Source organism: Streptomyces sp. VRA16 Mangrove soil, from assembly GCF_017377775.1.
Taxonomy (GTDB): domain Bacteria; phylum Actinomycetota; class Actinomycetes; order Streptomycetales; family Streptomycetaceae; genus Streptomyces.
This window is the reverse complement of the sequence record NZ_JAFVLN010000011.1, coordinates 55732-111432: the sequence shown is the minus strand read 5'-3', so window position 1 is coordinate 111432 and position 55701 is coordinate 55732. Positions and strand designations below refer to the sequence as shown.

At 72.3% G+C, this 55701-nt stretch carries 51 protein-coding genes and 3 tRNA genes (2 of these 54 cut by a window edge); 17 read left to right on the top strand and 37 right to left on the bottom strand.

Annotated features, from left to right (window positions below):
* Together J3486_RS27530 and J3486_RS27525 are read left to right on the top strand one after the other, a co-directional pair.
* Positions 1–717, top strand: the 3' portion of a protein-coding gene (locus J3486_RS27530; protein WP_207824922.1) for a pyridoxal phosphate-dependent aminotransferase. 522 nt of this gene lie to the left of the window's left edge; only the last 717 of its 1239 coding nucleotides appear in the window; the start codon falls outside the window, past its left edge; its stop codon occupies positions 715–717.
* Positions 718–862: 145 nt separating this feature from the next.
* Entirely contained in the window at positions 863–1888 is a 1026-nt protein-coding gene (locus tag J3486_RS27525; protein WP_207824920.1) for an adenosine deaminase, read from the top strand.
* A gap of 3 nt (positions 1889–1891) precedes the next feature.
* Here the strand turns inward: J3486_RS27525 and J3486_RS27520 are convergent, their stop codons facing one another.
* Complete coding sequence (locus tag J3486_RS27520; RefSeq protein ID WP_207824918.1) at positions 1892–2527, bottom strand: TetR/AcrR family transcriptional regulator; 636 nt, start codon at positions 2525–2527, stop codon at positions 1892–1894.
* A 122-nt stretch (positions 2528–2649) separates the two neighbouring features.
* Between J3486_RS27520 and J3486_RS27515 the strand changes: the two genes are divergently transcribed.
* Positions 2650–3282 (top strand): NAD(P)-dependent oxidoreductase, encoded by a 633-nt coding sequence (locus tag J3486_RS27515; protein WP_207824916.1) that lies wholly within the window; start codon positions 2650–2652, stop codon positions 3280–3282.
* 18 nt (positions 3283–3300) lie between these two features.
* Here the strand turns inward: J3486_RS27515 and J3486_RS27510 are convergent, their stop codons facing one another.
* From J3486_RS27510 to J3486_RS27470, 9 genes are all read right to left on the bottom strand, one after another.
* The gene (locus J3486_RS27510; protein ID WP_207824914.1) at positions 3301–4356 is read right to left on the bottom strand and encodes a UDP-N-acetylmuramate dehydrogenase; all 1056 of its coding nucleotides are present in this window, start codon (positions 4354–4356) and stop codon (positions 3301–3303) included.
* 54 nt (positions 4357–4410) lie between these two features.
* Positions 4411–4791, bottom strand: coding sequence for a DUF3291 domain-containing protein (locus tag J3486_RS27505; RefSeq protein ID WP_207824911.1), 381 nt, complete (start codon positions 4789–4791; stop codon positions 4411–4413).
* Between the two features lie 177 nt (positions 4792–4968).
* Positions 4969–6411 carry a DHA2 family efflux MFS transporter permease subunit gene (locus tag J3486_RS27500; protein WP_207824910.1) on the bottom strand — a complete coding sequence of 481 codons (1443 nt, stop codon included), beginning with the start codon at positions 6409–6411 and terminating at the stop codon, positions 4969–4971.
* 96 nt (positions 6412–6507) lie between these two features.
* Positions 6508–7053 (bottom strand): TetR/AcrR family transcriptional regulator, encoded by a 546-nt coding sequence (locus J3486_RS27495; protein ID WP_207824908.1) that lies wholly within the window; start codon positions 7051–7053, stop codon positions 6508–6510.
* 116 nt (positions 7054–7169) lie between these two features.
* A complete protein-coding gene (locus J3486_RS27490; protein WP_207824905.1) occupies positions 7170–7598 on the bottom strand; it encodes a MaoC family dehydratase in 429 nt (142 codons plus the stop codon).
* Between the two features lie 5 nt (positions 7599–7603).
* Entirely contained in the window at positions 7604–8065 is a 462-nt protein-coding gene (locus tag J3486_RS27485; RefSeq protein ID WP_207824901.1) for a MaoC family dehydratase N-terminal domain-containing protein, read from the bottom strand.
* A gap of 123 nt (positions 8066–8188) precedes the next feature.
* Entirely contained in the window at positions 8189–8353 is a 165-nt protein-coding gene (gene rpmG, locus J3486_RS27480) for a 50S ribosomal protein L33 (protein ID WP_003948671.1), read from the bottom strand.
* A 90-nt stretch (positions 8354–8443) separates the two neighbouring features.
* Positions 8444–8516: transfer RNA gene (locus tag J3486_RS27475), tRNA-Met, on the bottom strand.
* Between the two features lie 45 nt (positions 8517–8561).
* Positions 8562–8634, bottom strand: a tRNA-Thr gene (locus tag J3486_RS27470).
* Positions 8635–8858: 224 nt separating this feature from the next.
* Between J3486_RS27470 and J3486_RS27465 the strand changes: the two genes are divergently transcribed.
* Positions 8859–10139, top strand: a complete 1281-nt coding sequence (locus tag J3486_RS27465) for an amidohydrolase family protein (RefSeq protein ID WP_207824899.1) — start codon at positions 8859–8861, stop codon at positions 10137–10139.
* Positions 10140–10214: 75 nt separating this feature from the next.
* On the opposite strand, the gene J3486_RS27460 is transcribed toward J3486_RS27465, so the two are convergent.
* A complete protein-coding gene (locus J3486_RS27460) occupies positions 10215–11426 on the bottom strand; it encodes a hypothetical protein (RefSeq protein WP_229378685.1) in 1212 nt (403 codons plus the stop codon).
* On the opposite strand from J3486_RS27460, the gene J3486_RS27455 reads away from it, so the two are divergent.
* Positions 11425–12081: an SDR family oxidoreductase gene (locus J3486_RS27455; protein WP_207824898.1), complete on the top strand. Its 657-nt coding sequence runs from the start codon at positions 11425–11427 to the stop codon at positions 12079–12081. The two genes, J3486_RS27460 and J3486_RS27455, sit on opposite strands and share 2 nt — an antisense overlap.
* An 18-nt stretch (positions 12082–12099) precedes the next feature.
* Here J3486_RS27455 and J3486_RS27450 read toward each other — a convergent pair whose 3' ends face one another.
* A complete protein-coding gene (locus tag J3486_RS27450; RefSeq protein WP_207824896.1) occupies positions 12100–12318 on the bottom strand; it encodes a hypothetical protein in 219 nt (72 codons plus the stop codon).
* A 295-nt stretch (positions 12319–12613) separates the two neighbouring features.
* Between J3486_RS27450 and J3486_RS27445 the strand changes: the two genes are divergently transcribed.
* Positions 12614–13354, top strand: coding sequence for a nucleotidyltransferase domain-containing protein (locus J3486_RS27445; RefSeq protein WP_207824894.1), 741 nt, complete (start codon positions 12614–12616; stop codon positions 13352–13354).
* Positions 13355–13430: 76 nt separating this feature from the next.
* Here J3486_RS27445 and J3486_RS27440 read toward each other — a convergent pair.
* Positions 13431–13512: transfer RNA gene (locus J3486_RS27440), tRNA-Tyr, on the bottom strand.
* 224 nt (positions 13513–13736) lie between these two features.
* On the opposite strand from J3486_RS27440, the gene J3486_RS27435 reads away from it, so the two are divergent.
* The 3 genes from J3486_RS27435 (at position 13737) to J3486_RS27425 (ending at position 17269) form a co-directional block, all read left to right on the top strand.
* Complete coding sequence (locus J3486_RS27435; RefSeq protein WP_207824892.1) at positions 13737–14225, top strand: YajQ family cyclic di-GMP-binding protein; 489 nt, start codon at positions 13737–13739, stop codon at positions 14223–14225.
* 396 nt (positions 14226–14621) lie between these two features.
* Positions 14622–15071, top strand: a complete 450-nt coding sequence (locus J3486_RS27430) for a hypothetical protein (RefSeq protein WP_207824890.1) — start codon at positions 14622–14624, stop codon at positions 15069–15071.
* Positions 15071–17269, top strand: a complete 2199-nt coding sequence (locus J3486_RS27425) for a CHAT domain-containing protein (RefSeq protein WP_207824888.1) — start codon at positions 15071–15073, stop codon at positions 17267–17269. The genes J3486_RS27430 and J3486_RS27425 overlap by 1 nt, the downstream gene beginning before the upstream one ends.
* Here J3486_RS27425 and J3486_RS27420 read toward each other — a convergent pair.
* The 8 genes from J3486_RS27420 to J3486_RS27385 all read right to left on the bottom strand — a co-directional run bounded on the left by J3486_RS27420 (position 17232) and on the right by J3486_RS27385 (position 31573).
* Positions 17232–17804, bottom strand: coding sequence for a tetratricopeptide repeat protein (locus J3486_RS27420; protein ID WP_207824886.1), 573 nt, complete (start codon positions 17802–17804; stop codon positions 17232–17234). The two genes, J3486_RS27425 and J3486_RS27420, sit on opposite strands and share 38 nt — an antisense overlap.
* The gene (locus J3486_RS27415; RefSeq protein WP_207824884.1) at positions 17801–20437 is read right to left on the bottom strand and encodes an Hsp70 family protein; all 2637 of its coding nucleotides are present in this window, start codon (positions 20435–20437) and stop codon (positions 17801–17803) included. Before J3486_RS27415 ends, J3486_RS27420 begins: the two co-directional genes overlap by 4 nt.
* Complete coding sequence (locus J3486_RS27410; protein WP_207824883.1) at positions 20434–21108, bottom strand: hypothetical protein; 675 nt, start codon at positions 21106–21108, stop codon at positions 20434–20436. Before J3486_RS27410 ends, J3486_RS27415 begins: the two co-directional genes overlap by 4 nt.
* Positions 21092–21532: a hypothetical protein gene (locus J3486_RS27405; protein WP_207824881.1), complete on the bottom strand. Its 441-nt coding sequence runs from the start codon at positions 21530–21532 to the stop codon at positions 21092–21094. Before J3486_RS27405 ends, J3486_RS27410 begins: the two co-directional genes overlap by 17 nt.
* On the bottom strand, positions 21529–26610 hold the full coding sequence (locus tag J3486_RS27400; RefSeq protein ID WP_207824878.1) for a hypothetical protein: 5082 nt from the start codon (positions 26608–26610) through the stop codon (positions 21529–21531). The genes J3486_RS27405 and J3486_RS27400 overlap by 4 nt, the downstream gene beginning before the upstream one ends.
* 137 nt (positions 26611–26747) lie before the next feature.
* Complete coding sequence (locus J3486_RS27395; protein WP_207824877.1) at positions 26748–28049, bottom strand: serine/threonine-protein kinase; 1302 nt, start codon at positions 28047–28049, stop codon at positions 26748–26750.
* On the bottom strand, positions 28033–31056 hold the full coding sequence (locus J3486_RS27390; RefSeq protein WP_229378720.1) for an AAA family ATPase: 3024 nt from the start codon (positions 31054–31056) through the stop codon (positions 28033–28035). Before J3486_RS27390 ends, J3486_RS27395 begins: the two co-directional genes overlap by 17 nt.
* Before the next feature lie 244 nt (positions 31057–31300).
* A complete protein-coding gene (locus tag J3486_RS27385; RefSeq protein WP_207824873.1) occupies positions 31301–31573 on the bottom strand; it encodes a GlsB/YeaQ/YmgE family stress response membrane protein in 273 nt (90 codons plus the stop codon).
* 138 nt (positions 31574–31711) lie between these two features.
* Here J3486_RS27385 and J3486_RS27380 point away from each other — a divergent pair, with 138 nt between their 5' ends.
* The gene (locus J3486_RS27380; RefSeq protein ID WP_207824872.1) at positions 31712–32962 is read left to right on the top strand and encodes an APC family permease; all 1251 of its coding nucleotides are present in this window, start codon (positions 31712–31714) and stop codon (positions 32960–32962) included.
* Positions 32963–32971: 9 nt separating this feature from the next.
* Here J3486_RS27380 and J3486_RS27375 read toward each other — a convergent pair whose 3' ends face one another.
* The 13 genes from J3486_RS27375 to J3486_RS27315 form a co-directional block, all read right to left on the bottom strand.
* Positions 32972–33364 carry a YccF domain-containing protein gene (locus J3486_RS27375; protein ID WP_207824870.1) on the bottom strand — a complete coding sequence of 131 codons (393 nt, stop codon included), beginning with the start codon at positions 33362–33364 and terminating at the stop codon, positions 32972–32974.
* A complete protein-coding gene (gene htpX / locus J3486_RS27370) occupies positions 33361–34227 on the bottom strand; it encodes a zinc metalloprotease HtpX (protein WP_207824868.1) in 867 nt (288 codons plus the stop codon). Before htpX ends, J3486_RS27375 begins: the two co-directional genes overlap by 4 nt.
* 203 nt (positions 34228–34430) lie before the next feature.
* Positions 34431–34889, bottom strand: a complete 459-nt coding sequence (gene mscL / locus J3486_RS27365) for a large conductance mechanosensitive channel protein MscL (RefSeq protein WP_207824866.1) — start codon at positions 34887–34889, stop codon at positions 34431–34433.
* A gap of 92 nt (positions 34890–34981) precedes the next feature.
* Positions 34982–36520: an NADH-quinone oxidoreductase subunit N gene (locus tag J3486_RS27360; RefSeq protein WP_207824864.1), complete on the bottom strand. Its 1539-nt coding sequence runs from the start codon at positions 36518–36520 to the stop codon at positions 34982–34984.
* A complete protein-coding gene (locus J3486_RS27355; RefSeq protein WP_207824863.1) occupies positions 36517–38154 on the bottom strand; it encodes a NuoM family protein in 1638 nt (545 codons plus the stop codon). Before J3486_RS27355 ends, J3486_RS27360 begins: the two co-directional genes overlap by 4 nt.
* Positions 38155–38160: 6 nt before the next feature.
* Complete coding sequence (locus J3486_RS27350; RefSeq protein WP_207824861.1) at positions 38161–40191, bottom strand: NADH-quinone oxidoreductase subunit L; 2031 nt, start codon at positions 40189–40191, stop codon at positions 38161–38163.
* Positions 40188–40592: an NADH-quinone oxidoreductase subunit NuoK gene (gene nuoK, locus J3486_RS27345; protein ID WP_207824858.1), complete on the bottom strand. Its 405-nt coding sequence runs from the start codon at positions 40590–40592 to the stop codon at positions 40188–40190. The genes J3486_RS27350 and nuoK overlap by 4 nt, the downstream gene beginning before the upstream one ends.
* Complete coding sequence (locus tag J3486_RS27340; RefSeq protein WP_207824856.1) at positions 40592–41176, bottom strand: NADH-quinone oxidoreductase subunit J; 585 nt, start codon at positions 41174–41176, stop codon at positions 40592–40594. Before J3486_RS27340 ends, nuoK begins: the two co-directional genes overlap by 1 nt.
* Positions 41173–41814 (bottom strand): NADH-quinone oxidoreductase subunit I, encoded by a 642-nt coding sequence (locus J3486_RS27335; protein ID WP_229378684.1) that lies wholly within the window; start codon positions 41812–41814, stop codon positions 41173–41175. The genes J3486_RS27340 and J3486_RS27335 overlap by 4 nt, the downstream gene beginning before the upstream one ends.
* The gene (locus J3486_RS27330; RefSeq protein ID WP_207824854.1) at positions 41814–42782 is read right to left on the bottom strand and encodes a complex I subunit 1 family protein; all 969 of its coding nucleotides are present in this window, start codon (positions 42780–42782) and stop codon (positions 41814–41816) included. Before J3486_RS27330 ends, J3486_RS27335 begins: the two co-directional genes overlap by 1 nt.
* Entirely contained in the window at positions 42779–44356 is a 1578-nt protein-coding gene (locus J3486_RS27325) for an NADH-quinone oxidoreductase subunit C (RefSeq protein WP_207824852.1), read from the bottom strand. The genes J3486_RS27330 and J3486_RS27325 overlap by 4 nt, the downstream gene beginning before the upstream one ends.
* Positions 44353–44952 carry an NADH-quinone oxidoreductase subunit B family protein gene (locus tag J3486_RS27320; protein WP_207824850.1) on the bottom strand — a complete coding sequence of 200 codons (600 nt, stop codon included), beginning with the start codon at positions 44950–44952 and terminating at the stop codon, positions 44353–44355. Before J3486_RS27320 ends, J3486_RS27325 begins: the two co-directional genes overlap by 4 nt.
* On the bottom strand, positions 44943–45326 hold the full coding sequence (locus J3486_RS27315) for an NADH-quinone oxidoreductase subunit A (RefSeq protein WP_207824848.1): 384 nt from the start codon (positions 45324–45326) through the stop codon (positions 44943–44945). The genes J3486_RS27320 and J3486_RS27315 overlap by 10 nt, the downstream gene beginning before the upstream one ends.
* 187 nt (positions 45327–45513) lie before the next feature.
* Here J3486_RS27315 and J3486_RS27310 point away from each other — a divergent pair, with 187 nt between their 5' ends.
* The 5 genes from J3486_RS27310 (at position 45514) to J3486_RS27290 (ending at position 52429) form a co-directional block, all read left to right on the top strand.
* Complete coding sequence (locus J3486_RS27310; protein WP_207824846.1) at positions 45514–46728, top strand: sensor histidine kinase; 1215 nt, start codon at positions 45514–45516, stop codon at positions 46726–46728.
* Between the two features lie 127 nt (positions 46729–46855).
* Entirely contained in the window at positions 46856–48226 is a 1371-nt protein-coding gene (locus J3486_RS27305) for a sensor histidine kinase (RefSeq protein ID WP_207824843.1), read from the top strand.
* A gap of 185 nt (positions 48227–48411) precedes the next feature.
* Complete coding sequence (locus J3486_RS27300) at positions 48412–49083, top strand: response regulator transcription factor (RefSeq protein WP_207824842.1); 672 nt, start codon at positions 48412–48414, stop codon at positions 49081–49083.
* A 318-nt stretch (positions 49084–49401) separates the two neighbouring features.
* Complete coding sequence (locus J3486_RS27295) at positions 49402–51348, top strand: 2-oxoacid:acceptor oxidoreductase subunit alpha (protein WP_207824841.1); 1947 nt, start codon at positions 49402–49404, stop codon at positions 51346–51348.
* On the top strand, positions 51341–52429 hold the full coding sequence (locus J3486_RS27290; RefSeq protein WP_207824840.1) for a 2-oxoacid:ferredoxin oxidoreductase subunit beta: 1089 nt from the start codon (positions 51341–51343) through the stop codon (positions 52427–52429). The genes J3486_RS27295 and J3486_RS27290 overlap by 8 nt, the downstream gene beginning before the upstream one ends.
* 85 nt (positions 52430–52514) lie before the next feature.
* On the opposite strand, the gene J3486_RS27285 is transcribed toward J3486_RS27290, so the two are convergent.
* The 3 genes from J3486_RS27285 to J3486_RS27275 all read right to left on the bottom strand — a co-directional run bounded on the left by J3486_RS27285 (position 52515) and on the right by J3486_RS27275 (position 53955).
* Positions 52515–52751 (bottom strand): hypothetical protein, encoded by a 237-nt coding sequence (locus J3486_RS27285; RefSeq protein ID WP_207824839.1) that lies wholly within the window; start codon positions 52749–52751, stop codon positions 52515–52517.
* A 296-nt stretch (positions 52752–53047) separates the two neighbouring features.
* Positions 53048–53569 (bottom strand): DUF6082 family protein, encoded by a 522-nt coding sequence (locus tag J3486_RS27280; RefSeq protein ID WP_229378708.1) that lies wholly within the window; start codon positions 53567–53569, stop codon positions 53048–53050.
* A 236-nt stretch (positions 53570–53805) separates the two neighbouring features.
* Positions 53806–53955, bottom strand: a complete 150-nt coding sequence (locus J3486_RS27275; RefSeq protein WP_207825284.1) for a hypothetical protein — start codon at positions 53953–53955, stop codon at positions 53806–53808.
* A gap of 122 nt (positions 53956–54077) precedes the next feature.
* On the opposite strand from J3486_RS27275, the gene J3486_RS27270 reads away from it, so the two are divergent.
* The gene (locus J3486_RS27270; protein ID WP_207824837.1) at positions 54078–54935 is read left to right on the top strand and encodes an SDR family oxidoreductase; all 858 of its coding nucleotides are present in this window, start codon (positions 54078–54080) and stop codon (positions 54933–54935) included.
* Between the two features lie 198 nt (positions 54936–55133).
* Positions 55134–55701, top strand: the 5' portion of a protein-coding gene (rarD, locus tag J3486_RS27265; protein WP_229378707.1) for an EamA family transporter RarD. The gene runs 347 nt beyond the window's last position; 568 of the gene's 915 nt are visible here — the first part of the coding sequence; the start codon lies at positions 55134–55136; the stop codon falls past the right edge of the window.

Below are 55701 nucleotides of genomic sequence, written 5' to 3'. Positions count from 1 at the left end.
ACCGAGCGTACGAAGGTCGTGCTCTTCGTGTCGCCGTCGAACCCGACGGGTGCCGTGTACAGCGAGGCCGACGCCGAGGCGATCGGCCGCTGGGCCGTCGAGCACGGCCTGTGGGTCATGACGGACGAGATCTACGAGCACCTCGTCTACGGGGACGCGCAGTTCACGTCGCTGCCCGCGATCCTCCCGGAGCTGCGCGACAAGTGCATCGTGGTCAACGGTGTGGCGAAGACGTACGCGATGACCGGCTGGCGCGTGGGGTGGATCATCGGCCCGAAGGACGTCGTGAAGGCCGCGACGAACCTGCAGTCGCACGCCACGTCGAACGTCTCGAACGTGGCGCAGGCGGCCGCGCTCGCCGCCGTCTCCGGCGATCTGACCGCCGTCGAGGAGATGAAGAAGGCCTTCGACCGCCGTCGTCAGACGATCGTGCGGATGCTGAACGAGATCGACGGCGTCGTCTGCCCGGAGCCGGAGGGCGCCTTCTACGCGTACCCGTCCGTGAAGGGGCTCATCGGCAAGGAGATCCGCGGCAAGCGCCCGCAGACCAGCGTCGAGCTCGCCGCGCTCATCCTGGAGGAGGCCGAGGTCGCCGTGGTTCCCGGTGAGGCGTTCGGTACGCCGGGCTACCTGCGTCTTTCGTACGCCCTGGGTGACGAGGACCTGGTCGAGGGTGTCTCCCGCATGCAGAAGCTGCTGGCCGAGGCGCAGGACTGAACCGCGTGACCAGGTAGTCGTTCGTTCCTGAACGGGCCTGAACGGGCCGCTTCCTTACGGAGGCGGCCCGTTTCTTCGTTCGGGCAAGCGCTCGAAGGTGGAAAGGCGCTACCGGGACCCCTGGTGCGTACGGCAGGATCTTGGGATGGAGCGCGTAGTCGGACGCGATGTGCGTCAGTTGCCGAAGGCCCACCTGCATCTGCACTTCACCGGGTCGATGCGACCCAGCACGCTGCTGGAACTGGCCGACAAGTACGGGGTACGGCTGCCCGAGGCGCTGACCGGGGCCGAGCCACCGAAGCTGCGGGCCACGGACGAGCGGGGCTGGTTCCGCTTCCAGCGGCTCTACGACGCCGCGCGGGCCTGTCTGCGGGAGCCCGAGGACATCCAGCGGCTGGTGCGGGAGGCCGCGGAGGAGGACATCGCGGACGGGTCCGGGTGGCTGGAGATCCAGGTCGACCCGACGTCGTACGCGCCGCGGCTGGGCGGGCTCATCCCGGCCCTGGAGATCATCCTGGACGCCGTGGAGAGCGCCTCGCGGGAGACCGGGCTCGGGATGCGGGTGCTGGTCGCCGCGAACCGGATGAAGCACCCGCTGGACGCCCGTACGCTGGCGCGGCTCGCGGTGCGGTACGGGGACCGGGGCGTCGTCGGTTTCGGGCTCTCCAACGACGAACGGCGCGGTATGGCGCGGGACTTCGACCGGGCCTTCGCCATCGCGCGCGAGGGCGGACTGCTCTCCGCGCCGCACGGCGGGGAGCTGACCGGCCCCTCCTCGGTGCGCGACTGCCTCGACGACCTCGACGCCACCCGGATCGGGCACGGTGTGCGGGCCGCCGAGGACCCGCGGCTGCTGAAGCGGCTCGCCGACGCCGGGGTCACCTGCGAGGTGTGCCCGGCGTCCAACGTGGCGCTCGGCGTCTACGAGAAGCCCGAGGACGTCCCGCTGCGCACGCTCTTCGAGGCGGGGGTGCCGATGGCGCTCGGCGCCGACGACCCGCTGCTGTTCGGCTCGCGCCTTGCCGCCCAGTACGAGATCGCGCGCCGCCACCACGCCTTCACGGACGCCGAACTCGCCGAGCTGGCACGGCAGTCGGTGCGCGGCTCCGCGGCCCCGGAGGACGTCAGGGAGAAGCTGCTGAGCGGGGTGGAGGAGTGGCTGGCCGCCTGAGGTTCAGCCGCGGGCCGCGAGCCCGTTGAGCAGGGTGCGGGCGAGGCCCGTCGCGAACTCGTCCAGCGGCTGCGGGGGTTCGCGGTCCGGGGACATGTCGTACGCGAAGGAGCGCTGCGCGCAGGCACCCAGGAGGAGGCAGGCGGCCGCGTACGTGTCGGCCGCCGCGCCGATGCGGCCCGCCTTCTGTTCGGCCCTCAGGTAGGCGTCCAGGCCCTCGATGGGCTTGTGCGGGCCCATGCCCATCTCGCGCAGCACGTCGTCGTGGCGCCGCTTGAGCTGGGGGTCGGCGTACAAGGAGGCGGCGATCGGGAACGTCTGGTCGTAGAAGAGCGCCGCTTCGCGGGCGATGTCCGTGAGGTTCTCCTCGACCGTGCGGCCGGGGTTGCCCACGCCCTCCGTGAGGAGGCGCTCCAGCAGGGAGCCCAGCTTCGGCAGGCGCTCCTGGAGCACCGTCACGAAGAGTTCTTCCTTGTTGGCGAAGTATTTGTAGAGCGCCGCCTCGGAGCAGCCCGCCGCCTTGGCGATCGCCTTGGTGGTGGTGCGGGCGAGACCGATGCTCAGCATGAGCTCGTGCGCCGCGTCGACGATGCGGACGCGGGCCGGCTTCCGGGCCGACTGCTGGGCCGTGCGATCCATGTGCGGGCTCCAACCAACCTTGACGCGAGGGTGAGTACTCACTCACTCTAAGGGTGAGCAAAGGTGAGTAAATACTCACCCACCTTATTCGCATCCTCATGCTGTGCACCTGGAGGTACGCCATGAAGCTCACGGTTTTCGGCGCGACGGGCGGCATCGGACAGGAGATCGTCCAGCAGGCCCTGGACGCCGGGCACGAAGTGACGGCGGTGGTGCGCGACCCCGCGCGGTTCACCGTGACCGGCGAGCGTCTGGAGGTCTTCCGCGCCGACCTGACCGACCCCGAGGCGCTGCGGCCCGCGGTCGCGGGGCGCGACGCGGTGCTCTCCGGGCTCGGCGCCCGCAAGCGCTCGGACGCCGGCGTCGCGACACGGCTCACGCAGGCGGTCCTGCGGGCCATGGAGGCGGAGGGCACCCGCCGGCTGCTGGTCGTGAGCGCGGGCCCGGTGGGGCCGCAGCCGGCCGACTCCCCGCTGGCCGACCGGCTGATGATGGGGCTGGTCGGGGCGGCCCTGAAGCCCGTCTACGTCGATCTGACCGCCATGGAGGCGGAGCTGGCGAACAGCGCGACCGACTGGACGTCGGTGCGTCCGCCCCGCCTCCAGGACAAGCCGCTCACCGGCTCGTACCGGAAGGTGGTGGGCGGCTTCCCGCGCTCGGGCCGCTTCATCTCCCGCGCGGACGTGGCGCACGCGATGCTGGCGATGGTGGACGACCCCGCGACGGTCAAGCAGGGGGTCGGGGTGGCCTACTGAGGCCCGGGGCGCCGGGGCTCAGAGGCTGACGCCGACCGTCACCGGCTCGTTGACGAGCGTCACGCCGAACGCCTCGCGGACCCCGGCGACGACCTCACGGGCGAGCGCGAGGAGGTCCTCGGTGGTGGCCTCGCCGCGGTTGGTGAGGGCGAGGGTGTGCTTGGTGGAGATGCGGGCGGGCCCGGTGCCGTAGCCCTTGGTGAAGCCCGCCTTGTCGATCAGCCAGGCCGCGGAGGTCTTCGTCAGCCCCTCCCCCGCGGGGAACGCGGGCGCCTTCGTGTCGGGCCCCAGACGCTCGGCCACGCGCGCGTGGAAGGCCGCGAACTCGGCGTCCGTGAGGATCGGGTTGGTGAAGAACGAGCCCGCCGACCACGTGTCGTGGTCCTCCGGGTCGAGCACCATGCCCTTGCCCGCGCGCAGCTTCAGGACGGTCTGGCGGGCGACGGTCGCGGGCACCCGGTCGCCGGCCTCGACGCCGAGGGAGCGCGCGGTCTCGGGGTACTTGATCGGCGCGCTCAGACCGCCCGCGTCCTCCAGCTCGAACCGCACCCGCAGCACCACATAGCGGTCGGGGTCGGCCTTGAAGCGGCTGTGGCGGTACGAGAAGGCGCACTCCGCGTTCGGAATCGTGACGGTCTCGCCCGCCTCGCGGTCGTAGGCGATCACCTCGGTGATCGTCGAGGAGACCTCCTGGCCGTACGCGCCGACGTTCTGGATCGGCGTCGCGCCGGCCGAGCCGGGGATCCCGGCGAGGCACTCGATGCCCGCGAGCCCCGCCTCGACGGTGCGCGCGACGGCGTCGGTCCACACCTCGCCGGCCGCCAGTTCCAGCTTCGTGCCGTCGAGTTCGACGCCTCGGGTGGCGATGCGCAGAGCCGTGCCCGCGAAACCCTTGTCGCCGATGACGAGGTTGCTGCCGCCGCCGACGATCAGCAGCGGGGTGCCGGTGGCGTCGGCCTCGCGCACCGCTTCGATCACCTCGGCGTCGGTGGTCGCGGTGATCAGCCGGGTGGCGGGCCCGCCGAGCCGGAAGGTGGTCAGGGGGGCGAGAGGGGCGTCGTGGAGTTCCTGCACGCGCTCCAGGGTACGAGAACGGCCCCGCCGTCCGGGCGGGGCCGTCGCCGTGCCTCACGCGAGGCGCCCGAGCGCGTCCTCCCAGTCGAGCGGAAGGTCCTCGGCGGCCGCCTTCCAGGAGACGAACCTCGCGTCCTTCATGGCGCCGCGCAGGCCCGCCGCCATCGGCCCGTGCGGTGCGGAGGCCGCGAAGTCCTTCAGCGCCCGGGGCGACTCCCAGGCGGACAGCGTCCAGAAGGTGCGCCGGAAGGGCGCCGCCCTCAAGGTGGCCCCGTAGGCGCCGGGCGCGCGCCCCACCTGGCGCCAGATCGTGGGCGTACGGAGGAAGAACCTGAGCGCGCCCCACAGGGTGCGGGTCTCGAAGCGGGAGGCGAAGACGTGCACCTCGGCGCCGGCGGGCGGGGTGGCCGGTGTGGTCCAGGGCAGGGTCGGCATGACGTGCTCCCTTAGGGCAGAAGGGCGACTAGGGCGACTACGGCGACTACGTGGATGGGTGCGGGCCTTCTCGGGCCTTCTTTGCGGGTGTTCCCGGGCGTTCTTTGTGGTCGTTCCCGGGCGCTCTCTGCGGGCTTCCCCAGGCGTTCTCAGGTGTTCAGGCGTTCTCAGGCGTTCTCAGGCGTTCTCGAGGACCGGCTCGGACTCGGCGTCCCGCACTACGTCCGTAGTGCCGCGGCGCATCCCCGGGATCGCCAGGGCCGCCGCGCCCGCCACGGCCACCAGGGCGGCGCCCACCCACAGGGCGGGACGGATGCCGTCCACGAAGTGCTGCGCGGAGTCGTAGCCGCCCTGCGCCGAGAAGATCGACGACATGATCGCGATGCCCAGCGCGCCGCCCACCTCGCGCAGCGCGTTGTTGGAGCCGGAGGCGATCCCCTGCTCCTGTGGCCTGACGCTGCCCATGACCAGGTTGGAGGCCGGGGCGAAGTAGAGCGCCATGCCGACGCCGCTGACGATCAAGGCCGGCAACTGGGCCGCGTACGAGACGTCGGCGGAGACCACGACGGCGAACCAGGCGAGCCCGAGCGCCTGGAGGAAGAGCCCGGTGGCGGCGATGGTGCGCCCGCTGATCCGGTCGGATAGGTACCCGGCGATCGGCGCGACCAGCATCGGCATCCCGGTCCAGGGCAGCATCCGCAGCCCCGCCTCGGTGGGCGAGTAGCCGAGCACACCCTGGAGGAACTGGCTGAGGAGGAAGATCGAGCCGAACATGCCGAGGAACATCAGCATGCTCGCGGCGTTGATCCCGGCGAAGGCACGCGAACGGAAGAGCCGCATGGGGAGCATGGGGTTCTTGCCGCGGATGCCGTGCTGGACGAACCCGGCGAGCAGGGCCGCACCAGCGAACAGTCCGACCAGGACGACGGGGTCGCTCCAGCCGACGATGGGCGCGCGCACCAGCCCGTACACGATGCCGAACAGTCCGCCGCTGGCGAGCAGGGTGCCGGTGATGTCGAGCGGGGCGCCGGTGCCGTACGACTCCTTGAGGCGCAGCCGGGCGAGCGGCAGGAGGGCGAGGCCGACCGGGACGTTCAGCCAGAAGATCCAGTGCCAGGACACGTGCTCGGTGAGAGTGCCGCCGATGAGCGGCCCGGAGGCGACCGCGAGCCCGTTGGCCGCGCCCCAGATGCCGAACGCCATGCCGCGCTTGGCGGCCGGGACGGCGGCGCTGAGCAGGGTCAGGGTCAGCGGCATCATGATCGCCCCGCCGACACCCTGCACCGCGCGGGCGGCGATCAGGGCATCGATCCCGGTGGACATCGCGGCAGCCGCCGAGGCGCCGGTGAAGATGGTGACGCCGACCAGGAAGAGCCGGCGCCGCCCGAACCGGTCGCCGAGCGCGGCGCCGAACATCAACAGGACGGCGAAGGTGAGCGTGTAGGCGCTGACCGTCCACTCCAGGTCGTCGAGGGCCCCGCCGAGGTCCTGGCGGATGGACGGCAGGGCCGTGGTGACGACGAGGTTGTCCAGGGCCGCCATGAATCCGGCGACGCTGGTGATGACGAGGGCCCAGACGGCTCCCCCGCGTGACGCTGTCGGTTCTGTTCGCTGGGACATCGTTCCCCCTGGAGATCCTTGGTTGCTTGCCGCTTTGGTTAGTTATTGATGACTAACTTTCCTGGCCACAAAAATGCGGCCCGCGCACACAGGTGCTCAGTGCATCTCGTCGCAGCCGGTCCAGACCCGGTGACCGGGCGGGAAGCCCATCGACACCAGGACGTTGATCAGCATCCCGTAGGAGAGGAACCGGGTCGTCTGATCGGCGTCGGCACTCATGGCGAGCAGCACCGTGTCGTACATCTCCGTCCACGCCCCGCGCAGTTCCTCGCCGAACTCCGGGTCACCGGCCGCCTCCGCGGCGGCCACGGCCACGTAGATCTGCATCTGCATGAGCAGCATGTCCGGGTCGTCGGCGATCAGGGACAGATACGCGCCCCCCAGCACCGCCTCGACCTCCTCGGGCGCGACGCCCTCGGCCGCCTTGCGGAACACCTCGGTGATGTTCGCGCAGCAGCGCCGGGCCGCGGCCAGGAAGATCGCCTGCTTCCCCGGGAAGAGCCGGAAGAGATAGGGCTGCGAGACACCCACCCGCTTGGCGATCGCTTCGGTCGAGGTCCCGTGGTACCCACCCCGGGCGAACTCGGCGATCGCCGCACGGATGACGCTCTCGCGCCGCTCCTCCGCACTCATCCTGACCATGTGATGAAGTTAGTGGCCAATCACTATCTTCGTCAACCCCTGCCTGTGCGCAAGGACACACGTAAGGGGCGCCCACTCAGGCGGGCGCCCCTTACACACAGCTACATGAGCAGCGGTCAGACCAGCTGGACGACCGCCCGCGACATCCCGAGGACCTTCTGGCCCGCGCTCATGGCGGTCAGGTCGACGCGGACCCGGTTGTCGTCGAGCTTGGCCGCGACCTTGGCGCTGACCTCGACCTCGGCGCCCTTGTCGTCGTTCGGGACGACGACCGGCTTGGTGAAGCGGACGCCGTACTCGACGACGGCGGCCGGGTCGCCGGTCCAGTCGGTGACGACGCGGATCGCCTCGGCCATGGTGAACATGCCGTGCGCGATGACGTCCGGCAGACCGACCTCGACCGCGAACTTCTCGTTCCAGTGGATCGGGTTGAAGTCGCCGGAGGCGCCCGCGTACTGGACGAGCGTGGCGCGCGTCACGGAGAACGTCTGGGCCGGCAGCTCGGTGCCGACCTCGACCTCGTCGAACTTGATGGTGGTCGCCATGGCGATCAGGCCCCTTCCCCGGTGTCCGCGGCGCGCGAGACGAGCTTCGTCCAGGCGGTCACGACGTGCTCACCGTTCTGGTCGTGCACCTCGCCACGGACATCGAGGATGTCGTTGCCCGCGAGCGACTTGATGCCCTCGATGGTGGACGTCACGGAGAGTTGATCCCCGGCGCGCACCGGACGCGTGTAGGCGAACTTCTGGTCACCGTGCACGACCCGGCTGTAGTCGAGCCCGAGCTCGGGGTCGTGGACGACCTCACCCGCGGCCTTGAATGTGATGGCAAACACAAAGGTCGGCGGGGCGATCACATCGGAGTGCCCGAGTTTCCGCGCGGCCTCACGGTCGACATAAGCGGGGTTGGTGTCCCCCACAGCCTCCGCGAACTCGCGGATCTTCTCCCGGCCGACCTCGTACGGGGCGGTGGGCGGGTAGCTCCGCCCCACGAAGGACTGGTCGAGCGCCATGGACTCGGCACCTCCTGAGTTCCTGGTGGTGTTCCTGGGGTCTTCCTGGAAACTGCGGAAAACGGGGCTTTCAACGACACGAGGCCGCCCCCTGACGGGGACGGCCTCGTGTACGAGCCTGATTTATCGCGTCTCGCGGTGCGCGGTGTGCGCGTTGCAACGCGGGCAGTGCTTCTTCATCTCCAGTCGGTCCGGGTTGTTACGCCGGTTCTTCTTGGTGATGTAGTTCCGCTCCTTGCACTCCACGCAGGCCAGCGTGATCTTCGGGCGGACGTCGGTGGCAGCCACGTGAGTGCTCCTTGACGAACGGATGGGACTGGATTAACGCATAAAAGAGTAGCCGATCGAAGGACCGACCCCACAATCGGCTACTGTCAGTAGCGGTGACCGGACTTGAACCGGTGACACAGCGATTATGAGCCGCTTGCTCTACCGACTGAGCTACACCGCTTTGATGCGATCACCCTCACCCGGAGGTGAGGGATCTTCACACCAGAGCCCCAATGCGGAATCGAACCGCAGACCTTCTCCTTACCATGGAGACGCTCTACCGACTGAGCTATTGGGGCGAGCGAGGAAGACATTACACGGTTGCGCGCCGATCGCCCAAATCCGTTTCGCCGACCCGCTCACCGGGCATGGCCGGGCCCCTTCCCGGGTGCCTCAACCGCCCCTGGGACCCCATCAGTACGACTATTGCGTCGCTCCCCGAAGCGCACCGGCCACCGCCCTAGGCTCGACCCGTTCTGAGTGATCTTGTTCCCGAGATCCGCGTCCGAGCCTCTGGAGCCCGATGACCGACAGTCCGCCGCCGCAACCTCCCTCGCCCGGCTCCCCCGGCCCCTCCGGCTCGTCCGACGACTCCCCCGACAACACCGGGCTGCTGCTGTGCGGAGCCCGGCTCACCGACGGCAGGACCGTGGACGTACGCCTCGGCGGCGGGCGCATCGAGGCGGTCGGCACGGCCGGCAGCCTCACCGGGAACGGCGCACGCGTGGACCTGAGCGGCTATCTCCTGCTGCCCGCCCCGGTGGAGCCGCACGCGCACGGCGACACGGCACTGTCGGCGGACGGCGACGGGCCGGTCTCCTACGACCCCGAGGAGGTCCAGCGCCGGGCCACCGAGGCCACCCTGCTCCAACTCGGGCACGGGGCCACCGCGGTCCGCTCCCATGTGCGGATCGGCGAGATGGAGGGGCTCGGCTCACTGGAGGCCGTGCTGCAGGCGCGGCGCTCACTGGTGGGGCTCGCGGACCTGCGGACGGTGGCGATGCCCCGGCTGCTCACCGGGGCCGCGGGGGCCAACGGCCTCGCGATGCTGCGGGACGCCGTGAAGATGGGCGCCTCCGCGGTCGGCGGCTGCCCGGACCTGGACCCCGACCCGATCGGCTACGTGGAGGCGGTCCTGGAGGTCGCGGCCGAGCACGGCTGCCCGGTCGACCTGCACACGGACGGGGCCGATCCGGCGCGGCTCGGGCGGCTCGCGGCGGCCGCGGGCGGGGTGCGCACAGGCGTCGTCGTCGGCCCGCTCGGCGGGCTCGCGCGGCTGCCCGGCGAGGCGGCGCGGCGGGCCGTCGACGGGCTCGCGGCGGCCGGGGTGGCCGTGGCGTGCCTGCCGCAGGGCGGGTGCGCGGGGGTGGACGCGCGCGGGGTCGCGCCGGTGCGGCTGCTGCGGGCGGCCGGGGTGCGGGTGGCCGCGGGCAGCGGGGCGCTGCGGGACGTGTCGAACCCGGTGGGCCGCGGCGATCCGCTGGAGGCCGCGTATCTGCTCGCCTCGCGGTACGGGCTGCGCCCCGAGGACGCGTACGCGGCGGTGAGCTCGGCGGCGCGGGCGGCGCTCGGGCTGCCCGAGGTGCGCCTGGAGGCGGGTTTCCCTGCGGAGTTGCTCGCGGTGCGGGGCGACCGGCTCGCGGGGGCGCTCTCGCTCGCGTACAGCCGGATCGTCGTGCACCGGGGGCGGGTGGTGGCGCGGACCAGTGCGGTGCGGGAGTACTGCGACTCGGCCGCCGCCGTCGCGCTCGATCTGCCGCGCCAGGGGCGGGCGGCCAAGCACGGGGGCGGCGGGCCGGCTTAGGGCTCGGGCAACCCAACTACGCGCGCGTGGTCGCACTTTGGCGACCACGCGCGCGTACGCATTGGTGATGGACCGTCAGAAGTCCTCGTCCGGCGAGCCCAAGGAGCCCGACTCGAAGGAGCCCGAGTCCTCCGTGAACCCCGGGCCGCCCATGCCGAGCATGCCGCTGCCCGACAGGAGGTCGTCCAGGGAGATCTCGGTGGCGCCCGACGGGGCCTTGATGTCGCTCGCCTCGCCGAACTTCACGTAGATCGGCGCCTTCACGCCCTTGGCGTCGTCCGCGAGGGCGGCGGCGTCCAGGGAGACGCGGGTCAGGGCCCCGTCCTTGATGGCGAAGTCGACGGCGACCTTCTTGTTCGGCGCGTCCTTCAGGTCCTTGGAGGTGGGGAACTCGGCGCCTTCGGGCAGCTCGTCGGCGAGCGGCCGCAGCCGGTCGAACAGGTCCGTCAGGAGCGTACGGAAGGGCGCCTTGGCGGTGACGTGGTCGACGCCGTCCTTGCTGCCCTTGTCGGAGAAGGTGACGTTGTGCGCCAGCGCGCCGCGCACCGCCTTCATGATCTTCTTCTGGGTGGCGGCGTCGACCGAGTCCGAGTCCGGCTTCTTGCCGGTCTTCTTCCCGGCGCTCTCCTCCAGGGCCGCCGTGTCGAACGAGACCCACTTGCCGTCGAGGACGTCCCTGACCGCGTCGCCGTCCTTGCCCTTGGGCAGCTCGTCGTCGGTGGGCGCGGGCACGCCCGCGAAGTCGGCGAACGCGTCCATGTCCATGCGGTAGTACGCGTGGTCGCCGACCATCCGGTACTCGGCGAGGACACCGTCCGGGCCGGTCACCTTCAGACCCGCGCCGACGATGTCCTTCTCGCCGGAGTCGGCGAGCGGCTTCTTGGAGCGCACGGAGAGGGTGATGCGGGACTTGGTGAGGGCCTTCGCCGCCTCCGGCGGCATGGCGTCCTCGCCCGAGCCCGCGAGCTTCATGAGGGCCGACGGGGTCGCGTCCAGGCCCAACTCCACGGACAGGGAGGTCCGTTCCCCCAGCTTGTCCGCCGCGCGGTCGATCTTCTGTGCCGCGGTGAGGTTCTCCACGGTGCCGCAGGCTGCGGTGGTGGCGAGCAGCAGGGCGGCGCAGCCCGCTGCGGTGAGGGTGGTGTTACGTATGACGCTGATGACGTGCTCCCCGATGTCGTCCGCGGCGAGGTCGTCGGAGAACGTGCCGCGGTATCCAAGTGACCCGCGAGCCGCCCAGATGGTTGTGCGGTAAACCGTCCGAGCCGGGCGTACGGTCGGAAACATGCGCATTGTCATCGCTGGTGGTCATGGTCAGATCGCGCTGCGGCTGGAGCGGTTGCTCGCCGCGCGCGGGGACGAGGTCGCGGGCATCATCCGCAGGGCGGAGCAGGGCGACGACCTGCGTCAGGCCGGTGCGGAGCCCGTGCTGTGCGACTTGGAGTCGGCGTCCGTGGAGGAGGTCGCCGCCCATCTGCAGGGTGCGGACGCGGCCGTCTTCGCGGCGGGCGCGGGCCCGGACAGCGGGGCCGCCCGCAAGGACACCGTGGACCGGGACGCCGCCGTGCTGTTCGCGGATGCGGCGGAGCGGGCCGGGGTGCGCCGGTACGTCGTGGTGTCGTCGATGGGCGCGGACGCCGCGCACCCCGGCGACGACGTCTTCGACGTGTATCTGCGGGCCAAGGGCGCGGCCGACGACGCCGTACGCGCGCGTGGCGGACTGGACTGGACGATCCTGCGCCCCGGGTCGCTGACGAACGACGCCGGCAAGGGCCTCGTACGGCTTGAGGCGTCGACCGGGCGCGGGGCCGTGCCGCGCGACGACGTGGCCGCGGTCCTGGCCGAGCTCCTGGACACACCCGCGACGGCCGGGCTGACCCTGGAGCTGGTCTCCGGTTCCGCGCCGGTGTCGGTGGCCGTGAAGTCGATCGCCGGGAACTGACCCGGGCCTCGACGCCGCTCAGAACAGCGGCATCTGCCCCGGTACGTGTGGGACGACGTACCCGTCGAGGGTGTCCATCACGGCGCCGAGCTGGGCCGGGCGGCGCGATCCGGGGCAGGAGACCAGTTCGCCGGCGTCGCGGGCGCCGGGCGGGTCATGGCGGGCGTAGCGGCCCGCCACGACGGCGATCTCGCGGCGGCACTCGGGGCAGTTTCTGCGGCGCGCTGTGGTCGGCATGGGTTCAGTCTGCTGCGTGACCGGCACGGGCACACGGCGAGGTCCTCTCACGGGGGGGCCGGTGCGGCGGGGTTCCGGGGGGCGGGTGCCCTGTGCGGTGGGCGTCCTGTGCGGTGGGCGTCCTGTGCGGTGGGCGTCCAGGGCGGCGATGTCCTGTGCGGCGGGCGTCCAGTGGGGCCAGCCGATGTCCTGTGCGGCGGGCGTCCAGTGGGGCCTGAGTCCCGCACTGCGCGCGCCGTGCAGCGGGCGGAAATCCCTGGACGGTGGTGCCGGGCGCCCGGTAGACCCGTACCGCATGGACGATCACGCGCTGCCGCAGCAGAGCCCGCCCGATCTGCCCGCCCAGGCCCGCCGCCTCCTCGTCGAGCGCTTCCCCGACGCCCTGGGCGCCGTGCTCGGCGGCTCGGCCGCGCGGGGGCGGGCACGGGCCGCCAGCGATCTGGACCTGGCGGTCCTGCTGCCCGACACGGACACCACCCGCCGCGAGCTGATTCGTCACGAGGGCCGCCTCGCGGAGCTGTTCCTGCACACCCTCGGCGACGTCCCCGACGTCCTCGAAGCGGAACGGGAGCAGCGCCGCGGCACCATGCTGTTCATCTACGGCGAGGGCCTGGTGCTCGACGATCCGCACGGCCACCTCGCGCGCGTACGGGCCCGGTCCCGCGCGCTCCTGGAAGCGGGCCCGCCCGCGCTCACCTCGGCCCAGTGGGAGCGCAGCCGCTATGTGGCGACCTGTTTCCTGGACGACCTGCTCGACACCGCCCGTGACGAGCGCCACGAGCAGCTCGCGACCGCCGACTTCCTGCTCCGCGAGGCGTCCCTGCTGCTCACCGCCCACCACGGCGCCTGGACCGGCATCGGCCGCTGGCTCCCGCGCCGACTCCTGGCCGCGGACCCCGACCTCGGCGCGGCCCTGCTCGACGGCCACCTGGCGCTGGCGGAGCGCGCCGACCCGCAGCCGCTGGCCGCGGCCGCGGAGAAGGTCCTGGAGTTGGTCGGGGGGCCGCTGCGGGAGGGGTACGTACAGGTGCGCTGAGCCGCCCCGCCCGCGCCCTGTCCCCCGAACACGACGAAGCCCCCTCCGGAATCCGGAGGGGGCTTCACCCCAAGTGTGGCGGCGCCAGGATTCGAACCTGGGAAGGCTGAGCCGGCAGATTTACAGTCTGCTCCCTTTGGCCGCTCGGGCACACCGCCTTGGGTTTGCTGCCTCGGGCTCCGCGTTTCGGCGGTGCTCGCTGGCAACGACGTAAACAATACCCGATGGATGGGGGTGCTTCGCCACCCGATTGATCGGCGGGCAGGGGCCGGGCGGTGGCTAGGCTTTGCACTCGGTGCAACTCACCGGTGCGCACCCGACCGGGACCCGATCAGTACCGGGTTCCCGGGCGACACGACCCCGATACAAGGAGCCACAGGACATGGCCGACTCCAGTTTCGACATCGTCTCGAAGGTCGAGCGGCAGGAGGTCGACAACGCCCTCAACCAGGCCGCCAAGGAAATCTCGCAGCGCTACGACTTCAAGAACGTCGGCGCCTCCATCTCCTGGTCCGGCGAGAAGATCCTGATGGAGGCCAACTCCGAGGACCGGGTCACGGCCATCCTCGACGTCTTCCAGTCCAAGCTGATCAAGCGCGGCATCTCGCTGAAGTCGCTGGACGCGGGTGAGCCGCAGCTGTCCGGCAAGGAGTACAAGATCTTCGCCTCCATCGAGGAGGGCATCTCCCAGGAGAACGCCAAGAAGGTCGCGAAGACCATCCGCGACGAGGGCCCGAAGGGCGTCAAGGCGCAGGTGCAGGGCGACGAGCTGCGCGTCAGCTCCAAGAGCCGGGACGACCTGCAGGCCGTGATCACGCTCCTGAAGGGCAAGGACTTCGAGTTCGCGCTTCAGTTCGTGAACTACCGGTAGGTCACGGGCGGCGGGTCGGACCGATCAGGTCCGGTCCCTGCCCCACTCGGGCCGATCAGGCCGGACCCTGCCCCACTCGGGCCGACCTGGTCCGCCCGGGTCCGGGTCCGGGTCCGGGTCCGGTCCGGTCCGGTCCGGTCCGGTCCGGTCCGGTCGCGATCTTGGCGCGCGGCGAGGGCGGCATCCGTACGACGACGGGTGCCGCCCTTTTGCGTGCCGGGGGCGGCATCCTTCCGGCGGGCGCTTCCGTCGTGCGTCGCGCTGTGCACTTCCGCGTCAACTTGCCGAGAAACAGCGGCGATCGGCGCGATGCGATGGTCTGCTGAGGAGCGTGGTGTCACGCTGGTGGCACTGCTGTTTCCGCTGCCCTCGGGCAGTGCTGGGAGGTAAGTAGGCATGAGGACAGGGGCTGCCGAGCCGAGAGGGTCGACGCTGGAGCTGGAGCTGTACGGGCCCGATCCTGCGCCGTCCGAACTGGAGGGCCTGCGTCAGGCGCTGGCGGCCGCGGGGGCCGCCCGCGTCGAGCGCACCCTCCTGACCGCTCCGGAGTCCGATCAGCGCGTCGCCGAACTGGTCGAAGTGGCCACGCTGATCGTGGGCGGGGTGGGGAACGTCGTCGCCATCGTGGAGACCGTACGACAGTGGATGGCGCAGCGGCACGCCGCGGCCACGAACCGGGTCGCCGCGTCCGCCGCCGAGGAGGCCGTGCCCCGGGTGCGGGTCACGCTCGGCGAGGACACGCTGGAGCTGGTGCATCCGTCCGACCGGGCCACCGACGAGGCCATCGCCCGGTTCTACGACCGGCACCGGACGGCGAACGGTCCGTCCGGCGGGCCCTCGTCATGATGACCACGCTCCAGGTGCGGGTCTCCGAGCCCCGGCCCGGCCGCACCCAGTACTCGTACGAACTCCGGTCCGGGAACGGGTCGTTGGTGGGCCCCCTGGAGCAGGAGCACACCGTTCCCGTCAGCCAGGACCTGGTCAAGGGGCTGTGCAAGGAGATCGACGAGACCGTCAAGTACGCCGACCCGCAGGACGCGAACGGTCTGCGCGACGAACTCGTGCGGCTCGGCGGCCAGTTGTACGACGCGCTGTTCCCGCACACCGGCCGGCTCGATCTCGTACGGCGGCTGCGCGAGGCCACCGGACCGCTGCTCGTGCAGAGCAACGAGTCGCTCGTACCGTGGGAGCTGCTCCACGACGAGGAGGACTTCCTCGGGCTCTCCCACGACATCGGGCGGCGGGCCAAGGTGGACGGGCCCGTGGTGGACGGGCGCAGCAGCGACCGGATCGGGCGGGCGCTGATCGTCGGCGACACCATCGGGGATCTGGCCGAGGCCCGCGAGGAGATCGCGCGGATCAGTGAGTGGCTGGGCGAGCGGGGTGTGGAGTGCACCGTGCTGCGCGGGGCCGAGGCGACCATGACCAGGGTGGTCGGGGAGCTCGCCGACAAGACGGCGCCCTACGACCTGTTCCACTACTCGGGGCATGTGTCGGGCGAGCCGGACGCCGCGGGGCTGCTGGTGCACGACCGGAAGGTCATCGGGCTGGACGCCCTGCAGCCGCTGGCCCGGCGCGGGGCCCCGCCGATCGTGTTCGTGAACGGGTGCGCGTCCGCGTCCGGTCTGGCCACGCTCGACTCCGGCTCGCGGGCGCTCGCGCAGGCCGCGCAGACCATGAACGCCTGCATGTCCTTCATGATGATGGGCGCCAAGACCGTCGTCGGGACGCGGACGCCGGTGGGTGACGCCAGCGCGCTGAAGTTCGCCGAGGCGTTCTACGGCCAGCTCAGCGAGCAGACCGAGGCCGGGGCCGCCGTGCGCGGGGCGCGTGCCGAGCTGGCCGGTGAGGGGGACGCGACCTGGGCGTCGTTCGTGCTCTACGGGGACCCGAGCGTACGGATCACGGCGAAGGCCGCCGTGCCGACGCCGACGCCGTCGCCCGACGAGTCCCGACAGCAGCTGCGCTATTCGCCACAGGCCCTTGAACTGCTGCGCACGGCCCGGCGGTTCGGGCGGATGCGCGGCCTGGTCACCTCGGTGGATCTGCTCACCGCGCTGCTCGACACGGACGAGGTGCGGGAGCGGGCCGCCGTGCGCATCGGGTCCCGGCGGCTGCAGCAGCTGACGGCGCTGCTGCGCGAGGTACAGGGCCATGCGCCGGCCGGGGCCGGCCGGCACTCCGGGGACAGCGGGGACAGCGGGGAATGGCATCCCGTCGTCGACATGCCGACCGGTACGAACGGTTCCACCGGCGCCACCGGCGCCACCGGCGCCACCGGTACGAACGGTTCCACCGGTGCCACCGGTGCCACAGGCGCAACGGGTTCCTTGGGTGCGGCCACGTCCACGCGAACGGACGGCGCCTCCGTCAACGGCGCTTCCGTGCAGAGCGGCACCGGGCGGGTCGCCTTCTCCGACACCATCGCCCGGGTCATCGAGGGCGCCGACGCGGCCGCAGTGGCCGACGGGCGCGACACCGTCGAGGTCGACGACATCGCGGTCGCGTTCCTGGACACCGGGGGCGGCAACTGCGGGGAGCTGCTGCGCCTGTTCGGCGTACGGCCGGAGCGGCTGCTCTCCCCCACGGCCGCCTCCGCCGAGCGGGCCGACAGCGACGACCGGCGGCTCGATCTGTCGGCGCTGGGGCCCGGCGCCGCCGCGGCGGTGCGCAGTGCCCGGCTGCTCGCGGCGACCGGTGAGAGGCGGATCAGTACGAGTCTGCTGCTGCAGGCGTTCGCGGTGGCGGGCAGCGAGGTGCTGCGCGGCGCGCTCGCCGAGCAGGGCGAGGAGGGGCTTGCGGCGTACCGGCGGATGGCGCGGCTGGGGCGGCCACGGCCCAGCGAGTTCTACGCGCGCACCCGCGACAAGCTGGAGCGGCTGACCGCCCAGGCGACGGAGAACGGTGCGCTCGTCGGCGAGGAGGCACTGCTCGCGGAACTCCTCGCCGACGAGGACTCCACGGCCCGCAAGATGCTCATCAAGCTGGGCGTGGAGCCGGAGTTGCTCATTCAGGCGCTGCGGGACGATCGGGACTCTCCGTAGGGGCGCCGCTGTCGGTGCCGGTCGCCTGGTCGGCGGCGGCCCCCGTACCCGTGGCTGTGCCGGCGTCCGCGTCCAGGAGGGCGAGGCCCGTGCGTGCGGTGCGGTCCTGGGGGCGGCGGGCCGCGGCCTGCTGCCACTGGCGCCGGGCCTCGGCCCTGTCCCCCAGTTCGTAGCAGGCCAGGCCGAGCGCGCTGCGGGCCTCCGCGTCGTGCGGGCACCAGTGCACGATCGCCGCGAAGCGGTCGCGGGCCGCGGCGAAGTCGCCGTGCCGGGCCGCCGCCAGCCCCTCGTTGAACAGCCGCGCGGTGTGGGTGCCCAGACGCACGTAGGCGCGCAACGGCGTACCGCACTGGCGGCAGCTCTCGGCCGCCACGTCGTTGTGCGCGCGGCAGCGCGGGATGGGGCAGACGACCGCGATCGTGGCGTCCGCCCCCGGCGCCGTCGCCCGAGCGGCCTGAGCCGCCTGCGCCGCCTGCGCCGCCTGCGCCGCCTGCGCCGCCTGCGCCACCGTCTGTGCGGTCGCCTGGGCCGTCACTGGTGCCTCCCCTGGCCGCCGCCCTGGAGGAGGATCGGGACGCCGGACTCGGTGCCGCCGTCGATGTCGATCAGCATCCGGGCGAGCTGGCGCAGTCGCGCGTTCACCTTGCTGATGTCGCGCAGCACGCCCTCCGGGTCGCCGGCGATCCGGGGCTCCATGAGGCGCAACTTGTTGTGGATATCGGCCAGTTCGCGGGACTCCGCGGTGCGCCCGGTGGCCCCGGCGACGCGGATCAGCTCCTCGGTCCCCTTGAGGTCGGCCTGGAGCTGGGCGCTCGCGCGGACCGCGGGCGGGATCTCGGCGGCGGCGCGCTCGGTGCGCATCAGGTCCTGCAAGTAGCCGAAGACGCGGTGGAGGCGCTGGATGACCTCGCCGTACGCGCGCTGGTCGCCCGCCGCGTGCGCCTGCTCGCCGCGCAGCCGCTGCTCCTCGATGCCACGGGCGATCTCGGGGGCGTCGAACGTCTTGCCCTCGGGCACCCCGTGCTCCACGAGGTGGGCGTGCAGGCCGAGGCAGTCGGCGACCAGTTCGTCGAAGTCCCGCTTGGGCGGCTGGAGTTCGTTGCCGAACCGGGAGACCTCGTCGGCCACCTGCTCCAGTTCGCGGAACTCGTGGACGGCGGCGGCCACGTCACCGCTCCGCTTGGCCTCCTGGAAGGCCCGCTCGGCCATCTTCCACTGCGCCTTCGCGGTGTTCTGCGGGCCCGCGGGGAGGTAGCCGACGTTCTCCTGGAACCGCTGGAGCAGCTCCTCGGCCTCCGCCTCGCTCGGCATCTCGCGCTCGACGGGCAGCTCGATCGGCACGTCGAAGGAGACCTCGCCGATGGAGCCGCGCACCGCGATGGCCGCGTTCTCGAACATCGCGACGTTGAGGTGGATCGCCGTGCCGCGCGGGGTCGACGACGGGACGAGGACGGTGATCACCTGGATGGGCACGCTCTGCTGGAACAGGCGCAGCTCGACCCGCTCCTTGCCCGGGTGCGCGAACTCGAACGGCCGCTCGTACGGCAGCTGTTGCATCGCCGGTACGAGCTCTTCGCGGCCGGTGCGGCCGTCGCCGTAGTCGACCTCCATGAGGACGGCCTTGGCGGTGATCGCGGCGCCGCCGGTGCCCCCGGTGGGACGCTGCTCACCAGAGGTGTGGGCGAGCTGGCGGCCCGCGGTGGCGCGCAGGTCGCCGTAGGCGTCGTAGACCTCGAAGGTCAGGTTCGACTCGCTGTCGGGCTGTACGGGGACGTCGCGGAAGGCGAAGGCGCCCTCGGCGGAGAGGTCGACCGTGTCCTCGAACCCGGCGGTGGTCAGGCGGACCTGGCCGTCGGTGAGGTCGAGGGCGCCGGTGAGCGCCTGCACCGTGCCGCCGACCGACGTCGTGGCGCGCCCGGTGGTGGCGGTGCCGTGGAAGGAGACGCGGACGGTGCGCTCGGCGTCGTAGACCGAGAGTCCGCCGACGGCCGCCGCGCGGACGGCGGCGCCGAGGGCGACGACCGTGTCGACCTGCTCGTAGACCGGTCCGTCGCAGGCGGCCCTGACCTGGCGCGGGGAGTCGGGGGCGGGGGCCGCGCACAGCTCCTCGGTGACCATCTGGCGCACCAGCGGCATGTGGGTGGAGCCGCCCGCCAGGATGATGTGGTCGACGTCGGCGAGGGTGATGCCCGCACGGTCGGCGGCGCGGGCGATCGCCTCGTCGCAGTAGGTGAAGGTGCGCTCGATGAACGGCCGTGCCACGTCGTCCAGTTCGGCCCGCTCCAGCAGCGTCTCGATGACGACCGGTTCGCCCTCCTTGTCGGTGAGGCGGCCGGTGTCGCGCAGGATGTAGTCGGTGCGCTCGGACAGTGCCTTCTTGGCGCCCTCGGCGAGGATCTTCAGCTGGCTGAAGCGCAGCGCGTCCTCGGGGTCCTTCTCGGGGTCGAGGTCCAGCGCGTATCCGTCGGCCTGGAGCATCTTCTGCAGGTGGCGGGCCATGGCGGCGTCGATGTCGTCGCCGCCGAGCCGGTTGTTGCCGCTGATGCCGAGGACTTCGAAGGTGCCCGCGGTACAGCGCAGGACGCTGACGTCGAAGGTGCCGCCGCCCAGGTCGTAGACGAGGAACGTGCCGTTCTGCGTCGCCGTGCGCCAGCAGTAGTGGCTCGCGGCCGCGGTCGGCTCGTGGAGCAGGCCGAGGACCTCCAGACCCGCCTGCTCGGCGGCCTCGCGGGTGGCGTCGATCTGCGGCTGGTCGAAGTAGGCGGGGACGGTGACGACGGCCCGGTCCACGATCCAGCGGACACCTTCGGTGTCGAAAGCGGCGACGTCGTTCTCGATCTGCCGCTTCATCTCGGCGAGGATCTCGGCGGAGACCTGCTGCGGGGTGTGCGGCTGCCCGCCGAGGTTCACGGTCGTACGCGTCCCCATCAGCCGCTTCACCGAGGTGACCGGCTCCGGGCTGCTGCCCTTGCGCGCGAACGCCTTCCGCCCCACCACCGGGTCGCCGCCGGCCGGGGAGCGCCACACGCAACTCGGCGTCGTCGACGACTTCGTGACCGGGTCGCGGTGAATGATGATGTCGCCATCGGCGGGATCCATGACCGCGACGGCACTGTTCGTCGTACCGAGGTCGATACCGACGGCCTTGCTCACGATCTGCTGCGTCATACGTCGTCGTCCGTTTCGCTTCCGCTGTCGTCCGGAGTGGTGGGGGCGTCTGGCTCTGTCGGTTCGGTCGGCTTCTTCGGTTCGGTCGGTTCAGTCGGCTTCTTCGGCTCAGTCAGGTCAGTCGGCTTCTGAGGTGCCTCCGGCTCGGGGGAGCCCATGAAGACGCGGGCCAGACGGACCACCGCGCCGTGGTGGAACACGGCGGGGTCGTCGGTCTGGGCGACCGTCTCGGCGGTGAACTGCGGGCCGTAGCGCCAGCCGATGGGGTCGACCCAGTCGGCGACCTCGTCGGCGGGCAGGCCGAGCGGGTCGCGCACCTCGACGCCGTCGTCCCGCAGGGTCTGCAGCATCTGCTCCTTGAGGATGCGCAGCCTACGGTGCAGCCGCGCCTGTCCGCCGTCCACGAGGGTCTGCTCCGCCAGGGCGACCAACTGCTCCAACCGACCCACCAGAGTGGCGAGTTCGAAGACGGTGTCGCGGGCGCCCGACGCCGCCCGCGCCGCCTCGCCGCGCGCCGCGCTCAGGTCCTCGTGGCGGCGCTGGAGCACTCCTGCGAGCTCGGCCTGCGGGGAGACCGCCTCGTCGCCCCCTTCGGGGAGGGGCCGCTCGGTGAACTCACCCCAGTCCAGGGCGGGTCCGGCCGCGGTCACGGCTTCAGCCGAAGAGGACATCACGGGCCTCCAGTTCCGGGCCCGGGGCGTCCGGCGCCGGGCGCTCCAGGGCGGCCCGCGCCGCGTCGGGCACGGGCCTGTGCAGTTCCCGTACGACTCTTCGTACGGCGGAAGGCAGGTCGAAGGCGTCGGGGGTGAGGCGGTATCGGCGCAGGTCGGCCGGGTTCGTACGGTGTCTGCGCACGAACGCCTCCCAGGCCCGGTCCCGGTACTCGGTGCCCGGCGGCTCGGTCAGGGCGTGCCGCATCCGGGTGCGCGGATGCCCGATGAGCTCGCGCATCGCCCAGTCGTACAGGGCGCGTTCCTGCTCGCTGCCTGCCGTGCGGATGCCGTCCTCGGCCCGCTCGACGACGCTCTGCTGATCGGCGTCGGAGGGCAGGCCGAGGACGTGGAAGGGGTTGGGGCGGCGGTCTGCCGTGGTCATTTCAGGAATCTCCTGATCATCTCCTCCGCGCGGGTCAGGTTCTCCGCGGCGGTCTTGTTGGCGGGGTGCAGGTCGAGGGCCTCGCGCAGCAGCGGCTTCGCGGCGACCAGGCCGAGCAGCGCCTCCGTGTCGCCCGCCGGTGCGTCGTTGGCCGCGTTGATGAACACCACCGCGCGGTTGTTGAGCAGCGCGGACAGCGCGTGGTTGGTGTCCGGTACGAGCTTCGGGTCGTCGGTGATCTCGGGGGCGAGGACGAGGACCTCACGCAGGCACCGCTCGGCCACGTCGAAGTCGCGTGCCTTGAGCTCGCGCTGGCCCTTGCCGTACAGGGCGTTGGCGCGGAGCTGGACGTGCGTCGCGTGCACGTCCTCGGTGTCGGGGATGCCGTCGAGCAGGGCGAGCGCCTGGTCGTAGCGGGCGGCCCTGTTGTGCTCCCGCACGGGGACGAAGACGAGGTCCTTGCGGCGGGAGTCGAGGAACTTGCCCACCTCCCGGTTGCCCGGGTCCCACTCCTGGGCCTGTTCCAGGAAGCGGACCGCCTCCGCGTTGCGGCCGTTGAGCAGGCCGCGCTCCAGGAAGTGGAAGCCGAGGACCTGGTTCTCCTTCAGGTGCGGGCGGTTGGGCACGGACCGCTCGGCGAGCATCTCCGCGTACGGGATCGCCTTCTTGAGGATCGCGCGGACCGTGTCCCAGTCGCTGAGCCGGTACAGGCCGAACTGCCACTGGTTGTGCCAGTCCAAAACGGCGGTCAGTACGGGGACGGGGGCGAAGCCCTGCCGGATCGCGGTGTCCAGCAGCGTGATGCCCGTCTCGTAGGCACGGTCCACGCCCACGGGCAGGCCCTCGACGGCGGCCGGGTCGTCGACCCGCTCGGTCGCCGTACGCACCAGATCGGCGGCCCAGTCGTCGAGCAGCCGCCCCGCGCGCGTGGCGGCGCCGGCGAACAACTGCGGGTCGACCCCTTCGGGGACAGCGGCGGCCAGCGGCCCGCCGGCCAGAAGCGCACGCGTGGCGTCCGGTCCTTCCTGTACGGCACGCAGCACGCGCAGGTGCGCGGCGAGGTCGTCGGGCCGGTCCGCGTCCAGGGCGCGGGCGCCGTGCAGCCGGTGCAGGGCGAGGAGTTCGTCGACGAGTTCGCGGCGCAGCTCGGCGGCCGCCTCCTCGTCGTCGATGCCCACGTGGTCCCAGAACGCCGGGTGAGCGAGGAGCAGCGCCCACAGGGCGGTGGCGGCGGTGAGCTCGGGGCCGGGGACCCCGGCGCGGGCCAGGGCGGCCAGGGCCTCCTCGCGGTGCAGTACGGCGAGGGTGTGCGGCAGGGCGAGGTCGTCGGGGTCGCCGATGTCGAGCAGGGCCGCGAGCTCGCGCAGTATGGCGTCGGGCCGGTCCCGCTCCAGGGCGTGCCACAGGGCCGGGTAGAGCTCCGCCGCCTCCTCGACGGCCCGGTACCTGCCGCGCCGCTCGAATCCTGGTACGGCGCTGGGGAACAACGCGGCGAGCAGGGCGTCGATACGGTCGTCGCGGTCGAGGTGCGCGAGGTGGACGTGGACCGGGTGCTCCGCGGGCAGGTGCCGCGCCGCCCGGCGCAGCAGGTCGAGGGCGGCGGTCGTGTCCCCGGCCTCGTGGGCGGTGACCGCGCGGTGGCACAAGTAGGCGCCGTACTGCTCCCGTTCGGGCGCCCCGGGCCCGGCCGCCCCCAGGATGCGCTGCCACAGCTCGTCGGCCGTGGGGTGGTCGCCGAGCGCGACGGCGCAGTGGGCGAGGGTGCGGAGGGGGTCGGGGGCGGCGGGAGCGGCGGGGTTCTTCGCGCGGGCTGGGTTCTTCGCGCTGGCGGGGTCCTTTGCGTCGGCCGGGGCGGAGGCGAGCCCCGGGGCCGGGGCGGAGGCCGTCGCCTTGGAGGCGGTCCCCTGGGCCGGAGTGGAAGCCGTCGCATTGGAGGCGGTCGAGGTCGCGGTTGTCCTCTGCGACGGGTCGGAGGCCATAGGTCCGTCGGAGGCCATAGGTCCGTCGGAGGCCATAGGTCCGTCGGAGGCGGCGACCTTCTCTCCGGTGGAACCGGGGCCGCCCCGCTGCCCGGACGGGCCCGCCGGACCTGCCGGGCTTGCCTGACCTGCCGAACCTGCCGGGCCCACCGGACCAACCGGGCCTGGCTGGCCCGCCGGACCTGCCTGGCCTGCCGAACCTGCCTGGCCCACCGGACCAGCCGGACCTGCCGAACCTGCCTGGCCTGCCGGACCTACCCGGCCTACCCGGCCATCGGCTGACGCCCCGGCCCCCGCGGAACCTGATCCCACCGCTCCCACGGCACCCGCGCGGGCCGAACCAGGGCCCCCTTCCCCGTCCGGCGCAAGCGCCTCCGGTTCCGTCGCGAGTGCCGCCGCCTGGGCCCGGACGATGCCGACCAAGGCGTCCCCGCGGCCGTCGCGCCGCTTGGCGCGGGCGACGCGGGCGCACAGGGCGGGGACGACGGCGCCGAGGTCGAGGAGCCCCGCGAAGTCGGCCGGGTCGTGGTCGGCGAGGCCGCGCGTGAGCACGGTCGCCGCGCCCGCCAGGTCGGCGTCGGCGAGGGCGGCGGCCTGCGCCGTCAGGAGCGGGGCGGTGAGGCCGGGCAGTCCTTCGGCCGGCGGCGGTTCGCGGTCGGACCCGCCGTCCAGGACGTGCGCGAGGAACTCGGCGGCCTGCCGGGCCGGGTCGTCCGCCCCGGCACCGGCGGCCCGGGTCTCGGGGCCTTGGGGAACGGCGTCGACGGCCCCGGCCGCCCCGAGGCTCCCCGCGCGCAACACCCGTACCGCCGCTTCCCGCCCCTCCGCGCCCAGCACGTCCGCCGCCGCGCCCAGCGCCGCCAGCGGGCCGCCGCCGGGCGGGGCTCCCTCGGGGCCATGGCGCAGGACGAACTCGGCGATCAGCTCGGCCTGTTCGGGATCGGGATCACGGCCGCCGACAGGATCCGGTGCGAGGGCACGCGCGCGGGACAGTGCGGCGGCCAGCCCGGCCCCCTCCCCTGCGGGGGCCCAGTCGATGAGCGCCTCCACGAGGACCGGCTCGGCACTGTCGGGCTCGGCCAGGAGCTGGGCGAGCCCCAGTAACCGGGCGAACTGCGGCCGGTGCCGCACCACCCGCCACGGGGACCGACCCCGCCCCGGACGCAGCGCCCGCTCGGCGAGGAGCCGCGCGGCCTGGCCCAGCTCACGGGCCTGCCCGGGCACGGGCGGCACCGCGTCCTGCCCGGTGAGCGCGGCATCCGTGAGACGGGCGGCGGCCTGCTCGGCCTCCTGCTGCGCCGCCTCCACCGCGCCGAGCGCCCAGCGCACGGCGGCACCGCGCAACCCGATGACCCCCAACTCGTAGCGCGCCCGCGGGAGTTGTCGTACGGCACCGCGCTGCAACCTGCGCTCCGCCGCGCGGGTGTCGCCGCGGAGGATCTCGGCGCGTGCCCGCAACAGCTCGGCGGTGCGGCCGACCGCGCCCTCCAGCAGGGCGTGCACCGCCTCCGCGTCCCCGACCTGCAGCGCGGCGGCGGCGCGGACCTGGGCGGCCCGGTCGCGGCCGAGGGCGTGCGCCTCGACGAGCAGCCGGGCGGCGCGGATCGGATCGGCGGGCTGGGCCGCGACGCCCTCCCACAGCCGCTGCTCGGCCCGCGGCAGCCGCTGGAAGAGGGGCAGCCCGATCAGACGGCCCACCTCGCGCGCGTGCCCGCGCTGCAGCTCGGCGGCGAGCATCGTGCGCAACGCTTCGAGGCGCTGCGGCAGCGGGCGTCCGCGCAGGTCGAGCTGGTCCCAACCGGGCAGGTCCCCGGCGGGGCGCCGGCCGTGGGCCATCCGCAGCCGTGCCCGGACGACGGGCGCCAACGTCCCCGCCTCCGCCGCCAGTCGCTCCTGTACGTCCGCCGGCAGGGTGCGGTCGGGGTCCGCGTCGAGCAGCAGGCAGACCAGCGGCCAGGGTGCCCCGGCGCCGACGGCCTCGGCGATCTCCCGGCGGCGGCCGTCCAGGAGCCGCCCCCATGCCGCGTGGTAGGCGAGGTCTTCGCGCTCGGGCTGCACGGCAGCGGCCCGGGTCAGCGCGTCGTGGGCGGCACTCGCGCGGCCTTCGAGGAGTTGGCGGCGGCCCAGCGCGTACCGCACCCACGGCGCGGTGTCGGGCCCCTCCGCGATCCCGGTGAGCCGCGCCGCGTCGAGCGGCTGCTGCGCGGCATCGGTCACGAGGGTGTCGTCGTCCAGCCAGGCCAGCGTCCGGCACAGCTCGACGAGCTGCCAGGCGCGGGGCGTCAGCCGGTCCTCGCGGCCCGCGACCGCCGCCCTGACCTGGCTGTGGCGGCCCGCCTGCAGATGGGCGGCGACCAGTCCGTGCACCGCCACCGGGTCGGTGGGGTCCGCGCGGCAGGCGGACTCGAAGTGCGTGGCGGCCTCGTCCGGGCTGCCGTTCAGCAACAGCGCGGCGAAGCCGAGCGCCCGGTCGGTGACGGGGGCGCCGGGGTGGGCCGTGGAGAGTCGCGCGGCCAGCGCCGCGGCCCGCTCCACGCGCGCGACGGGGTCGTCGAAGTCCGTCGCCAGCAAGCGGCGTACGTGGTCCAGGACGGCGGCGGGCGGCCGCCCGTGCCGGCCGAGGAGGTCGGCGTAGACGTCGAGCGCCGAGTCGTTGTCCGCGCCCGCTTCGACCAGCGCCACGGCGGCGCCGACCCGCGCCTCCTCGTAGGCGTGCGGGGCGCGGTACAGGCGGATGAGCAGGACGATGCCCCAGGCGCGGTCGTCGGGGGTGGCGCGCTGCAGCACCGCGCGGGCCAGCGGTATCCACGTCTGGTGCAGCCCGACGCGGCCCTCCTTGGCCAGCTGCTCACCGATCTCGGCGAGGCGCCGCAGGTCGTCGAAGTCCAGCAGCGGGCGGAACCTGGGTTCCAGGAAGGATTCCTGGAACGGCAGCCACAGCGGCGCGGTCTGCTCCGCACGCTCCTCGAACCCCTTGAGGAGCTCCCGCATCCGGGCGAGCGCGCGGGCGTCGTCGGCGTCGGCCAGCGCTCCGGCCCAGGCGTTCTCCAGGCGTCCGAGTCCGGACAGGCTCTTGCGGATCGACCGCTGTGGCTGCATCCCTCACCCCCCGTTCCGCCCGAGCGGCGGACTCGCCGACGCCCCGACGACTCCCGCACCACCGCACGGCCGTAACGGCCCGCGCGCGCTCCCCCACCTGTGCCGAGGCGCCTCGGCGACGGCCTGCCCCACCCGCCTCACCCCCCGTCCCGCGCGAGCCGGGCGAAGTGCCCGGCCTGGAACTTGTTGCCCGCGGCCCAGAACGCCTTTTCCGCGCGGTGCGCGAGCCGCTCGCGTCCCAGGCCCTCCGGGGGCCGCAGTCCGGAGCACACGTACTCGTGAGCCTGCGCCCACTGGCGGGCGGCGGCCGCGTGCTCGCCCAGCTCCTCGTGCGCGCGTGCCAGTTCGGCGAGCAGGGCGGGCAGCAGCTCGCGCGGTGCCCCGCCGCGGCCGAGCACCAGGCGCAGCAGGTCGATCGCCGCGCCCGGCTCCCCCTCGCGCAGCAGGCGGCGCGCCTCGGTGAGTTCGGGCCGCCCTTGCAGTGGCGCGGGGGCGCCGGTGCCGCCCACCCGGCCGCCGCGGCCGGGCTCGGGCAGTGCGTCGACAGCGGCGATGAACTCGTCCGCTCCGCGGAACCGGTCCGCGGGCCGCAGCTCCATGCAGCGCATCACGATGTCGTCCAGCTCGGGGGCCACCGTCGGCTCCACGGCCGACGGGCGCACCGGCGGCGCCTGGTGCTTGGCCTCCACCAGCCACTCGCCCAGGGCCCGCTCGGGCAGGTCGAGGGGGACGACCAGATGCTCGTACGGGCGGCGGCCGGTCAGGCCCTCGTACATCAGCAGTCCGAGCGAGTACAGGTCGGACGCGGGCAGGCTGGCGCCCGCCGCGGTCTCCGGTGCCATGTAGCCCGCGGTGCCGGCGATGCCCTCGACCTGGCCCGCGGCCCGCATCCGGGCGGCCAGCCCGAAGTCGATGAGGCGGACCGCGCGGTCCTGGCCCAGCAGTACGTTGTCCGGTTTGAGGTCGCGGTGCAGCAGGGGCGGCACCAGGCAGTGCAGCCCGCGCAGGGCCACCGCGATCTGCCGTGCCCACTTCACCATCAGGCGCGGCGGCACCCGGTCCATGCGGGTGAACTCAGCGGCGAGCGTGCCCCCTTGGACGTACTCCATCACCAGGTAGGCACGGCCGCCGAGGTCGGACGCGAGGCCCGCGTCGTAGACGTGCACGAGATGGCGGCGCGCCTCCAGATCGGTCATGCTGCCCATGACGTCGGCGAGGACGAGGACGTCGGCGAAGAGTTCGCCCGCGCTCTCCTCGGTCAGGTCGGGCCGCCGTGACACCTTGCAGGCGATCGGGCGCACCGCGCGGCCGAGCACGTACTGCTCGCTGCGGAACACCGCGCCGAACCCGCCGCCGCCGATCCACTCGCGCAGCACGTAGCGGCCGTCGATGACCCGACCGACGAGCGCACGCAGGTCGGGGTCAGTCGCCCGCTCCATACGGCGCCTCCCCACCCTTGGTCCGCGTGGTCAACTCCGGCGTGTCGTAGGACACTTCGGATGCCCCACGTGGTTCCGGTGGTGTGCGGGGCACCTCCGTACGAGGCGTCACCGGGGCCGCGGTGTCCCCGTCCGAGGCGTCCGGTCCGGGTCCGGCGGTGTCAAAGCTCGGCGGCAGGAGCGCGACCTCCGTCCGCCGCGCCACCGGGTCGGCGAACGGGTCGCCCCGCGCGGGGGCGGGCTCGCACGTCACCTCGATCCGCGCGGCCTCGCGGAACGCTTGGGGGCGCTCCTCCCGCGCGGCGAGCACCGGGGTGTCCACCAGGTCGGTCAGCAGGGACTGCATGATGCGGCCGCCCTCCCTGCCGCGGGCGCTGACGTCCTGCTCGTGGCCCAGCTCGGCGGCGTACCTGAGGAGTTCGTCGGAGACGACGAGGTCCTTCTCCAGCCGCTCGCGCCAGTGCGTGCGCCGCCGGTCGGCGATGAGCCGTCCGATGCCGTACATCGCCTCCTGGTCGAGCGGGCGGAAGACGACGATGCGGTCGATCCGGGCGAGGAACTCGGGGGTGAACACGGACTCGCCCTGCCGGTGCCGGAGGGTGGCGAGCCGCTCGCCGACGGCCGTGGCGATCTCCCGGTCGGTGCGGTACGCGGCACCGTGGGAGATGAGTTCGTGCCCGGCGTTCGTGGTGAGGATGAAGATGGCCCGGTCGGCGTGGGCCTTCACACCGCGCTGGTCGGTGATCCAGCCTTCGTCGAAGAGTCCCAGGAAGGGGCGGAGCACTTCGGGGTGGGCCTTCTCCACCTCGTCGAGGAGGAAGACGCAGTACGGGTCCGCGTTCAGCTCGTTGATCAGGCGGCCGCCGCGGTCGTGGCCGTGGTAGCCCACCGGGGAGCCGATCAGTCCGGCGACGCTGTGCGGCTCCGTGAAGTTGCCCATCGAGTACGTCTGAAGCCGCTTGGACGCCGAGTAGAGACCGGCGACGGCCTTGGCCAGCTCGGTCTTGCCGACGCCGGTGAGTCCCGCGAACAGCAGCACCGCGGCCGGTCCCGAACCGGCGTCCGCGAGCCCGGCCTTGACGCGCCGCAGCTGCTCGGCGACCACCCGGACCGCGGCCTCCTGTCCGACGACGCGGGCGCCGAGCGCCGTCTCGTAGTCGACCCGGTCGTCGTGGCCGGAGTCCGCTCCAGCCCCCGCGCCCGCGAGCTGCCCGCGCGGGACCCCCGACAACTCGGCCACCACGTCGACGACTTCGTCGTGGCCGACGGCGGTGCGCGGGTCGTCGAGCTGGTCGCGCGCGTAGTGCAGGTCCTCGCACGCGCGGCGCAGCACGCGTACCGCGGACTGGGGCAGCTTGCGGTGGGCGATGAACTCGCCGGCCAGGACCACGGCCCGGTCCACCGCGCGGTCCTCGACCTGCACGCCGAACTCGTCGGCGAGCGAGTCCGCGGCCTGCCGCACCATGGCGCGGGCGCTGTCCCGGTCGGGCTCCGTCATGTCGATACGGCTGGTCAGATCGCGCAGTTCGTGGTCGGCGGCGAGCAGGTCCTCGTAGTCGGTCGGGGCGAGGACGCCCACCAGGTGGAGGCGGCGCTCGGCGAGCGCCCGGCGCAGTTCGAGGACATGGGTGGTGCCGCGCGGGCCGCGCAGCAGCGGGCCGAGCCCGTCGACGCACACCACCATGTCGGTGCGGCCCTCCACATGGCCGATGAGCCCGGCCAGTTGGGCGGCGCTCTCCTCCTCCGCCACGTCCCGGCAGTCCACGCGCAGGAACCGCTTGCGCCGCAGGAACGGGATCTCGCCGGCCGCCGCGCGCCGCGCCAGCTCGCGCAGCAGGGTGGTGGTGCCCACGCCCGGCAGGCCGGTGATCAGCACATGGTTGCTCTCCGAGCGGTGCAGGGCGCGGCACAGCGGGTCGAAGTAGCGGTCCAGGTGGCAGGCGGGCTTCTCGTCGGGCGCCTGCCACGTCAGGTCCTCTGCGGGCGGCAGGAAGGCGGGCAGTTTGTACGCCGACTCGCGCGGGGCGGCGCTGCGCCGGGCCCGCAGGTTCTCCGCGAGGTGGGCGCGCAGCCGCTCCAGGTCGAGGCGGAGCGGCTCGCCCCCGAGCACGACGGCCAGGCGCTGCGGTGGGTCGTCGAGGAGGGCGGCGAGCAGGTGCGGGGTGTCGACGCGGTCGGCGTCCCACAGGGCCGCGGTGCGGCGGGCGGCGGCGAGGAGGGCGACGAGGGCCTCGCCGCAGTCGTCGCGGTGCAGCCGGGGCGGCTCGGTGCGCGGCAGGTCGGAGAGGCGGAATGCGGTGGAGATCAGCTCCACGGCCTTCACCAGGCCGATCTGCGGCGGGAGTTGGAGGCGCAGGAGGCGCTCGGCGAGGCCCTCCGTCTCACCGAGGAGGGCGAGGAGGCAGTGCGGCGGCAGGAGCCGGTCGTAGCCGAGGGCGGCGGCACGCTCGGTGGCCTGTTCGAGGACGGCCCAGGCGTCGGCCGTGAACCCTTCGGAGCGCAGCCGCCCGGATCCGTCGTCGAACAACTCGCGCGGTGCTTCCATGCGGACTTGCACGCGGCGGCGTAACGCCTCGGCGGCCCGCTCCAGGTCGAGGACGCCGCCGAGGAAGTCGCGGTCCTGTTCGTCCGGGTGGGCGAGGACGCAGGCGAGCAGCAGATCGAGGACGGCGGGTCCCTCGACGCCCCGGCCGCGCTCACTGAACTCGTCGAAGGCGGCGAGCAGTTCGGGTGCGACGCGCTCGGGCGATCCGTCGAACTCGTAGGCGGCGCCCGGCGGGTTGTAGACGTCGATGGCCTCCAGCAGATGGCCCGGCGCCGCGCCGTCCACCAGGGCCACGTCCAGGGCGGTCAGCAGGGCGGTGTCCCGCGCGGCGAGCGCCGCGTGCACCACGTCACTGGGCCGCAGTCTGCGGCCGGCCCGCTGGGCCGCCGCGGTCAGGACGGCGGCGGTCCGCCGGTCCCCGCACGCCTGTGGATCAAGTACTCCGTCCGTGAAGAATTCCATACGCGTCACGCGGGGCACCCTGCCTCGGGCCCCGCGCTCCCACCTCCCCGTTAACTTGCAATGCTTCCACAACGGGCGGCCCGTGCCCCACGGTTCCGCGGAGAGACCTCACGAAGGGTCAGCAGGGGTTGCGCGAAGGCAAGTTGACGAGACGGGGCTGCGCCCCGGCGCACGGGGCGCACTCGGGAACTCCGAGCGGTCGGCGCGTGGGACGCCGTGTGTGCGGTGCGGGCCGGGCGCGGGCTCAGCGCCGTTCGCGGGAGTTGCCGAAGAAGATGCGGTAGAGGATGAGCAGGACGAGGGCGCCGCCGATCGCGGAGACCCAGGTCGCGCCGTCGTAGAAGTCCTTGGTGACGGGGCGGTCGAGCCAGCGGGCCGATATCCAGCCGCCGATGAAGGCGCCCGCGATACCGATGAGCGTGGTGCCGATCAGGCCGCCCGGGTCGCGGCCCGGCAGCAGGATCTTGGCGATGGCACCGGCGAGCAGGCCCAGGATGATCCAGCTGATGATGCCCATGCCGTGACTGCCTTCCTGTCGTGCGGCGTTGCTGTGGAGGAGCTGTGCGACGACGTCGCCGTCCCTTGATCCACTGTTGCCCTGAAAGACGACAAGTAGGCCCGCCGCGGTTGCGTCCGACCTTCTAAGGTGCAGCACATGACACTGTCGGGAAGCTCCCTGCGCCGGGCCCTGGGCGTCCGGGACGCGGTCCTCGTCGGACTCGGGGCGATGATCGGCGCGGGGATCTTCGCCGCGCTCGGACCCGCGGCGCGGGCGGCCGGTTCGGGGCTCTGGTACGCGCTCGCGGCGGCGGCCGTGGTGGCGTACTGCAACGCGACGGCGTCGGCCCGGCTCGCCGCCCTGTATCCGCTCTCCGGCGGCACGTACGTGTACGGGCGGGAGCGGCTCGGTCCGCTGTGGGGGTATCTGGCGGGCTGGGCGTTCGTCGTCGGCAAGACGGCGTCGTGCGCGGCGATGGCGCTGACCGTGGGGGCGTACGTGTGGCCCCAGCAGGCGCATGCGGTGGCGGTGGCCGCCGTGGTGGCGCTGACCGCCGTGAACTACCGGGGTGTGCAGAAGTCGGCCCGGCTGACCCGGCTGATCGTCGCCGTCGTGCTCGCGGTGCTCGCGGCCGTCGTCGTGGCGTGCGCGACCTCGGGCGCGGCCTCGGCCGGCCGGCTCGCCCCCGGCCTGTCCGAGGGCGTCGGCGGCGTCCTGGGCGGGGCCGGACTGCTGTTCTTCGCGTTCGCCGGGTACGCGCGCGTGGCGACGCTCGGCGAGGAGGTGCGGGACCCGGCCAGGACCATTCCGCGGGCGATCCCGGTGGCGCTCGGCATCACCCTCGTCGTGTACGCGGCCGTGGGCACCGCCGTGGTCGCGGTCCTCGGCGTGGACGGCCTCGCGGGGGCCTCGGCGCCGCTCGCGGACGCCGTGCGGGCGGCCGGGGCGGGGGCCCTGGTGCCCGTGGTCCGGGTGGGAGCGGCGGTCGCGGCGCTCGGCTCGCTCCTCGCACTGATCCTGGGGGTGTCGCGGACGACCCTCGCGATGGCCAGGGACCGGCATCTGCCGGGCGCCCTGGCGGCCGTGCACCCGCGCTTCGAGGTGCCGCACCGGGCCGAGCTGGCCGTGGGCGCGGTGGTGGCGGTGGTCGCCGCCCTCGGGGACGTGCGCGGGGCGATCGGCTTCTCGTCGTTCGGCGTGCTGGTGTACTACGCGATCGCCAACGCCTCGGCGTGGACGCTCGATCCGGCCCTGCGCGCGCGGGTGCTGCCCGCACTCGGCGCGGTGGGCTGCCTGGTGCTCGCGGGCTCGCTGCCGCTCTCCTCGGTGGTGACGGGGGCCGCGGTGCTGGTGGTGGGGGCCCTCGCGTACGCGGTACGCGCGCGTGCCGCGAGGAGCACCCCCTGAGGAACGGCCCTAACGGGCCGCGAACGGCTGGTCCGTACGCACGATCTCGCGGCCCAGCGGCAGCAGCGAGATCGGGATCATCTTGAAGTTGGCGATGCCGAACGGGATGCCGATGATCGTCACGCACAGCGCGATGCCGGTGAAGATGTGCGCGAGCGCCAGCCACCAGCCGGCCAGGACCAGCCACAGCACGTTGCCCACGCAGGAGGGCGCGCCCGCGTCCCTGCGCTCGACCGTGGTGTACCCGAAGGGCCACAGGGCGTAGACGCCGATCCTGAAGGCGGCGATCCCGAAGGGGATGCCGATGATCGTGATGCAGAGCAGCAGCCCCGCGAACAGGTACCCGAGGAAGAGCCAGAAGCCGCTCAGGACGAGCCAGATGACGTTCAGGACGGTCTTCACTGGTGGTGGCCTCCTGCCATCTGCTCCAGGCGTGCGATGCGCTCCGCCATCGGCGGGTGCGTCGAGAACATCTTGGACATTCCCTGGCCGGGGCGGAAGGGGTTGGCGATCATCATGTGGCTCGCCGTCTCGATCCGCGGCTCGGGCGGCAGCGGCAGCTGCTTCGTCCCGGCGTCGAGCTTGCGCAGGGCGCTGGCCAGGGCCAGGGGGTCGCCGGTCAGCTGGGCCCCGGAGGCGTCGGCCTCGTACTCCCGGGAGCGGCTGATGGCGAGCTGGATCAGGGATGCGGCGAGCGGGCCCAGGATCATGACGAGGAGCATCCCGAAGATGCCGGGACCGTCGTCGTCGTTGGAGCGGCCGACCGGGATCAGCCACGCGAAGTTCACCAGGAACATGATCACGGAGGCGAGGGCGCCCGCGACCGACGAGATCAGGATGTCCCGGTTGTAGACATGGCTGAGCTCGTGCCCGATGACGCCGCGCAGCTCGCGCTCGTCCAGGATGCGCAGGATGCCTTCGGTGCAGCACACCGCGGCATTGCGCGGATTGCGACCGGTCGCGAACGCGTTCGGCGCCTCGGTCGGCGAGATGTACAGGCGCGGCATGGGCTGCTTGGCCTGCGTCGAGAGCTCACGCACCATCCGGTACAGCGCGGGGGCCTCGAACTCGCTGACCGGGCGCGCCCGCATCGCGCGCAGGGCCAGCTTGTCGCTGTTCCAGTACGCGTACGCGTTCGTCCCGAGTGCGACGACGAGGCCCACGATGAGCCCCGTACGGCCGAAGAAGCTGCCGATGACGAGAATGAGGGCGGAAAGTCCCCCGAGGAGTACGGCGGTCTTCAGCCCGTTGTGCCGGCGGTGCACGGTACGCCCTCCTGATGGTGCGGCAGGGGAACCCACTGCGTGATTTCTTGCTGCTGCCACTGGTGCGCGGATCGGTGCGCGTGATGCGTGTGTCCTTGTCCAGTGGACCCTCCCGTACTGGTCAACGCCAGACGAGGAGGACTAGTTCCCTTGTGCGCGGCCTCAGGACGGGGCCGGCGTGTAGGCCGTACGGGGCGGCCGGGTCAGCGCTGCCCGGGCAGCAGGCCCGCGATCTCCAGGGCCTTCTCGTCGGCCTTGACCTCGCTGGTGCAGTGCGCGCAGCGGGTGGCGATGCCGGGGATCTGCGAGAAGCAGCGGGGGCAGTCGCGCAGGGCGGCCTTGATGTCGACCGGCTTGTTGCGGTCGGCCCGCGCGGTGATCTTCATCATCGGCAGCACGATGAGGAAGTACAGGACCGCGGCCGTGATCAAGAAGGCGATGCCCGCGTTGATGAACTTGCCGTAGAGGAACGTCACGCCCTCGACGGTGAACTCCGCCTTGGAGTAGTCGCCGATGGACCCGGTGGCCCAGCCGAGGAGCGGGGTGATGAAGGCGGTTGTGAAGGCTGTCACCAAGGCGGTGAACGCCGACCCGATGGCGAGGCCCACCGCCATGGTGACGATGTTGCCGCGAAGTATGAAGTCCTTGAAACCGCTGAGCACGGTGCTGCTCCTGGAGAGATCGACGATGTGGTGGACGCCTTGCTGAGGCGACCCCGAAACGTACCAAACAGGGGCGTTAAGGCGCTGCCTGCTCACGAAAACAGCCCACTCTCCACAAAGCGGAGGATGAGTTGTGGAGCCCCTGAAAGGGCCACCCCGACGACGGCCGTGACCCCGATCGCGGCGGTGAGCGGCGCGGAGAACCTGTAGGCCGTCGGTTCGCCCTCGGGGGCGCGGAAGAGGGTCGCGGTCCACTGGAGGTAGTAGAAGAGCGCGATGACGACGTTCACGGCCATGACGACGGCGAGCCAGCCGAGGCCGGCGTCGACGGCCGCCGAGAAGACGGTGACCTTCGCGAAGAGGCCGATGACGCCCGGCGGCAGTCCGGCGAGGCACAGCAGGAAGAAGCCCAGGACGAGCGCGGCGAGCGGCCGGGAGGCGTACAGGCCCCGGTAGTCGCTGAGGCGGTTGAGCGGCTTCGTGCGGGCGACCAGGGCGGCCACGGCGAAGGCGCCGAGGTTCACGGCCGCGTACATGAGCGCGTACGCGAGCGTGGAGCCGATCGACTTCTGCGGGTCGTCCGCGTACGCGGCCGCGGCGATCGGCACCAGGAGGTAGCCGGCCTGGCCGACGGAGGACCAGGCGAGCAGCCGGACGGCGCTGTACGCGCGCGTGGCCTGCTGGCGCAGCGCGGCGACGTTGCCGACGGTCATCGTCAGCGCGGCGAGGGCGGCGAGCGCCGGGCCCCACACGTCGGCGTACGAAGGGAACGCGACGACCGTGACGAGGATCAGCCCGGAGAAGCCGACGGCCTTGCCGATGACGGACAGGTAGGCGGCGATCGGCAGCGGCGCGCCGACGTAGGTGTCGGGCACCCAGAAGTGGAACGGCACGGCGGCCGTCTTGAAGGCGAAGCCCACGAGCGTGAGCGCGACGCCCGCCTGGGCCAGGGTGTGGAACTGGCCGTCCACGTGGGTGAGCCGGGAGGCCACGCGCGTGAGGTGCAGACTGCCCGTCGTCGCGTACACGAAGCTCACACCGAGCAGGGTGACGGCGGTCGCGGTGACGGAGGACAGGAAGAACTTCAGGGCCGCGTCCGAGGAGCGCTTGTCGCCCTGCTTGAGTCCGACGAGCGCGAAGGCCGGCAGGGAGGCGACTTCCAGGGCGACGACGAGGGTCGCCAGGTCGCGGGAGGCGGGCAGCAGCGCGGCGCCCGCGGCGGAGGACAGCAGCAGGAACCAGAACTCGCCCTCGGGGTACGGCTTCTTGGCGTGCTCGGCGTCCTTCAGGGTGCTGATCGAGAGCAGCGCGGTGAGCAGGGCGCCCGCGAGGACGAGGAACTGGACGACAAGCGTGAAGCGGTCCGCCGTGTAGCTGCAGGCGTCGTACGAGACGCCCTTGAGGCAGAAGGTCGAGCGCTCGTCACCGACGAGCGGGATGAGCGAGAGCCCGGCGGCGGCCAGGCCCGCGACGGAGACCCAGCCGAGGACCGCCTTGCGCCCCTCCCCCACGAACAGGTCGGCGACCAGCACGACGAGCGCGACGACCGCCGCGATCGTGGGCGGTGCGATCGCGGCCCAGTCGACGTTCTGGACGAGGGAGGCCACGGAGGGCGCGGCGACGGCGATCACTTGAGGCCTCCTGCGAGGAGCTGCTGCACGGCCGGGTTCGTGAGGCCGAGCAGCGCGGCGGGCCACAGGCCCGCGAGGACGGTGAGGGCGACGAGCGGGGTCCAGGCGGCGAACTCGTACCCGCGGACGTCGGTCACGGCCGCGGCCTGCTCCGGGCGGTCAGAAGGGGCGGCGCCCAGCGCCTCGCCGGAAGGGCGGTGGCGGGAGACGGGCGGGCCCATGCAGACGCGGCGCACGACGATGAGCATGTACGCGGCGGTGAGCAGGGTGCCGAACGCCGCGACGGACATGAAGACGAGGAAGGCCGGGCGGCTGAGGTCGTCGGCGGGCTTGAACGCGCCGAACAGCGCGAGCATCTCGCCCCAGAACCCGGCGAGTCCGGGCAGGCCGAGCGAGGCGACGGCGGCGAAGGCGAGCAGCCCGCCCAGGCGCGGGGCCTTGCCGTACAGGGCCATGCCGCCCTGCTCGGCAAGGGTGTCGAGGTCGCTGGTGCCGGCCCGGTCCTTGAGCGCGCCGACGAGGAAGAAGAGCAGGCCGGTGATGAGGCCATGGGCGATGTTGGCGAACAGCGCGCCGTTCACACCGGTCGGGCTCATCGTCGCGATGCCGAGGAGCACGAAGCCCATGTGGCCGACGGAGGAGTAGGCGATGAGGCGCTTGAGATCGCCCTTCGCGCCCTGCTTGGCCAGGTTCAGGCAGGCCAGGGACCCGTAGATGATCCCGACGACGGCGAACGCGGCGAGGTACGGGGCGAAGGTGCGGAACCCGTCGGGCGCGATCGGCAGCAGGATCCGGACGAACCCGTACGTACCCATCTTCAGCAGGACGCCGGCGAGCAGCACCGAGCCGACGGTCGGCGCGGCGGTGTGGGCGTCCGGCAGCCAGCTGTGCAACGGCCACATCGGGGTCTTCACGGCGAGCCCGATCCCGATCGCCAGAACCGCGATGACCTGCACGGACGAGGTCAGCCCCCGGCCGTTGTCAGTGGCGAGTGCCACCATGTCGAACGTGCCCGACTTAACGCCGATAAGGAGAATGCCGAGCAGCATCACGACCGAGCCGAGCAGGGTGAAGAGGATGAACTTCCAGGCGGCCCGCGCTCGTTGCTCACCGCCCCAGCGGGCGATGAGGAAGTACATCGGGATGAGGACCATCTCGAACGCGAGGAAGAAGAGGAGGAGGTCCAGGACCGCGAAGGTCGCGAGGGTGCCCGATTCCAGCAGCAGGATCAGGGCGACGAACGCCTTGGGGGACGGCCCGCCAGGCATCTTGAAGTAGGAGTACAGCGCGCACAGGAACGTCAGCAGCGCCGTGAGCACCAGAAGGGGGAGGGAGATGCCGTCGATGCCGAGGTGGATACGGACGTCGAGCGCCGGGATCCAGCTGATGTCGGTCGTGGCCTGCATCTGCCGCGCTTGGCTGGGGGTGTCGTGGTCGAAGCCGAGCGCGAGGACGATCGCGGCGACGAGGATCACGCCGGTCACGACCACGCCGTGGCGGAGCACGGCCTGGTCCGGTGACTTCCCCTTCAGCCCGGGCGGGGCGGGGAGAAGGGCGAGGACGGCGCCGATGAGCGGGCCGACGACGATCAATGCGAGAAGGAGCTGCATCACGGATTCGCTGATATCGATCACGGCTGCTCACGCTCCGGCGGTGGCGACGAGGACGACGGCGACCACCAGGACGACGGTGCCGGCGAGCAGTGCGCTGAGGTAGGTCTGCACGTTTCCGGTCTGGGCACGGCGCACGGCCCAGCCCAGGGCCTTGGGGGCCTCGGCGGCCGCACGTACGTAGGTGTCGACGACCGCGCGGTCCAGGAAGCGGACCAGTGCGGCCGCGGCCTGCACGGGCCGGACGAAGAGCGCCGCGTACAGCGCGTCGAGGTGGAAGCCGACGGCCGCGTGCCGGTGCAGCGGACCGAGCACGAGCCGGCCCGGGTCGGCCGGGTCGGGGGCGCTCGCCACATCGCCGTAGGCGGGGGCGTGGGTCGCGATGGCCTCGGCCTCGACCAGGCCGCCGTCGCCGGACTCGCTGTCGATCGCGACCGCGCCGAGGGGGACGGCGGTGCGGGCCGCCATCGCGGTGGTGTGCCGCCAGGCCGCGTACATGACCAGGCCGCCGACGAGGGCGAAGCCCGTGCCGAGGACCGAGGTGGTCAGCGTCGGGGCGAGCGAGCGGCCGTCGAACCAGTCGGGCAGCCGCACGAAGGAGAGACCGAAGGCGAAGGAGGGGATCGCCAGGATCCACAGCACGGCGCTCATCGCGACCGGCTGCCGGCCGTGGTCGGGGGCCTCGGGGCCGCGGCCGTTGAAGGCCAGCAGCCACAGGCGCATCGCGTACGCGGCGGTGAGCAGGGCCGTGAACAGGCCCGCGACGAGCACGATCCAGCCGGACGCGGCGGGGGCGTGCAGGGCGCCGGCCTCGTGCCCGGTGGCGGTGTGCTCGGCGGCGCCGAGGACGGCCTCCTTAGAGAAGAAGCCGCTGAAGGGCGGGATCGCGGCGAGCGCGAGCAGCGCCACGGTCATCGTCCAGAAGGCGTCGGGCACACGGGAGCGCAGGCCGCCCATGCGGGACATCGCGGCCAGCGAGTTGGTACCGGCGGCGTGGATGACCGCGCCCGCCGCGAGGAACAGCAGCGCCTTGAAGGCGCCGTGGGACAGGAGGTGGAAGACGGCCGCGTCGCGGTCGCCGACGGCGAGAGCGCCGGTCATGTAGCCGAGCTGGCCGACGGTCGAGTACGCGAGGACCCGCTTGATGTCGTCCTGCGCGAGCGCGGCGAGGGCCGAGCCGAGCATGGTGACGCCAGCCATCACCGCGAGCACGATCAGCGCCGCCTGGGAGGCGGCGAAGACCGGAAGGAGCCGGGCGACGAAGTACACGCCGGCGGCGACCATCGTCGCGGCGTGGATCAGTGCGGAGACGGGCGTGGGGCCCGCCATCGCGTCGGGCAGCCAGGTGTGCAGCGGGAACTGCGCGGACTTGCCCGCCACACCGGCCAGGAGCAGCAGCGCGATCAGGGTCGGGTGGTCGAGGCCGTTCTCGCTCGCGACCTTGCCGAGGACCGTCGTGATGCGGAACGAGCCCGCGTCCGCGGCGAGCGCGAACAGACCGATCAGGAAGGGGACGTCACCGAGCTTCGTGACCAGGAAGGCCTTCAGGGAGGCGGCGCGCGCTTCGGGGGTCTCCCAGTAGTGGCCGACGAGGAAGTACGAGCAGATGCCCATGACTTCCCAGCCGACCAGCAGCACCATCAGGTCGCCCGAGTAGACGACGAGGAGCATCGCGGAGGTGAACAGGGAGACGAGAGCGGCGTACGAGGGGTAGCGCGGGTCGTCGCGCAGATAGCCCGTCGAATACACCTGGACGCAGGTCGCGACCAGGCCGACCAGGACGGCGACGAGGGCGGCGAAGCCGTCGACGTGCAGGGCGAGTTCGATGGGCACGGAGCCGGTCGGGGTGAGCTCGGTGTGCGCGTCGAGGGCCGCGGTGCCGTTGCCCGTGCCGCCGCCCTGCTGGACGGCGACCACGACGGCCAGGACCAGCGCGGCGAGCGTCGGCAGGACGGCCAGCGGGCGGACGAACCCGGGGGCGGTGCGGCCCAGCAGCAGTCCTGCGACGGCGCCGAGGAACGGCAGGAGGGGGACGAGGACGGCGAGGGTCGTGGTGGTCACGCGGTGGCCTCTGCCTTCTCGTCGGCGCCGGGTGTGGGCACCGGGCCGGCGGACGGGTCGTGCGGGTCGTCGCCCGGATCGTCGTCCGGATCGCGGGGCTCGGCGGAGTCGCGGAGCCGGTCGATGTCCGACGTGCCGCGGTTGCGGTAGACGGCCAGGACGATCGCCAGGCCGATGCCGATCTCGGCGGCGGCGATGGCGATGGTGAACAGAGTCAGGGCCTGGCCGGCGTGGAGGGTGTCGCGCAGCCAGACGTCGAAGGCGACGAGGTTCAGGTTGACGGCGTTGAGCATCAGCTCGACCGACATCAGGACCAGGATCGCGTTGCGGCGGGCCAGTACGCCGTACAGGCCCGTGCAGAAGAGGAGGGAGGCGAGGACGGCGGGATAGGCGAGGTGCATCAGCGGTTGCCCTCGCCTTCGGCTGCCGGGGTCGTCGTGGTGGCGTTCTTCTTGCGGGACAGGACGATCGCGCCGACCAGTGCCGCGAGGAGCAGGACGGAGAGCGCCTCGAAGGGCAGCACCCAGTGCCTGAAGAGGATCGAGCCGGTCACGTCCGTGCTGCCCTGCGGGGCGCCGTCGAGGTCGATCCACGTCGTGCGGAAGGCGTCGACGACGACCCAGACCAGGGCGGCGGCGGAGGCCACGGCGACGGTCAGGGCCGCCCAGCGATTGGGGCTGTCCGCGTCCGGCGAGCGGCCGATCGGCGCGCGCGTCAGCATCAGCCCGAACAGCAGGAGGACGACGACGGAACCGACGTAGATGAGCACCTGCACCCACGCGATGAACTCGGCGGTGAGCAGGAGGTACTCGACGGCGAGGCCGCCGAGGGCGACGACCAGCCACAGGGCGGCGTGCACCAGCTGCTTGGTGGTGACGGTGACGATCGCGGCGCCGAAGGTGACCAGGCCGACGAGGAGGAAGGCGATCTCGACGCCCGTCGGGGAGAGGAAGCCGTGACTGCCGGCTGCGGTGGCGGTGGTCATGCCTGTGTCTCCTCTCCGGGGTCGTTCTTGCCCGCCGCATCCGCCGCATCGGCCGCATCGGCCGCTGTGGCCGCTGTGGCCTGGGCGGGCTGGGCGGCCTGGGCGGCCGCCTGCTGCTCGGCCGCCAGCTTGTCGGCGGCCTTGCGGGCCGCGGCGAGTTCCTTGGGTTCCTCGGCGGCCGGGTCGAGGGCGGGCGGGGACGGCACCGTCCACATCCACTCGCGGAGCTTGTCGCGCTCGTGGGTGAGCTCGCGGATGTCGGTCTCGGCGTACTCGAACTCCGGGGACCAGAACAGCGCGTCGAAGGGACACACCTCGATGCAGATACCGCAGTACATGCAGAGGGAGAAGTCGATGGCGAAGCGGTCGAGGACGTTGCGGGAGCGCTCGCGGCCGCCGGGCGCGGCCGGCGGCACCGTCTCCTTGTGGGAGTCGATGTAGATGCACCAGTCCGGGCACTCGCGGGCGCACAGCATGCAGACCGTGCAGTTCTCCTCGAAGAGGCCGATCACGCCGCGCGTGCGGGGCGGCAGTTCGGGCTGGACGTCCGGGTACTGCTCGGTGACGGTCTTCCGCGTCATCGTGCGGAGGGTGACGGCGAGGCCCTTGGCCAAGCCGGACCCGGGGATCGGAGGCATCAGTTGATCGCCACCTTCACGATTCCGGTGAGCGCGATCTGCGCAAGAGCAAGGGGGACGAGCGTGGTCCAGGCGAGCTTCTGCAGCTGGTCCTCGCGCAGGCGCGGGTACGTGACGCGCAGCCAGATCACGATGAAGGCCAGGACCGCCGTCTTGAGCAGGGTCCAGACCCAGCCGAGACCGTCCGCGCCCCATGGGCCGTGCCAGCCGCCCAGGAACAGGACGGTGGTCAGGCCGCACAGGACGACGATGCCCGCGTACTCGGCGAGCAGGAACAGGGCGAAGCGCAGGCCCGTGTACTCGGTGTACGCGCCGAAGATGATCTCGGAGTCGGCGACCGGCATGTCGAAGGGCGGCCGCTGGAGTTCGGCGAGGCCGGCCACGAAGAAGACGACGGCACCGACGATCTGCCAGGGCAGCCACCACCACTCGAAGGCGTCAAGGATGCCGGGCAGGGAGACCGTTCCTGCGGCCATGGCGACCGACGCGGCGGCGAGCAGCATCGGCAGCTCGTACGCGAGCAGCTGCGCGGCCGTGCGCAGACCGCCGAGCAGGGAGAACTTGTTGGCGCTGGCCCAGCCCGCCATCAGGGCGCCGAGCACGCCGACGCCCATCACGGCGAGCACGAAGAAGATGCCCGCGTCGATGACCTGGCCGACGGCGCCGTCGCCGGGCCCGACCGGGATCGCGAGCAGCACGAGGAGGTACGGGAGCAGTGCCACCGCGGGGGCGATCTGGAAGACGCGGCGGTCGGCGTCGGCCGGGACCACGTCCTCCTTCTGCGCGAACTTGACGCCGTCGGCGACGAGCTGGGCCCAGCCGTGGAACCCGCCCGCGTACATGGGGCCGAGCCGGCCCTGCATATGGGCCATGACCTTGTGCTCGGTCTGCCCCACGACCAGGGGCAGCACGAGGAAGGCCACGAAGACGATGACGAGGCGCAGGGCGACGTCGAGTACGTCGTTCACTGCGCGCCTCCGTCAGGGGTGTTCGGGGTGTCGTCGCCGTCGGCCGGAGCGTCGGGCTCCGGGGGCGATACCGGTTCCGGGGCGACCTGCGCCTCGGGTACCGGTTCCGCCCCCGTGCCGGGGGCCTCGTCGAACGCCGGCTTGGCGTGGTGCCACGGGGCGTCACTCGTACGGGACTTCGGCGCGGGCTCCGCAGGCGCGGGTTCCGTGGGCGCGGGTTTCGTGGGCGCGGGCTCCGCAGGCGCAGGCTCCGGCGCCGGGGGCGATACCGGTTCCGGGGCGGCCTGCGCCTCGGGTGCCGGTTCCGCCCCCGTGCCGGGGGCCTCGTCGAACGCCGGCTTGGCGTGGTGCCACGGGGCGTCGCTCGTACGGGACTTCGGCGCGGGCTCCGCGGGCGCGGGTTCCGCGGGCGTGGGCTCCGCAGGCATGGACTCCGCAGCCGCGGGCTCCGGCGCCGCGGTCTTCGGCGCCGAAGACATCGCGCGCTGAGAAACCGATCCCTGCGAGGCACTGCGCGAGCGCCGGGCAGGGGCCGCCCCGCCGGTCTCCGCACTCGCCGGACCACCGCCGGTCCCGCCCCCGGCCCCAGTCCCGGCCTCAGACCCGGTCTCGGTCTGCTGACTCGCCGACCCCTGCGAAACGCTCCGCGCCCGCCGCACCGGCCGCACAGCCGAATCCGAACCCGAACCCGAAGCCGAACCCGGAGCCGCAGCCGAACCCGAACCTGGAGCCGAGCCCGGAGCCGCACCCGCCCCCGCAGCCGCACCCGGCGCCTCAGCCGTACCCGCAGCCGCACCCGTACCCGCAGCCCCAGCCGCCCCCGTCGCCGCAGCCGATTCGGCGCCCGGCGTCGCGGCCTGGCTCGCCGATCCCTCCGAAGCGCTCCGCGCCCGCCGCGCCGGTCGCTCCCCGGCGGCACCACGAGCACCGGCCGCCCCGGCGGCCCGTCCGGCGCCCCGCGCGGGCCGGGCCGGAGCAGGCGGCAGCTGGCCCTTCAGGGGGCCCCACTCGTTCGGGTCGGGTACGCCCGGCGGCAGCATCTGGCGGCGCTTGGGCCCGCCGTGGCCGGCCCCCGCCGCAGGCTCCCCCGGCTCCTTCGCGCCGGGCCACGCCTTGGCGACGCGCGCCGCGAGCACGAAGTCCTTGCGCAGCGGGTGTCCCTCGAAGCCCTCGGGGAGCAGGAGCGGGTCGAGCCCGGGGTGGTCGGTGAAGTCGACGCCGAACATCTCGTGCGTCTCGCGCTCGTGCCAGGCCGCGCCCGCGTACACGCCGACCGCCGTGGGCAGCACCGGCGCCGAGTGCGGCACGGTCGTGCGCAGCAGCAGGCGCCGCACGGACCCCGGCCCGGACGCGGTGCCGACCACCGCGACGTGCGCGCACACGCGGAACCCGGTGCCGGGCTCGTCGACCGCGCTCAGCCAGTCGAAATAGGTGCACCCCAGCGTCGTACGGGCGGTCTCCAGGGACGCGATCCACGCCTCGGCGGGGACGTCGACCGTCAGCAGGTCGTACGCCTCCTCGGCCGTGGCGCCGTCGCCGAACAGCTCCTCGACGGGAGCGGGCAGCCAGCTCACGCGGCACCCCCCGGCTTCGGCGGCTGCACGAGCGGGCTGCTCAGGGCGGCCGCGGAGGGCGCACCCGTCGCGGCGTAGCGCTCGCCGAGCGACTCGCGGGCGATCTTCTCCTGGAGCTTGAGGATGCCCTGGAGCAGCGCCTCCGGGCGCGGCGGGCACCCGGGCACGTACACGTCCACCGGGATGATCTGGTCGACGCCCTTGGTGACGGAGTACGAGTCCCAGTACGGGCCGCCGCAGTTGGAGCAGGCGCCGAACGAGATGACGTACTTCGGCTCGGGCATCTGCTCGTACAGGCGCTTCACGGCCGGCGCCATCTTGTCCGTGACCGTGCCGGACACGACCATCAGGTCGGCCTGGCGCGGCCCCGGCGCGAACGGGATCACGCCGAGCCGGATGAAGTCGTGACGGGCCATCGATGCCGCGATGAACTCGATGGCGCAGCAGGCGAGGCCGAAGTTGAAGACCCACAGCGAATAGCGGCGGCCCCAGTTGAGGACCACCTTCATCGGCTCGGGGGCCAGGCGGGAGAGCACGCCGAGCCGCTTCGGCTCCGGCAGATCCACGGGGGCAGGAGTCACGCCACTCACGTCCACGAGAGGACGCCCTTCTTGTATGCGTACAGCAGGCCCACGGCCAGGAAGCCGAGGAAGATGAACATCTCGACGAGCGTCGCCGCACCGAATCCCGGCGCGGCGAAGACCGTGGCCCAGGGGAAGAGGAAGATCGAGTCGACCGCGAAGATCACGTAGAGGAAGGCGTACACGTAGTAGCGGACCTGCGTGTGCGCCCAGCCGTCACCGACGGGGTCGACACCGCACTCGTACGTGAGGAACTTCTCCCGGGTGGGCACCACCGGGCGCAGCAGTTTGCCCGCGCCGAAGGCCACGGCGACGAACAGCACGCCGACGACGGCGAGCAGCCCGACCACCGAGTACGAGTGGAAGTAGTCCGCCGCGATGACGGTCACGTCTCAGCGCCCCTCGCGTGTCTGGTGTGTTCGACGATCTGTACGGACACGGAGTCTAGGGCCTGTTAAAGGAACGGTAAGCAGCCCGGTGCGGGGCGGCGGCGGTGCGAGGTGGGGTTATCCCCCGTTCGTCCCGGGCAGTCCGCCTCATGGCGCGGGCCCGAGCGCGCAGGGCACCCTTTCGGTTATGACCGAGCCACTCCACGCCCCCGACGCCACGGGCGGCGGCCCTGACGACGACCGTCCCGTGCTGCCGCCGGCGCGGTTCGCCCTCGACCGGCACACCTGGAAGGAGATCGCGTATCTCCTGAGCAGCTTCCCGCTGGCCCTCGTCGGCTTCGTGTACGCGGTGACGATGCTGGCGCTCGGCGCCGGCCTGACGGTCACCGTGATCGGGCTGCCGCTGATCGCGGGCGGACTGCGCGGCGCGCGGCTGATCGCGCGCATCGAGCGGGGCCGGGCCCGGGCGCTGCTCGGGGTGCGGATCGAGGAGCCGAGCCCGTTGCCGGTGCGGAACGCGGGCGGGTTCTTCGGCTGGCTGTGGAACGGTCTGAAGGACCCGGTGGGCTGGCGCGCCGTGCTGTACGAGGTGATCCGGCTGCCGTGGAGCGTGCTGACGTTCGCCCTGATGCTGCCGTCGCTGCTGGTGCTGTGGCCGGTGCTGCCGTTCATCGCGCGCGGCCTGGCCAACGCCGACCGGGCGATGGTGCGGGCCCTGCTCTCGCCCTCCGACGAGCTGGAGCGGCGGATCGCCGAGCTGGAGTCGGACCGGGGTGTCGTGGTCGACACCGCCGCCGCCGACCTGCGCCGCATCGAGCGCGATCTGCACGACGGCGCCCAGGCCCGCCTGGTCAACCTGGCGATGGGCCTCGGCCTGGCCAAGGAGAAGCTCCTGGAGGGCCAGGCCGACGAGACGGTGGCGGCGATGGTCGACGAGGCGCACGGCGAGGTGAAGCTCGCCCTTCAGGAACTGCGCGACCTGGCCCGCGGCATCCACCCGGCGGTCCTCACCGACCGCGGCCTGGACGCGGCCCTGTCCTCCGTCGCCTCCCGCTGCACGGTCCCGGTGAAGGTGACGGCCGATCTGCCGGCCCGCCCCGCCGAGGCCATCGAGGGCATCGCCTACTTCACCGTCTCCGAGCTGCTGCAGAACATCAGCAAGCACAGCCGGGCCACGAAGGCGAGCGTGGAGGTGTGGCGCTCCGGCGACCGGCTGCTCATCCAGGTGCAGGACGACGGGCAGGGCGGCGCGAGCCTCGACAAGGGCACCGGCATGGCCGGGCTCGCGGAGCGGCTCGGCGCGGTCGACGGCGTGTTCGTCGTGGACTCGCCGGAGGGCGGCGGCACCACCGTCACGGCCGAGCTGCCGTGGCGCGACCGCTTGCCCGTCGGCAAGGACTGAGGGCCGGGGGTAGGGAAAACCCCCGGTCGAAGACGCCGACCCGCCGCATGGCCCGGTCGGCCGCCGCCAGGGACCCTGGAATCAGAACGGCACACCAGCCCTCTCGGCAGAAACGGACGGCACCCCGATGGCCACGCAGCAGTACGGATATCGCGACGAGTACGCGTACTCGTACGAGGACGACTCCCGCGGTGACGGGCCGCACCGTGGCCTGAACCGTCTCCCGGCCTGGCTGCGCGCACCGATCGAGGGCCGGACCTGGCGGGAGTTCGCCTACCAGCTGGTGTCCCTGCCGATCGGCATCGCCTTCTTCACCTGGGTGGTGACGATGACGTCGCTCGGTGTGGGGCTGCTGATCACCTTCATCGGGGTGCCGGTGCTCGCGGCCGGGCTCGCCGGGGCGCGCGCCTTCGGCTCCCTGGAGCGGACCCGGGCGCGCGGCCTGCTCGGCCTGGAGGTCGGCACGCCGGAGCCGGTGCGGCCGCGCAAGGGCGGCGGCCCGCTGGCCTGGATGGGCGCCACGCTCAAGAGCGGCGTCTCCTGGCGGCACCTGCTGTACGGGGTGCTGCACTTCCCGTGGGCGACCTTCGCGTTCTCGGTGTCGCTCGCGTTCTGGACGATGGGCTGGGCGCTGTTCACGTACCCGCTGTGGCAGTGGGTCTTCCCGATGTACGCGGGCCAGGCGGGCCTGCAGCTCTACGGTGACAGCGCCCACTCGGTGTATCTGAACAACCCCTTCGAGATCGCGCTCACCTCGCTGGCCGGTCTGCTCGTCGTGCTGGTGACGCCGTGGATCATCCGGGGCCTGACCACGGTGGACCGGCTGATGGTCGGCGGGCTGCTCGGCCCGTCGCGGCTCGCCTCCCGCGTGGTGGAGCTGGAGTCGGACCGCGGTGTCGTGGTCGACACCGCCGCCGCCGACCTGCGCCGCATCGAGCGCGATCTGCACGACGGCGCCCAGGCCCGGCTGGTCAACCTGGCCATGGGCCTGGGGCTGGCCAAGGAGAAGCTGGCCGAGGACCCCGAGGCCGCGGCCCGCATGGTCGACGAGGCGCACGGCGAGGTGAAGACCGCGCTGCAGGAACTGCGCGACCTGGCCCGCGGCATCCACCCGGCGGTCCTCACCGACCGCGGCCTGGACGCGGCCCTGTCCTCCGTCGCCTCCCGCTGCACGGTCCCGGTCGTGGTCGAGGTGGACCTGAAGGAGCGCCCGGCGCCCGCGATCGAGGGCATCGCCTACTTCACCGTCTCCGAGCTGCTGCAGAACGTGAGCAAGCACAGCCGGGCGACCCGCGCCACGGTCGACGTGTGGCGGGCCGGGGACCGGCTGATGCTCCAGGTGCAGGACAACGGGGTGGGCGGCGCAGACGCCGGTGCCGGTTCGGGCCTCTCCGGTCTGGCCGAGCGGCTCGACGCGGTCGACGGGATCCTGCTGGTCGACTCGCCGGCCGCGGGCCCGACCCGGGTCACCGCCGAGCTCCCGTGGCGGCGCGCCTGACCCACCCGGCACGGCGGGGCGGCATCCCACAGGTGCCGCCCCGCTTCCGTGCGGCTGCATCCGCCCCCTACTTTCGGCCGCACGGGCGCACCCGGCCCCCGATGCTGGAATGCTGGACCTGTCAGAACTGGCCCCGGTGAACAGGTTCGCCGGGGCACTGGGGGGCCAAGGACGTGTCGCGAAACATGGAGGACAGGGTGCGGGTGGTCATCGCCGAGGATTCAGTGCTGCTCAGGGAGGGCCTGACCCGGCTGCTGACCGACCGGGGGCACGACGTGGTCGCCGGGGTCGGCGACGGCGAGGCGCTGGTCAAGACCATCACCGAGCTCGGTGAGCAGGCCCAGCTGCCGGACGTGGTCGTGGCGGATGTGCGGATGCCGCCCACGCACACGGACGAGGGGGTGCGCGCGGCGGTCCAGCTGCGCGCCAGGTTCCCCGACCTCGGGGTCCTGGTCCTTTCGCAGTACGTGGAGGAGCAGTACGCCACCGAGCTGCTCGCGGGGTCGAGCCGCGGGGTGGGCTATCTGCTCAAGGACCGGGTCGCGGAGGTACGGGAGTTCGTGGACGCCGTCGTGCGCGTCGCCGAGGGCGGCACCGCGCTCGACCCGGAGGTCGTCGCCCAGCTGCTCGGCCGCAGCCGCAAGCAGGACGTCCTGGCGAACCTCACGCCGCGCGAGCGCGAGGTTCTCGGCCTGATGGCGGAGGGCCGCACGAACTCGGCGATCGCCCGCCAGCTCGTGGTGAGCGACGGCGCGGTCGAGAAGCACGTGAGCAACATCTTTCTGAAGCTGGGTCTGTCGCAGAGTGACGGGGATCACCGGCGGGTTCTCGCCGTCCTGACCTACCTGAACTCCTGATCGACTGACACGCTGTCAGATATGGAAGGAATCGGGTCACCTGCCGGGACGCGCCGCCGCCCCGGAGGGATCCGGTCCGGATCCAGACATAGAACCAAAGGACGAGCCGAGGGCGTCTTCCCCACAGCGTCGCGACAGCTTCGAGTGGGACCCGGAGGGGTGGGCGGATCATGACAAACCGGGGCGACAAGCCGTCTCATTTCCGGGTCCGCGATGCGAACGCTCAGAGGAAGGTGACCCTTACAGACGTAGGGTGGGCCTTGGGAAGGCCGTGGGACGGCCCTGCCCGCACAGCCGCCCCGAGGGAGGTCCAGTTCAGTGACCAGCCAGGTCAGTAGCGCAGCCGAGCAGACCGACAGCGCAGATGGTGCTGTGGTCGGGGAACAGCGCTCACCTGCGGGTGAATCCAGCAAGGACGTACGGCGCCTGGACCGGGTGATCATCCGGTTCGCGGGTGACTCCGGTGACGGTATGCAGCTCACGGGTGACCGGTTCACCTCGGAGACGGCGTCGTTCGGCAACGACCTGTCGACGCTGCCGAACTTCCCGGCCGAGATCCGGGCCCCCGCAGGCACTCTGCCGGGGGTTTCCTCCTTCCAGCTGCACTTCGCCGACCACGACATCCTCACGCCGGGCGACGCGCCGAACGTGCTGGTGGCGATGAACCCGGCGGCGTTGAAGGCGAACATCGGCGATGTGCCGCGCGGCGCCGAAGTCATCGTCAACACGGACGAGTTCACCAAACGGGCGATGGCGAAGGTCGGCTACGACGCCAGCCCCCTGGAGGACGGCTCGCTGGACGGCTATCACCTGCATCCGGTGCCGCTGACCACGCTGACGGTCGAGGCGCTCAAGGAGTTCGAGCTGTCCCGCAAGGAGGCCGAGCGCAGCAAGAACATGTTCGCGCTGGGCCTGCTGTCGTGGATGTACCACCGGCCGACCGAGGGCACGGAGAAGTTCCTCAAGCAGAAGTTCGCGCGCAAGCCCGAGATCATGAAGGCGAACCTCGCCGCGTTCCACGCGGGGTGGAACTTCGGCGAGACGACCGAGGACTTCGCGGTCTCCTACGAGGTCGCGCCGGCCGCCACCGCGTTCCCGGTGGGCACCTACCGCAACATCTCCGGGAACCTGGCCCTGTCCTACGGCCTGATCGCCGCGTCGAAGCAGGCAGACCTGCCGCTGTACCTGGGCTCGTACCCCATCACCCCGGCCTCGGACATCCTGCACGAGCTGTCCAAGCACAAGAACTTCGGCGTACGTACCTTCCAGGCGGAGGACGAGATCGCCGGCATCGGCGCGGCGCTCGGCGCGGCCTTCGGCGGCAGCCTGGCCGTGACCACCACCTCCGGCCCCGGCGTGGCCCTCAAGTCGGAGACCATCGGCCTCGCCGTCTCGCTCGAACTGCCGCTGCTGGTCGTGGACATCCAGCGCGGCGGGCCCTCCACCGGTCTGCCGACCAAGACCGAGCAGGCCGACCTGCTGCAGGCGATGTACGGGCGCAACGGCGAGGCACCGGTCCCGGTCGTCGCCCCGTGCACCCCGGCCGACTGTTTCGACGCGGCCCTGGAGGCGGCCCGGATCGCGGTCACCTACCGCACCCCGGTCCTGCTCCTGTCGGACGGCTACCTGGCCAACGGCAGCGAGCCGTGGCGCATCCCCGAGCTGGACGAACTGCCGGACCTGCGGGTGCAGTTCGCGTCCGGGCCCAACCACACCCTGGACGACGGCACCGAGGTGTTCTGGCCCTACAAGCGCGACCCGCAGACCCTGGCGCGCCCCTGGGCCGTCCCCGGCACCCCGGGCCTGGAGCACCGCATCGGCGGCATCGAGAAGCAGGACGGCACGGGGAACATCTCCTACGACCCGGCCAACCACGACTTCATGGTCCGCACCCGCCAGGCCAAGATCGACGGTATCCAGGTCCCGGACATCGAGGTCGACGACCCCACCGGCAGCGCCACCACCCTGGTCCTGGGCTGGGGTTCGACCTACGGCCCGATCACCGCCGCGGTCCGCCGGCTGCGCACGGCCGGCGAATCCATCGCCCAGGCCCACCTGCGCCACCTCAACCCGTTCCCGCGGAATCTGGGCGAGGTCCTGAAGCGTTACGACAAGGTGGTGATCCCCGAGATGAACCTCGGCCAGCTCGCCACCCTCATCCGGGCCAAGTACCTGGTGGACGCCCACAGTTACAACCAGGTCAACGGCATGCCGTTCAAGGCCGAGCAGCTCGCCACGGCGCTCAAGGAGACGATCGATGGCTGACACGACGACCACGGAAGCAGCCGAGGGTTCGACGGAGACGCTTCTGTCCCTGGTCCCCAAGGCCGAGGCCAAGCAGTCCATGAAGGACTTCAAGTCCGATCAGGAAGTGCGCTGGTGCCCCGGCTGCGGTGACTACGCGATCCTCGCGGCGGTGCAGGGCTTCATGCCCGAACTCGGCCTCGCCAAGGAGAACATCGTCTTCGTCTCCGGCATCGGCTGCTCGTCCCGCTTCCCGTACTACATGAACACGTACGGGATGCACTCCATCCACGGCCGCGCCCCGGCGATCGCGACGGGCCTGGCGTCGTCCCGCCGCGACCTTTCGGTGTGGGTGGTGACGGGCGACGGCGACGCGCTCTCCATCGGCGGCAACCACCTGATCCACGCCCTGCGCCGCAACGTGAACCTGAAGATCCTCCTCTTCAACAACCGCATCTACGGCCTCACCAAGGGCCAGTACAGCCCCACCTCCGAGGTCGGCAAAATCACCAAGTCGACCCCGATGGGCTCGCTGGACGCCCCCTTCAACCCGGTCTCCCTCGCGATCGGCGCGGAGGCGTCCTTCGTGGCCCGCACCGTCGACTCCGACCGCAAGCACCTCACCTCGGTGCTCCGCGCGGCGGCCGACCACCCCGGCACGGCGCTGGTGGAGATCTACCAGAACTGCAACATCTTCAACGACGGCGCCTTCGAGGTCCTCAAGGACAAGCAGCAGGCAGAGGAAGCGGTCATCCGCCTGGAACACGGCGAACCGATCACCTTCGGCGCGAACGCCTCCAAGGGCGTGGTCCGCGACGCGGCGACGGGCGACCTGAAGGTCGTCCCGGTCACGGACGCCAACCGCTCCCAGATCCTGGTCCACGACGCCCACACCCCGTCCCCGACCACCGCCTTCGCCCTCTCCCGCCTGGCCGACCCCGACACCCTGCACCACACGCCGATCGGCGTCTTCCGCAGCGTGGAACGCCCGGTCTACGACACGGAGATGGCCAACCAGCTCGACTCGGCGATCGAACAGAACGGCAAGGGAGACCTGGCGGCCCTGCTGGCCGGCGGGGACACCTGGACCGTGGTGGGCTGACGCTTCAGCGGTACGTGCGTGAGGGCCGGACCACGGGCGGGGTCCGGCCCTCAGCCATGTCTGGTGATCAGACGCCGTCCGGCGATCAGGCGTCGGGGAGGTCGCGCTTGGCCCGGATCAGGGTCTTGCGGGTGATGATGACAAGGCGCTCATCACGGCCGAGCGTGACACCAGGGGGGAGTTGGCCGCGCAACGCCTCGGTGGCCTCCGTGCCGATCACCGCGAAGTTGCTGTCGCTCAACTCGAAGATGTCCGGACAGGTCTCGCCCGTCCCGCAGCCCCTTGCACGAGGCGCGTCCCCCACTCGACGGACGATCTTCACAGTCGGGACTCCCTTACGCGCACCCACCCTGCCGCGACTGCGGCAGATCACAGGCGGCATCGCAACATGAGCAGCCCCGCTTGCAGTGACTCGCGTCAACGACGCGCGGCTTGTCCACGCGAATGGCCCCCAGTAATGTGCTGCCCCCTTGCCGCACAGGGTTCCACGGGGCCGCCCCTCTATCCGGTGCTTTACGATTCCTTGGCGTTACGGGGTCCGGATCGCGTCAACCAGGCCACCGGCCGGTGGGCCACCCGTACGAAAGCAACGCCTTCCCCTCTCGGGCGTCCGTTCGATCAACCCCGCCGGCTGTCAGACGAGTCGGGCTCAGGTCCCAGGTCGCGGCCCACGACCCACCACTCGTCGGGGTCCGACTCCAGCTCCTCCATCATGTTGTCCATGACCGCACACACCCGGGCGTCCAGCGATCCGTCGGGGAGGCTGCGCCGGTGTTCCACGGTCCGCTGCCAGTAGTCCTTGAAGACCTGGTTCGTACACAGCACGCGCAGGTTCCCGATCAGCTCGTCCCAGCAGAACGCCCCGACCCGGTGCGCGAGCAGCAGCACCGAGTATTCCCGGTTGGCCCACAACATCAGTCGGCGTTCTTTGACGGTCAGGTCCGGCAGGGTACTCAGGGCCGCGGCGAGGTCAGGGTCGGCGATGGCGCGGTCCAACTGGTCCAGGAACAAGGTGTGTTGGCGCAGGGTGTTCGCGCGGCGCATCTCCTCAACCAGCCGCTCCAGCAGCTCGTCTCGGTGACGGCGGCGAGCGGAGCCAGCCGTCAGCCAGGCACCCACCCTCCGCAAGGGCGATGTCATTGCGGCCATGTCAAGGCGACCCCCCGGGTCGGCGAACGGGCGGAGCGTCCCACCTCCAGGGTGCCGAGCGGGTCCGGATGGCGCGGGAGGTGGACAGGGGCGCACGGATGGATGGCGGGATGCGTGACGGTGGGCGCCCTATCGGGTGTGTGCCCTTTATGTAATGAAGACATGCCAAAGGTAAGTGCAACCTACGTCACCCGCAGGAAGCGCCCAGCGCACCCGGCTGGCCCGGTTCACGCCTCGTTCGCGCCCCCTCGATCCCCGCGCGCGGCGTCGTACGCCAGTCGCGCGTCCGCCACCGCCCCCACGCGCCGCTCCGTCCAGTCCGCCGGCGCCCGCACCTGCTCCGCCGCCCCTCGCCGGGCGTCGTCCGCTGCGTCCACTGGCGCACCTTACTTACTCCCATACCCGTAACTTACTTTGAAGTGGGTACTTTCGAATACACAGCGCAGGTCGTACGGTGAGTGAGAACCACCCACAGGGGAACATCAAGGAGATTTCAGACATGAGCCTCGTCGTCACCGGTGCCACCGGCCAGCTCGGGCGTCTCGTCGTCGAGGGACTGCTCGCCGCGGGCGTGCCCGCCCAGGACATCGCCGCCGTCGTCCGCAGCAAGGAGAAGGGCGCCGAGCTCGCCGCGCGCGGGGTCGAGCTGCGGATCGCCGACTACAGCGCCCCCGAGACCCTGACCGGCGCCTTCCGCTCCGGCGACCGCGTCCTGCTGATATCCGGCAGCGAGGTCGGCCGGCGCGTGCCGCAGCACCGGGCCGTCATCGACGCCGCCAAGGCCGCGGACGTGGCGCTGCTCGCGTACACCGGCGTGCTCGGCGGGCCCGACGCCGACTTCTCGCTCGCCGACGAGCACAAGGCCACCGAGCAGGCGATCCTCGACTCCGGCCTGCCGTACACGTTCCTGCGCAACGGCTGGTACCACGAGAACTACACCGCCAACCTGGCCCCGGTCCTCGCCCACGGCGCCGTCGTCGCGAGCGCCGGCGAGGGCCGTGTCGCCTCGGCCTCGCGCGCCGACTACGCCGCGGCCGCCGTCGCCGTACTGACCGGCGAGGGGCACGAGAACGCGACGTACGAGCTCAGCGGCGACGTCGCCTGGTCGCTCGCCGAGTACGCGGCCGAGGTGGCCCGGCAGTCCGGCCAGGAGGTCACCTACCGGGCCGTGACGCCGGAGGAGAACCGGCAGATGCTGGTCGGCGCCGGGGTTCCCGAGGCGTTCGCCGACGTCCTCGTGGGCGTCGACGCCGCCATCGAGCGCGGCCTGCTCGCCCGCCGCAACGGCGACCTCGCCCGCCTCATCGGCCGCCCGACGACGCCGGTCGCCGACGCCGTCGCCGAGGCCCTCAAGTGACCGGCCCGAGCTGTCAGGACCGTATCGCGATACGGGAATGACACACTCCGCCCCGCGGCGCTACCTTCTTGGTGGCCGCCGCGGGGCTGCCGTATGTCTGGAGGAGGGGCTGCCGTGGCCGAGGGCGAGCAGGGAGCACGGGGAGAGCAGGAGAAGCAGGGCCGGATCGGGCTCGTCAACGGGTTCGCGGCGTACGGGATGTGGGGGCTCGTGCCCCTGTTCTGGCCGCTGCTCAAGCCGGCGGGCGCCGCGGAGATCCTGGCCCACCGGATGGTGTGGTCGCTCGTCGTGGTGGGCGTCGCGCTGCTCTTCGTACGGAAGTGGGACTGGCTGCGCGAGCTGGTGCGGCAGCCGAAGCGGCTGGGGCTCGTCACCATCGCGGCCGCCGTCATCACCGTGAACTGGGGCCTGTACATCTGGTCCGTGAACGCGGGGCACGTCGTCGAGGCGTCCCTCGGCTACTTCATCAACCCGCTCGTCTCCATCGCCCTCGGTGTCCTGCTGCTCGGCGAGCGGCTGCGGCCCGCGCAGTGGGCGGCCGTCGGCGTCGGGGTGCTCGCGGTGCTCGTGCTCGCCATCGGGTACGGGCGGCCGCCGTGGATCTCGCTGACCCTCGCCTTCTCGTTCGGCACGTACGGGCTCGTGAAGAAGAAGGTCGATCTGGGCGGCGTCGAGTCGCTGGCCGCCGAGACGGCCGTGCAGTTCCTGCCCGCGTTCGGCTACCTGGTGTGGCTGGCGGCGCGGGGCGAGCTGTCCTTCGCGCAGG

What these genes read in the sequence shown, in the direction of transcription:
- J3486_RS27525 (WP_207824920.1), top strand. Translation starts at nt 863, where the DNA reads ATGGAGCGCGTAGTCGGACGCGATGTGCGTCAGTTGCCGAAGGCCCAC.
- J3486_RS27520 (WP_207824918.1), bottom strand. Translation starts at nt 2,527, where the DNA reads ATGGATCGCACGGCCCAGCAGTCGGCCCGGAAGCCGGCCCGCGTCCGC.
- J3486_RS27515 (WP_207824916.1), top strand. Translation starts at nt 2,650, where the DNA reads ATGAAGCTCACGGTTTTCGGCGCGACGGGCGGCATCGGACAGGAGATC.
- J3486_RS27505 (WP_207824911.1), bottom strand. Translation starts at nt 4,791, where the DNA reads ATGCCGACCCTGCCCTGGACCACACCGGCCACCCCGCCCGCCGGCGCC.
- J3486_RS27500 (WP_207824910.1), bottom strand. Translation starts at nt 6,411, where the DNA reads ATGTCCCAGCGAACAGAACCGACAGCGTCACGCGGGGGAGCCGTCTGG.
- J3486_RS27495 (WP_207824908.1), bottom strand. Translation starts at nt 7,053, where the DNA reads ATGGTCAGGATGAGTGCGGAGGAGCGGCGCGAGAGCGTCATCCGTGCG.
- J3486_RS27490 (WP_207824905.1), bottom strand. Translation starts at nt 7,598, where the DNA reads ATGGCGACCACCATCAAGTTCGACGAGGTCGAGGTCGGCACCGAGCTG.
- J3486_RS27485 (WP_207824901.1), bottom strand. Translation starts at nt 8,065, where the DNA reads ATGGCGCTCGACCAGTCCTTCGTGGGGCGGAGCTACCCGCCCACCGCC.
- J3486_RS27465 (WP_207824899.1), top strand. Translation starts at nt 8,859, where the DNA reads ATGACCGACAGTCCGCCGCCGCAACCTCCCTCGCCCGGCTCCCCCGGC.
- J3486_RS27455 (WP_207824898.1), top strand. Translation starts at nt 11,425, where the DNA reads ATGCGCATTGTCATCGCTGGTGGTCATGGTCAGATCGCGCTGCGGCTG.
- J3486_RS27460 (WP_229378685.1), bottom strand. Translation starts at nt 11,426, where the DNA reads ATGTTTCCGACCGTACGCCCGGCTCGGACGGTTTACCGCACAACCATC.
- J3486_RS27450 (WP_207824896.1), bottom strand. Translation starts at nt 12,318, where the DNA reads ATGCCGACCACAGCGCGCCGCAGAAACTGCCCCGAGTGCCGCCGCGAG.
- J3486_RS27445 (WP_207824894.1), top strand. Translation starts at nt 12,614, where the DNA reads ATGGACGATCACGCGCTGCCGCAGCAGAGCCCGCCCGATCTGCCCGCC.
- J3486_RS27435 (WP_207824892.1), top strand. Translation starts at nt 13,737, where the DNA reads ATGGCCGACTCCAGTTTCGACATCGTCTCGAAGGTCGAGCGGCAGGAG.
- J3486_RS27430 (WP_207824890.1), top strand. Translation starts at nt 14,622, where the DNA reads ATGAGGACAGGGGCTGCCGAGCCGAGAGGGTCGACGCTGGAGCTGGAG.
- J3486_RS27425 (WP_207824888.1), top strand. Translation starts at nt 15,071, where the DNA reads ATGACCACGCTCCAGGTGCGGGTCTCCGAGCCCCGGCCCGGCCGCACC.
- J3486_RS27415 (WP_207824884.1), bottom strand. Translation starts at nt 20,437, where the DNA reads ATGACGCAGCAGATCGTGAGCAAGGCCGTCGGTATCGACCTCGGTACG.
- J3486_RS27410 (WP_207824883.1), bottom strand. Translation starts at nt 21,108, where the DNA reads ATGTCCTCTTCGGCTGAAGCCGTGACCGCGGCCGGACCCGCCCTGGAC.
- J3486_RS27405 (WP_207824881.1), bottom strand. Translation starts at nt 21,532, where the DNA reads ATGACCACGGCAGACCGCCGCCCCAACCCCTTCCACGTCCTCGGCCTG.
- J3486_RS27400 (WP_207824878.1), bottom strand. Translation starts at nt 26,610, where the DNA reads ATGCAGCCACAGCGGTCGATCCGCAAGAGCCTGTCCGGACTCGGACGC.
- J3486_RS27395 (WP_207824877.1), bottom strand. Translation starts at nt 28,049, where the DNA reads ATGGAGCGGGCGACTGACCCCGACCTGCGTGCGCTCGTCGGTCGGGTC.
- J3486_RS27390 (WP_229378720.1), bottom strand. Translation starts at nt 31,056, where the DNA reads ATGGAATTCTTCACGGACGGAGTACTTGATCCACAGGCGTGCGGGGAC.
- J3486_RS27385 (WP_207824873.1), bottom strand. Translation starts at nt 31,573, where the DNA reads ATGGGCATCATCAGCTGGATCATCCTGGGCCTGCTCGCCGGTGCCATC.
- J3486_RS27380 (WP_207824872.1), top strand. Translation starts at nt 31,712, where the DNA reads ATGACACTGTCGGGAAGCTCCCTGCGCCGGGCCCTGGGCGTCCGGGAC.
- nuoK (WP_207824858.1), bottom strand. Translation starts at nt 40,592, where the DNA reads ATGCACCTCGCCTATCCCGCCGTCCTCGCCTCCCTCCTCTTCTGCACG.
- J3486_RS27340 (WP_207824856.1), bottom strand. Translation starts at nt 41,176, where the DNA reads ATGACCACCGCCACCGCAGCCGGCAGTCACGGCTTCCTCTCCCCGACG.
- J3486_RS27335 (WP_229378684.1), bottom strand. Translation starts at nt 41,814, where the DNA reads ATGCCTCCGATCCCCGGGTCCGGCTTGGCCAAGGGCCTCGCCGTCACC.
- J3486_RS27310 (WP_207824846.1), top strand. Translation starts at nt 45,514, where the DNA reads ATGACCGAGCCACTCCACGCCCCCGACGCCACGGGCGGCGGCCCTGAC.
- J3486_RS27305 (WP_207824843.1), top strand. Translation starts at nt 46,856, where the DNA reads ATGGCCACGCAGCAGTACGGATATCGCGACGAGTACGCGTACTCGTAC.
- J3486_RS27300 (WP_207824842.1), top strand. Translation starts at nt 48,412, where the DNA reads ATGGAGGACAGGGTGCGGGTGGTCATCGCCGAGGATTCAGTGCTGCTC.
- J3486_RS27290 (WP_207824840.1), top strand. Translation starts at nt 51,341, where the DNA reads ATGGCTGACACGACGACCACGGAAGCAGCCGAGGGTTCGACGGAGACG.
- J3486_RS27280 (WP_229378708.1), bottom strand. Translation starts at nt 53,569, where the DNA reads ATGACATCGCCCTTGCGGAGGGTGGGTGCCTGGCTGACGGCTGGCTCC.
- J3486_RS27270 (WP_207824837.1), top strand. Translation starts at nt 54,078, where the DNA reads ATGAGCCTCGTCGTCACCGGTGCCACCGGCCAGCTCGGGCGTCTCGTC.